The 53,485-nt window shown below is 69.3% G+C and carries 41 protein-coding genes and 3 pseudogenes (1 of these 44 running past the window's edge); 28 read left to right on the forward strand and 16 right to left on the reverse strand.

The window, feature by feature from the left end:
- Together N5I75_RS37910 and N5I75_RS37915 are read right to left on the reverse strand one after the other, a co-directional pair.
- On the reverse strand, positions 1 to 212 hold the 5' portion of the coding sequence (locus N5I75_RS37910; protein WP_476684950.1) for a glutaminase. It extends 721 nt beyond the left edge of the window; 212 of the gene's 933 nt are visible here — the first part of the coding sequence; it begins with the start codon at positions 210 to 212; the stop codon falls past the left edge of the window.
- A 14-nt stretch (positions 213 to 226) separates the two neighbouring features.
- A complete protein-coding gene (locus N5I75_RS37915) occupies positions 227 to 1,093 on the reverse strand; it encodes an AraC family transcriptional regulator (RefSeq protein ID WP_476684768.1) in 867 nt (288 codons plus the stop codon).
- A gap of 74 nt (positions 1,094 to 1,167) precedes the next feature.
- Between N5I75_RS37915 and N5I75_RS37920 the strand changes: the two genes are divergently transcribed.
- Entirely contained in the window at positions 1,168 to 2,448 is a 1,281-nt protein-coding gene (locus N5I75_RS37920; protein WP_476684770.1) for a CynX/NimT family MFS transporter, read from the forward strand.
- A gap of 151 nt (positions 2,449 to 2,599) precedes the next feature.
- On the opposite strand, the gene N5I75_RS37925 is transcribed toward N5I75_RS37920, so the two are convergent.
- Positions 2,600 to 3,454: a helix-turn-helix domain-containing protein gene (locus N5I75_RS37925; protein ID WP_476684772.1), complete on the reverse strand. Its 855-nt coding sequence runs from the start codon at positions 3,452 to 3,454 to the stop codon at positions 2,600 to 2,602.
- 166 nt (positions 3,455 to 3,620) lie between these two features.
- Here N5I75_RS37925 and N5I75_RS37930 point away from each other — a divergent pair, with 166 nt between their 5' ends.
- Positions 3,621 to 4,355 (forward strand): SDR family oxidoreductase, encoded by a 735-nt coding sequence (locus N5I75_RS37930; RefSeq protein WP_476684774.1) that lies wholly within the window; start codon positions 3,621 to 3,623, stop codon positions 4,353 to 4,355.
- Positions 4,356 to 4,509: 154 nt separating this feature from the next.
- Here the strand turns inward: N5I75_RS37930 and N5I75_RS37935 are convergent, their stop codons facing one another.
- Entirely contained in the window at positions 4,510 to 5,928 is a 1,419-nt protein-coding gene (locus N5I75_RS37935) for a serine/threonine-protein kinase (protein WP_476684776.1), read from the reverse strand.
- Positions 5,929 to 6,317: 389 nt separating this feature from the next.
- Between N5I75_RS37935 and N5I75_RS37940 the strand changes: the two genes are divergently transcribed.
- The 4 genes from N5I75_RS37940 to N5I75_RS37955 all read left to right on the forward strand — a co-directional run bounded on the left by N5I75_RS37940 (position 6,318) and on the right by N5I75_RS37955 (position 12,477).
- Positions 6,318 to 8,060: an endo-1,4-beta-xylanase gene (locus N5I75_RS37940; protein WP_476684778.1), complete on the forward strand. Its 1,743-nt coding sequence runs from the start codon at positions 6,318 to 6,320 to the stop codon at positions 8,058 to 8,060.
- Between the two features lie 700 nt (positions 8,061 to 8,760).
- Positions 8,761 to 10,716 (forward strand): hypothetical protein, encoded by a 1,956-nt coding sequence (locus tag N5I75_RS37945; RefSeq protein ID WP_476684780.1) that lies wholly within the window; start codon positions 8,761 to 8,763, stop codon positions 10,714 to 10,716.
- Between the two features lies 1 nt (position 10,717).
- Complete coding sequence (locus tag N5I75_RS37950; RefSeq protein ID WP_476684782.1) at positions 10,718 to 11,239, forward strand: hypothetical protein; 522 nt, start codon at positions 10,718 to 10,720, stop codon at positions 11,237 to 11,239.
- A 77-nt stretch (positions 11,240 to 11,316) separates the two neighbouring features.
- A complete protein-coding gene (locus N5I75_RS37955; protein WP_476677332.1) occupies positions 11,317 to 12,477 on the forward strand; it encodes an IS4 family transposase in 1,161 nt (386 codons plus the stop codon).
- A gap of 423 nt (positions 12,478 to 12,900) precedes the next feature.
- On the opposite strand, the gene N5I75_RS37960 is transcribed toward N5I75_RS37955, so the two are convergent.
- Positions 12,901 to 13,884, reverse strand: coding sequence for a S66 peptidase family protein (locus N5I75_RS37960; RefSeq protein ID WP_476684784.1), 984 nt, complete (start codon positions 13,882 to 13,884; stop codon positions 12,901 to 12,903).
- Between the two features lie 159 nt (positions 13,885 to 14,043).
- On the reverse strand, positions 14,044 to 14,868 hold the full coding sequence (locus tag N5I75_RS37965) for a hypothetical protein (RefSeq protein ID WP_476684786.1): 825 nt from the start codon (positions 14,866 to 14,868) through the stop codon (positions 14,044 to 14,046).
- Between the two features lie 309 nt (positions 14,869 to 15,177).
- On the opposite strand from N5I75_RS37965, the gene N5I75_RS37970 reads away from it, so the two are divergent.
- Complete coding sequence (locus tag N5I75_RS37970) at positions 15,178 to 15,624, forward strand: effector-associated constant component EACC1 (protein ID WP_476684788.1); 447 nt, start codon at positions 15,178 to 15,180, stop codon at positions 15,622 to 15,624.
- 74 nt (positions 15,625 to 15,698) lie between these two features.
- Positions 15,699 to 20,549 (forward strand): caspase, EACC1-associated type, encoded by a 4,851-nt coding sequence (locus N5I75_RS37975; protein WP_476684790.1) that lies wholly within the window; start codon positions 15,699 to 15,701, stop codon positions 20,547 to 20,549.
- A gap of 133 nt (positions 20,550 to 20,682) precedes the next feature.
- Here the strand turns inward: N5I75_RS37975 and N5I75_RS37980 are convergent.
- Positions 20,683 to 21,024, reverse strand: a pseudogene (locus N5I75_RS37980) (CGNR zinc finger domain-containing protein); the annotation flags it as partial.
- 134 nt (positions 21,025 to 21,158) lie between these two features.
- Between N5I75_RS37980 and N5I75_RS37985 the strand changes: the two are divergent.
- Together N5I75_RS37985 and N5I75_RS37990 are read left to right on the forward strand one after the other, a co-directional pair.
- Positions 21,159 to 21,827, forward strand: a complete 669-nt coding sequence (locus tag N5I75_RS37985) for a LysE family translocator (RefSeq protein WP_476684792.1) — start codon at positions 21,159 to 21,161, stop codon at positions 21,825 to 21,827.
- Positions 21,828 to 22,449: 622 nt separating this feature from the next.
- Entirely contained in the window at positions 22,450 to 23,001 is a 552-nt protein-coding gene (locus tag N5I75_RS37990; protein ID WP_476684794.1) for a hypothetical protein, read from the forward strand.
- 68 nt (positions 23,002 to 23,069) lie between these two features.
- On the opposite strand, the gene N5I75_RS37995 is transcribed toward N5I75_RS37990, so the two are convergent.
- Entirely contained in the window at positions 23,070 to 23,279 is a 210-nt protein-coding gene (locus N5I75_RS37995) for a hypothetical protein (RefSeq protein WP_476684958.1), read from the reverse strand.
- On the opposite strand from N5I75_RS37995, the pseudogene N5I75_RS38000 reads away from it, so the two are divergent.
- Together N5I75_RS38000 and N5I75_RS38005 are read left to right on the forward strand one after the other, a co-directional pair.
- A pseudogene (locus tag N5I75_RS38000) lies at positions 23,245 to 23,623 on the forward strand (response regulator transcription factor); the annotation flags it as partial. The gene N5I75_RS37995 and the pseudogene N5I75_RS38000 sit on opposite strands and share 35 nt — an antisense overlap.
- 104 nt (positions 23,624 to 23,727) lie before the next feature.
- Entirely contained in the window at positions 23,728 to 24,318 is a 591-nt protein-coding gene (locus tag N5I75_RS38005) for an SUKH-4 family immunity protein (protein WP_476684796.1), read from the forward strand.
- A 124-nt stretch (positions 24,319 to 24,442) separates the two neighbouring features.
- Here the strand turns inward: N5I75_RS38005 and N5I75_RS38010 are convergent, their stop codons facing one another.
- The 3 genes from N5I75_RS38010 to N5I75_RS38020 all read right to left on the reverse strand — a co-directional run bounded on the left by N5I75_RS38010 (position 24,443) and on the right by N5I75_RS38020 (position 28,185).
- Positions 24,443 to 24,997 (reverse strand): DUF305 domain-containing protein, encoded by a 555-nt coding sequence (locus N5I75_RS38010; protein WP_476684798.1) that lies wholly within the window; start codon positions 24,995 to 24,997, stop codon positions 24,443 to 24,445.
- The gene (locus N5I75_RS38015; protein WP_476684800.1) at positions 24,973 to 26,310 is read right to left on the reverse strand and encodes a DUF1996 domain-containing protein; all 1,338 of its coding nucleotides are present in this window, start codon (positions 26,308 to 26,310) and stop codon (positions 24,973 to 24,975) included. Before N5I75_RS38015 ends, N5I75_RS38010 begins: the two co-directional genes overlap by 25 nt.
- 150 nt (positions 26,311 to 26,460) lie before the next feature.
- A complete protein-coding gene (locus tag N5I75_RS38020; RefSeq protein ID WP_476684802.1) occupies positions 26,461 to 28,185 on the reverse strand; it encodes a discoidin domain-containing protein in 1,725 nt (574 codons plus the stop codon).
- 426 nt (positions 28,186 to 28,611) lie between these two features.
- Here N5I75_RS38020 and N5I75_RS38025 point away from each other — a divergent pair, with 426 nt between their 5' ends.
- Both N5I75_RS38025 and N5I75_RS38030 read left to right on the forward strand, forming a co-directional pair.
- Positions 28,612 to 29,604, forward strand: a complete 993-nt coding sequence (locus tag N5I75_RS38025) for a LacI family DNA-binding transcriptional regulator (protein ID WP_476684804.1) — start codon at positions 28,612 to 28,614, stop codon at positions 29,602 to 29,604.
- A gap of 462 nt (positions 29,605 to 30,066) precedes the next feature.
- A complete protein-coding gene (locus N5I75_RS38030) occupies positions 30,067 to 30,858 on the forward strand; it encodes a hypothetical protein (RefSeq protein ID WP_476684806.1) in 792 nt (263 codons plus the stop codon).
- 1,102 nt (positions 30,859 to 31,960) lie between these two features.
- Here N5I75_RS38030 and N5I75_RS38035 read toward each other — a convergent pair.
- A complete protein-coding gene (locus tag N5I75_RS38035) occupies positions 31,961 to 32,533 on the reverse strand; it encodes a TetR/AcrR family transcriptional regulator (RefSeq protein WP_476684808.1) in 573 nt (190 codons plus the stop codon).
- A 115-nt stretch (positions 32,534 to 32,648) separates the two neighbouring features.
- Between N5I75_RS38035 and N5I75_RS38040 the strand changes: the two genes are divergently transcribed.
- From N5I75_RS38040 to N5I75_RS38065, 6 genes and pseudogenes are all read left to right on the forward strand, one after another.
- A complete protein-coding gene (locus tag N5I75_RS38040) occupies positions 32,649 to 34,151 on the forward strand; it encodes an MFS transporter (protein WP_476684810.1) in 1,503 nt (500 codons plus the stop codon).
- Between the two features lie 107 nt (positions 34,152 to 34,258).
- Complete coding sequence (locus N5I75_RS38045) at positions 34,259 to 35,152, forward strand: SDR family oxidoreductase (RefSeq protein WP_476684812.1); 894 nt, start codon at positions 34,259 to 34,261, stop codon at positions 35,150 to 35,152.
- Between the two features lie 111 nt (positions 35,153 to 35,263).
- Positions 35,264 to 35,932, forward strand: a complete 669-nt coding sequence (locus N5I75_RS38050) for an O-methyltransferase (protein WP_476684814.1) — start codon at positions 35,264 to 35,266, stop codon at positions 35,930 to 35,932.
- 194 nt (positions 35,933 to 36,126) lie between these two features.
- Positions 36,127 to 36,369: pseudogene (locus N5I75_RS38055) on the forward strand (helix-turn-helix domain-containing protein); the annotation flags it as partial.
- Positions 36,370 to 36,449: 80 nt separating this feature from the next.
- On the forward strand, positions 36,450 to 37,124 hold the full coding sequence (locus N5I75_RS38060; RefSeq protein ID WP_476684816.1) for a maleylpyruvate isomerase family mycothiol-dependent enzyme: 675 nt from the start codon (positions 36,450 to 36,452) through the stop codon (positions 37,122 to 37,124).
- A gap of 620 nt (positions 37,125 to 37,744) precedes the next feature.
- On the forward strand, positions 37,745 to 38,302 hold the full coding sequence (locus N5I75_RS38065) for a DUF1648 domain-containing protein (protein WP_476684818.1): 558 nt from the start codon (positions 37,745 to 37,747) through the stop codon (positions 38,300 to 38,302).
- Between the two features lie 48 nt (positions 38,303 to 38,350).
- On the opposite strand, the gene N5I75_RS38070 is transcribed toward N5I75_RS38065, so the two are convergent.
- The gene (locus N5I75_RS38070; protein ID WP_476684820.1) at positions 38,351 to 39,436 is read right to left on the reverse strand and encodes a tetratricopeptide repeat protein; all 1,086 of its coding nucleotides are present in this window, start codon (positions 39,434 to 39,436) and stop codon (positions 38,351 to 38,353) included.
- Positions 39,437 to 40,104: 668 nt separating this feature from the next.
- On the opposite strand from N5I75_RS38070, the gene N5I75_RS38075 reads away from it, so the two are divergent.
- The 4 genes from N5I75_RS38075 to N5I75_RS38090 are packed head-to-tail and all read left to right on the forward strand — an operon-like array spanning position 40,105 to position 44,751.
- Entirely contained in the window at positions 40,105 to 41,676 is a 1,572-nt protein-coding gene (locus N5I75_RS38075) for a Mu transposase C-terminal domain-containing protein (RefSeq protein WP_476684822.1), read from the forward strand.
- The gene (locus N5I75_RS38080) at positions 41,673 to 42,494 is read left to right on the forward strand and encodes an AAA family ATPase (protein WP_476684824.1); all 822 of its coding nucleotides are present in this window, start codon (positions 41,673 to 41,675) and stop codon (positions 42,492 to 42,494) included. The genes N5I75_RS38075 and N5I75_RS38080 overlap by 4 nt, the downstream gene beginning before the upstream one ends.
- A complete protein-coding gene (locus tag N5I75_RS38085; RefSeq protein WP_476684826.1) occupies positions 42,488 to 43,306 on the forward strand; it encodes an AAA family ATPase in 819 nt (272 codons plus the stop codon). The genes N5I75_RS38080 and N5I75_RS38085 overlap by 7 nt, the downstream gene beginning before the upstream one ends.
- Positions 43,303 to 44,751 carry a hypothetical protein gene (locus N5I75_RS38090; RefSeq protein ID WP_476684828.1) on the forward strand — a complete coding sequence of 483 codons (1,449 nt, stop codon included), beginning with the start codon at positions 43,303 to 43,305 and terminating at the stop codon, positions 44,749 to 44,751. Before N5I75_RS38085 ends, N5I75_RS38090 begins: the two co-directional genes overlap by 4 nt.
- Positions 44,752 to 44,779: 28 nt before the next feature.
- Here N5I75_RS38090 and N5I75_RS38095 read toward each other — a convergent pair whose 3' ends face one another.
- Together N5I75_RS38095 and N5I75_RS38100 are read right to left on the reverse strand one after the other, a co-directional pair.
- Complete coding sequence (locus N5I75_RS38095; RefSeq protein WP_361080264.1) at positions 44,780 to 45,145, reverse strand: hypothetical protein; 366 nt, start codon at positions 45,143 to 45,145, stop codon at positions 44,780 to 44,782.
- Between the two features lie 319 nt (positions 45,146 to 45,464).
- On the reverse strand, positions 45,465 to 45,647 hold the full coding sequence (locus tag N5I75_RS38100) for a hypothetical protein (protein ID WP_476684830.1): 183 nt from the start codon (positions 45,645 to 45,647) through the stop codon (positions 45,465 to 45,467).
- 262 nt (positions 45,648 to 45,909) lie between these two features.
- Here N5I75_RS38100 and N5I75_RS38105 point away from each other — a divergent pair, with 262 nt between their 5' ends.
- The 3 genes from N5I75_RS38105 to N5I75_RS38115 are packed head-to-tail and all read left to right on the forward strand — an operon-like array spanning position 45,910 to position 48,828.
- Positions 45,910 to 47,169, forward strand: a complete 1,260-nt coding sequence (locus N5I75_RS38105) for a nucleoid-associated protein (RefSeq protein ID WP_476684832.1) — start codon at positions 45,910 to 45,912, stop codon at positions 47,167 to 47,169.
- A gap of 37 nt (positions 47,170 to 47,206) precedes the next feature.
- Positions 47,207 to 48,196, forward strand: coding sequence for a hypothetical protein (locus tag N5I75_RS38110; RefSeq protein ID WP_476684834.1), 990 nt, complete (start codon positions 47,207 to 47,209; stop codon positions 48,194 to 48,196).
- On the forward strand, positions 48,193 to 48,828 hold the full coding sequence (locus N5I75_RS38115; RefSeq protein WP_476684836.1) for a hypothetical protein: 636 nt from the start codon (positions 48,193 to 48,195) through the stop codon (positions 48,826 to 48,828). The genes N5I75_RS38110 and N5I75_RS38115 overlap by 4 nt, the downstream gene beginning before the upstream one ends.
- 21 nt (positions 48,829 to 48,849) lie before the next feature.
- Here N5I75_RS38115 and N5I75_RS38120 read toward each other — a convergent pair whose 3' ends face one another.
- Positions 48,850 to 50,700, reverse strand: coding sequence for a hypothetical protein (locus N5I75_RS38120; protein WP_476684838.1), 1,851 nt, complete (start codon positions 50,698 to 50,700; stop codon positions 48,850 to 48,852).
- A 158-nt stretch (positions 50,701 to 50,858) separates the two neighbouring features.
- On the opposite strand from N5I75_RS38120, the gene N5I75_RS38125 reads away from it, so the two are divergent.
- The gene (locus N5I75_RS38125) at positions 50,859 to 53,288 is read left to right on the forward strand and encodes a helicase associated domain-containing protein (protein WP_476684952.1); all 2,430 of its coding nucleotides are present in this window, start codon (positions 50,859 to 50,861) and stop codon (positions 53,286 to 53,288) included.
- The last annotated feature ends 197 nt before the right edge of the window (positions 53,289 to 53,485 follow it).

Here is a 53,485-nt window from a genome sequence, read left to right on the forward strand (position 1 = left end):
ATGGACTGCGTGGAGAACGGCTCGCGCCACTCGCCCACTCCGTGGACGGTGCCGTCCAGCTCGGCGACGGCCATGCCGAAGGCGCGCGGGTCGCGTGCGGCGAGCGCGGGGATGTAGTCGGCGGACCGCCCCCGGCCGGGCGTCCGCGCGATCTCCTCGGCGATCCGCTGAAGAACCTGCTGGTAGTCGAGCGTCGATGTCACGGCGTCCATTGTGCTCACAGGCCTCATGGGGGTGCGATCGGGCCCTCGGCGGTGACGGCACGACCCACAATCTGGCCAGGACCACCGCGTTGGGGTTCTGATCCACTTTCTGCCCGCAGTGCACGCTGATACTGGCCCGGTGTCTGGCCGACGAGTGCGGTGAACGCGTCGATGAAGGCGCTCGGATTGGCCCATCCGCAGGCCGTGGCCGTGTGGATCACCGACACGTCGTCGGCGAGCAGCAGGAGCGCGTGATGGACGCGCAGTTGTGTGCGCCACTGGGGGAAGCTCATCCCGGTCTCCTGCTGGAAGAGCCGGCTGAGGGTGCGCTCGCCCGCGCCGACCTGGCGGCCGAGCTGACCGAGTGTCAGTGGGTGCGCCATGTCCTCCTCGACCAGGCAGGCCACGGCGCGGAGGCGGTCATCGCGGGGTTCGGGAAGGTGCAGCGGCTGTTCGGGTGCGGTGGTGATGTCGTCGATGACGACCCGGCGCAGCCGTGCGCGGGCGCTCGCGGAACGGCGGTCGGAGCCGGTGAGGGCCAGCGTGGCCTCGCGTGCCAGCGGTGTCATGACGAGCACCGCGGGGTGCGCGGGCAACAGTGCGGCGAGGCCGGGCGCCATGAAGACGATGCGCATGTCGGTGTGCCCGTGCGCACGGTGCTGGTGCTCGAAGCCCGCGGGGATCCACACGACCCGGTTGGACGGGGCGGTCCAAGCCCCCACCGAGGTCACCAGCGAGAGGACGCCGGTCGCCGCGTACACCAGGTGTCCACGCGCGTGCCGGTGCGCGGGTGTGCGCTCATCGTGTCCGAGCTGGAAGACGTGCTCGCGCAAGGCTTGCTCGCGGGGGTCGGAGCCGGGCCGTAGAAGCGTGTGGCGGTTTTCGGGCATTACTGGTCAGGTTATCAGTTGGCCGCCTCTCGGCGGTCGGATGGACTGGGGTGGCGAATCGAAAGGACACCCTCGTGACCCCTCCCACCCCCTCCCTCCTCCAGGAACCGACGCCGGGCCGCCGGTTCCGGACCCCCGCCCGCTCCGTGGCCCGACGCCGCGGGGTCTGGCTGGCCGTCGGCCTGCTCACGGCAGCGCTCAATCTGCGTATCGGCGTCGCCTCGGTCGGCCCCGTGCTCTCGGACATCCGGGCGGATCTCGGGCTCTCCGAAGTCGTCGTCAGCCTGCTCACCACCATCCCGGTCGTCGCGTTCGGCGCGTTCGCCTTCGTCACCCCGGCGCTGAGCCGTCGCCTCGGTTCGCACCGGCTCCTCGCGGCGACGATGGCCGCGCTCGCCGCGGGCATCGTGCTGCGCCTGTGGCCGAGCCTCGTGGGCCTCTTCGCCGGAACGGTCGTCGTCGGCGCGGCGATCGCGGTGGCCAACGTCGTCATGCCCGCCGCGATCAAGCGGGACTTCTCGCACCGTGCCGGCCTGATGATGGGCCTGTACTCGACGGTCCTCTCCGCCGGCGCGGCCCTCGCCTCGGGGGTCACGGTGCCGATGCTCGCCTGGTTGGGCGGTGGCTGGCGGCCAGCTCTGGCGCTGTGGGCGGTGCCCGCGCTGCTCGCCTTCCTCCTCCTCGTGCCGCAGATGCGGCCCGCGCCCGACCTCGACCCACGAACCCACCGGGTCGCCGACGCTCCGTCCGCTGACGGCGAGCCGACAGTGCGCGCGCTCACCCGCGATCCGGTCGCCCTCGCCGTGACCGCGCTCATGGGGCTGCAAAGCATGAGTTACTACGCGACCCTCACCTGGGTACCGACCCTGCTCCGGGACTCGGGCATGGACGCGCACGAGGCGGGCTGGATGCTGTCGTACACCGCCTTCCTCGGCATGGCCGCCTCGCTCGTCACGCCCGCACTCGCCGCACGGACGCGGCCGGCATGGCTTCCTGTAGCGGTCGCCGTCGTGCTGACCGGTACCGCGTTCGCAGGCCTGGCCGCGGCCCCCGCATCGTCCGCGTACGTCTGGATGACCGCGCTGGGACTGGGCCAGGGTGCCTCGCTGAGCTTGTCCCTGACCTACATCGTCTGGCGCTCTCCCGACGCCCGGCACACCGGCCACGTCTCGATGATGGCCCAGGGCTTCGGCTACCTCCTGGCGGGCCTCGGCCCTTTCGGCCTAGGCGCTCTGCACACCATGACCGGCGGCTGGAGCGTCCCGATGCTGACCCTGCTCGGGCTGCTCATCCTTCAGATGTGGACGGGCGCCCTCGCGAGCCGCGACCGGCATGTGCTGGGGGAGAGCGGCTGACGATGGTGCAGCGTCGCCACTGCGGGGCGGGAGCAGCGTAGGTGTGGGGGCAGTTCGCGAACGGCCCCCACACGTGTGCCGTCGGGCGTGCGGTTGTGGGCTCGGCGCGAGGTGACGCTCGCGGCCTGTTCAGGAGCTGATGTCCGGCGGACTACGAGGGGGTGGGCGGCTCGGCCTCCGCGCGGCGTCGGGTGGCGTGCAGGGAGCCGAGGAGGCCGAGGGCGCGGGCGCTCGGGCTGCCTGGTTCGGCGTGGTAGATGACGAGTTGCTGGCCTGGGGCGTCGCGCACGTCGAAGGCCTGGTAGGTGAGGGCGAGCGGACCGACCTCGGGGTGGTGCAGGTCCTTGGCGTCCCGGCTCTTGCCGCGTACGCCGTGGGCGCTCCACAGCCGGCCGAACTCGGCACTGTGTGCGGTGAGTTCGGCGACCAGGCGGCGCAGTTCGGGGTTGTCCGGGTCGAGGCCGGCGCCCTCCCGCAGATTGGCCACGGCGGCCTGGGCCGCCCGCTCCCAGTCCGCGTAGAAGTGCCGGCCCGCGGGGTCGAGGAAGATCATGCGGGCCAGGTTGTCCGCCGGGTCGAACGGGGTGAAGAGCGCGTCGGTCAGGGCGTTGGTGGCGAGGACGTCCAGGGTGCGGCCCAGGACGAACGCCGGAGTGTGCGGGTAGCCGTCCATCAACTGGCGCAGCGCCGGACTCACCCCGGCCGCCGTGTGAACGGAGCGCCCCGCACCGGGTGCGCCGCCGGCCAGGCGGAACAGGTGTGTCCGCGCGTCGCTGTCCAGCCGCAGGGCGTGGGCGAGGGCGTCCAGGACCTGGGGGGAGGGGTTGCGTTCGCGGCCCTGTTCCAGACGGGTGTAGTAGTCGGCGTTCACCCCGGCGAGGACCGCGACCTCCTCCCGGCGCAGTCCGGCGACCCTGCGCGCCCCGTGGCTCACCATGTCCACGTCCCGTGGCGTGAGGCCGGCCCGGCGGGCCCGCAGGAAGGCACCCAAGTGGTTGTCGTCCATGCGGCCAAGACTAGGCGGCCGTCCGTCGCGTTGCCTGGGTGTGCCATACCCAGGCAACGGCCGTCCTGGTCCGGTGCGGGCCGTCCCGCACAGACTCGGTTCCGCGGTCAGCCGACTGCGGAACCTCCCCTCCATCCATCCATTCATCCATCGGAAGGACATCGTCATGACGCAGACCACCAAGGTCGTCCTGGTGACCGGCGCGAGCAGCGGGATCGGTGAGGCGACGGCCCTGCGCCTGGCAGCCGACGGCCACCGGGTGCTCATGGGCGCGCGCCGTACGGAGCGCCTGGAGAAGCTGGCCGGGCGGATCGCCGCCGACGGGGGCACCGCCGACTTCCGGCGGCTCGACGTCACCGACGCCGCCGACGTACGGGCCTTCGTCTCGGCCGCGATCGAGCGCTGGGGACGGGCGGACGTCATCGTCAACAACGCCGGAGTCATGCCGCTCTCGCCTCTGTCGGAGCTGAGGGTGGAGGAGTGGGACCGGATGCTCGACGTGAACGTCCGCGGGGTGCTGCACGGCATCGCGGCAGCCCTGCCGGTCATGCGGCAGCAGGGCGGCGGTCACATCGTGAACGTGGCCTCGGTCGGCGCGTACGAGGTGGTGCCGACGGCCGCCGTCTACTGCGCCACCAAGTTCGCCGTGCGCGCCCTGTCCGAGGGGCTGCGCCAGGAGTCGGCCGGGGACATCCGGGTCACCGTGGTCTCCCCGGGCGTCACCGAGTCCGAGCTCGCCGACTCCATCTCCGACCCGCGTGCGCGCGAGGACATGAAGACCTACCGCTCGGTGGCCGTTCCGGCGTCCGCGATCGCCGACGCCATCGCCTTCGCCGTCTCCCAGCCCGCCGAGGTCGACGTGAACGAGATCGTGGTGCGCCCGGCCGCCAGCGCGCAGTAGGGCCGGTCAGCCATCTGAGAGGCGCGACTCAACCGCCCGGAGCCCGCGACGACGCGGCCATCGTTGCCGCGTTCGCCAGCTCCCTGTGATGTCGTCAGCAGGTCGCTCGCGGGACCGGATGCAGCGCACCTCCGATCCCGTTCGAGCGGCCGAATCACTTCTTTTTCTTGGTCTCTTTGGCCTCTTTCGGCTTCTTGGGGCTCTTGGATTGCTGCTTCTTCGTCTCCTGAGCCGGGCGGCGGGAGGGCGACGTGGCATGGGACGGCACCGTGTGGGCGGTGTTGTGGGCTTCGGCGGAGCGGTGTGCGGCTGCGTTGCTGGTGGAGCGGCCCGGCTCGGGGCCGGGGTGCCGTGTTGTGGCAGGGACGGGTGGCGGCGTGTCCTTGGAGGTGCCGTCGGTCGGATCCGACTGGGGCGCGGTCGTCTTGGCGGGCTTCGAGGGGGAGGGGTGCGGATGGGTGCCTGCGCCGGCAGCCGGGGGCGGGGCGACGTCGGTCAGGACGGTGCCGGTGATGGCGAGTGTCAGCACTCCCGCCGCTGCGACAGTCACCGGCCGCAACCACGTCCGACGGGTGCGGTGGCCGGGTGCGGCAGCAGCTGCTCCGGCAGAACGCGCCGGCGCCGCCGCCGGAGAATCCGCTGAGGCTGCTGCGGGGGTGGCTGCCTTGACGGAGGGGGACCGGTGCGTAGCCGTCGTCGTGGAGGTTTCCGAGGCGCGGATCATCGCATGCGAAACGGGCGCGGGGGCGGATGCGGCCTCTTCGAGCAGGCGCAGTAGGCGGGCGGTGTCCGGGCGTTCCTGCGGCTCCTGCGCGGTGATCAGGGAGAGCAGGCGGGCCAGACCAGCAGGGACGTGGTCGGGGATCCGGGGTGCTTGGAGGAGATGGCTGATGCCGGCCTCGAGGGGTGTGGTGCGACGTGAGGCGTCGCCGCTGAGGGCCTCGATGAGGACCAGGCCCAGGGCGTAGACGTCGCTGGCCTTGCTCGCGCCGCCGCCGAGGAGTTGCTCGGGAGCCATGTAGGCGAGAGAACCGACCAGGGTCCCGGGTTCGCTGAGGGTGTGCTCGTCGATGGCGCGCGAGAGTCCGAAGTCCGCGAGCCGGGGCGCGCCGAGTTCGTCGAGAAGGATGTTGGACGGCTTGATGTCACGGTGGATGATGTCGCAGCCGTGCACATGGTCGAGCGCCGAGGTCAGGACCGTCCCCAGGCGGATGGTCTGCGTGGAGGTCAGGGAACCGGCGGCGAGACGGTTCCGTAACGTTGTGCCGCGCACCAGCTCGGTCACCATGTAGGCGCTGTCGCCGTGCCGTCCGGCGTCGTAGACGGTGACGAGGGCCGGGTGACGGAGGCGGGCCAGCGTCAGCGCCTCGTCGCAGATGCGGTCCGCGGTGACCATGCCCGCGACGGGACGGAAGACCTTCACCGCGACCTCGCGGCCCAGCACCGTGTCGACCGCGGCGAACACGTCGGCCGTCCCGCCCGATCCGAGCCGGTCCCGCATCCGGTACCGGCCGCCGACCAGGAGGTCGCGCCCGGGCGCTGCTGCGTCCCCACCGCCAGGCCCTATCGGCATCAACGTCTCCTCCACGCGCGGGCAGTGCGCTGCGGGTACCCCTGAGGAGCGGGACTACGCCAGAGCGGCCCCGACCTCCTGAAGCCAGACGGTGCTTGGCAAGCACTCGAGATGACGGAACCGACGGCGGGCCGGTGCCCCTTCGACACGGTTGTCCAACAGGGCGGGTCAGGGGTGACGGTGCTGTCTGCGCGGAGCGGGTTCACTGCGCCTTTTCAGCGCTGCCGCTCGCGGGCGAGGACGGCTTCCGCGCAGGCCGCAACGATCCGGTCCGGCTCCGCCAGACGAGCTGGGACGTGCCACACAAGCGGCCACACCTCATGTGTGATGAACTGTGGCCCGGATTCGAGACGTTGATCTTGTCTCGAGCAGAAGGGTGGGGAGGGCCCGTGGTCCTGGGTGGGGGGATGTGGCAGCGACTGGCCGCCGTGGCGCTCGTCATGGTGGTGGCGGCCGGATGTACGGGGCAGGGCGAAGGCGCGGGCGGCGGAAAGGACGAAGACCTGCTGCGAGGTCACGACTGGACGCAGATGCCGGGCACCACCGAGCGGAACGATGTCCTGCGAGTCAGCGCATTGGACCGGCGCATCGTGGAGCAGGACTCCTCCGGCGGCCGGCCCAACCCCCCGCTGAACCTGGCCGGCCCGCACCTTGAGTCCGACGGCGACTTCACCGTCACCGCGCGCATGTCCGGTGTGGGTGACGATGACGGCGGCTCATGGCTGCGGCTGTACGGACGAGCCCCGGTCATCTACGACGAGTGGCGACAGGAGCGGCCCTCGCTCCGAGTCGGCGTGAGGGCCGACGGACACGTGAAGGTACAGATATGGGACGGCGAGGGCGATGAGCCCGCCACCTCAAAGGATTACGACTGCGGCTGTTCCGGGACGGTGACGCTCGCCGTGTCGAGCATCGGTGACACCTTCCGCGTGAGCGCCGACGGGCGGCGGCTGGGAACCGTGCGGGACCCGGGGGTGTTCGCCGAGGGCACTGTCTGGTTCGGTCTGGAAGCGGATGCGGGTGACGACGAGCCCCGTGAGGGATGGCGTCTCACAGAACTGACCGCGCGGGCAGAGAGCGGCGACGCGCTCCGCGTGATCAAGGCGCCGCAGCTACGCCAGAAACAGTCCGACGACTCGCTGCGCGCGCGGGCCGCAGACGTGGGGCGGCCGTTCGACGTCGGCACCGCCCTGGCGGAGAACCCGCTGTTCACCGACGCAGGCTACCGGGCGCTCGCGGGGAGCCAGTTCTCCATGCTCACTCCGGAGAACGCGTTCAAGCCCCAGTTCCTCCACCCGCGCCGGGGCGTCTACGACTTCCACGACGCGGACCTGCTCATGCGCTTCGCCCGCGCCAACGACATGAAGGTGCACGCGCACACCCTCGTCTGGCAGGAGGCTCTGCCCACCTGGATGCGGGAGAACGACGACCCCGAGGAGGTGCGCCGGACCATGCTCCAGCACATAGCCAAGGTCGCCGGGCACTTCAAGGGCAAGGTCGCGGAATGGGATGTGGTCAACGAGCCCATGTCCGACGACGACAAGAGCTACACCAACGGGGATCTCGGTCTGCGCTCCGAGCAGAGCCCCTGGTTCGAGGCCATGGGCGAGGAGTACATCGACGAGGCGTTCAGGGCCGCCCACCGGGCCGACCCGAAGGCACGGCTGTTCCTCAACGAGTACGGGGTCGAGGAGGAAGGCGAGCGGTGGGACGCCCTCTACGAGCTGGTCAAGCGGCTCAAGGAACGCGGCGTACCGATCGACGGCGTGGGTTTCCAGAACCATGAGTACGCACCCGGCGACCGCACCGACCCGGAGACCTTCCGCAACCATGTGCGGGATCTGGCGGAGCTCGGGGTTCAGGCGCGGGTGTCGGAGATGGACGTCCCCATAGGTGAGGACGAGGAGGACGGGCGCCGGACCCAGGCTGACGAGATGGCGGGCAAGCTGCGGGTCTGCCTGGAGGAGCCGACCTGCACATCGTTCTCCACCTGGGGATTCACTGACCGGTACGGTTCCACCGCCGACATCAAGACCTACCCTCCGCGCCTGGCCGATTCCCTGCCGTGGGACGCGGCCCTGCGGCCGAAGCTGGCCTACGAGCGCTTGCTCGAAACCCTTGACGAGGCGTGAGGAAGCAAGTTGGCGCACCGTGCCAGGTAGGCGGCTCCTCACCTTCAGGAGATGCTCTCGCCCGCATGAGCCCATAGTTGCGGGCGCCGCGCCGCCGCAAGACCCGAGCGGACGAGACCGCCCGTCGTGAGGGCGGAACGCGGGAGCCCACAGCCTGCACGCCACGATGTCTGCTGCGCAATGTCGGCGCGGCCGGAAGACATGCCCCTTCCCTTCACACCCCGTCTCTGTCTCAAGGAAACCTCAAAGAATCTCAGGAATTGAGAGAAGTGGAACGGACAAACCGCGGCACAGACCCCGAAACGATCACCGAATCTGTGAAGGACCTATGAGGATGATCCACCTCGTGCTTTGATTCTTCTTACGGAAGACCGAACGACCGCGGTCTTCGAAACTGGGGGGAACGAGAGTGTCATCCAGCGTTTCGCGGAGTCGGACCAGACTCCTGACGAGCGGGGCATTTGTCATAGCCCTGGCCGTGGGATCAATCACGGCACCAGAATTCACAGGGGGTACCGCCGCCTCCGCGGCGGAGGCATGTGCGACGGAGGTTTCGACCTACCTCATAAACCCTGAAGGAAACAAGCTCCAGAAGTACGTCGACTGGAATCCGTCAGACGGGTCCGACTCGGCTCTTATCGAGTCCGGGAAATCGGCAGCCCTGAATAGCGACAGCTATTACTTCACAGGAGGCCACGGCGTGATCTACGAGATCACGCAGGCCGGGGTGCTGAAGTCCTACCAGGACCGGACCGGCAGCGGCGGCAGTCTGCTCACACCGGTCAAGACCTACACGTCCAACTGGACGGCACGCCACAACCGCGTGTGGTCCAACGGGGAACTCATCTTCTCCATCCACGGCGGTGGCAAGCTCGAGTTCTGGCACCAGAGCGCGCCGCTCACCGGTGCTGGTGAGGTAACTCTGGACCCCGCCGTCCTGAGTATTGGTGACCCCGCGGTGGTCGCCTTCACCAACGCCGACGACGTCTGGGCCGTCGGCTCGACGACGTACACCCTGAAGGACGGAGTCGTCCGGGCCTGGGCCTACACCGCCGGCCCTCGCCCGAGCTTCCCGGCTCAGGGCACTGTCGTCGGTACCACCGACACCACACAGAGGCAGGGCTGGAGCCCCGGCCCGGGCGCCGTGCGGACCGCCACCGACGACGGCACCGTGCGGGCGTATGTGCAAACGCCGGAATTCGCCGCCACCAACACCGAATACGGCCTGGAACTCCCCGGCGACGTCCTCGCTGACACCGCCACATGTCTGGCGGATGCGGGCGACTCGAAGCCCACGCTGGGCGCGGCGACGGACGACCCCGACGCCCCTGCCGTCGTGCCCGAGGAGCCGGGGGAACCGGCTGCCCCCGGCGCCCCGGAAGTGCTCAAGGGCACGTTCGTGCTGGGGAGCGGCGCGCCGGCCGCCGGGCTGACCGTCAACGTCGAGGCGATCGACGCCGTCCCCGAGGACGGCACGGAGGTGGAGCTCCCCTCGCTCGGCACCGCCGTTACGGCGGCCGACGGCAGTTGGTCGCTGAAGCTGCCGAAGTCGCTCCCCGCCGACGTCCAGCAGGCCGCGGCCGAGAACGGCGGCATCGTCAACGCGATGGCGACCGTCACGGGCAAGACGCCGACCGGCGTCCCCATGGGCGGGATCACCCACCTCACGGCAGCGCCGGCCACCGCCACGGCGTCGGCGCTGAGCCTGGCCCTCGCCGATGACGAGAGCGCCACACCCGCGGAGGTCCTGCCGCTGGGCACCACCCCCGACGGCAGCGAAGTGTCCAGCCTGAGCCAGGCGCAGGACAGGACGACCAGCGCCAGGATGACCGCGACCTACGCCGCGAGTTGGGCCGAGAAGCAGGAAGCGAGCGCCACCGACACGCTTGGCGACAGCCCGCTCCCCAAATGGCAGAACGCGACAGGCGACCTGCCGACTGGTTTCGACCCGTACATGGTCAATGGGCAGGACACCAAGAACTTGGTGGTGCGCCCGATGGACGGCGGGTGCGACCGCACGAAGACCAAGGTCATCGACAAGAAGATCTACTACACCACGGTGGGTGAGGGGCACGCCTACTGGGATGCCAAGGCATCGGTGGACTACGACAGCAAACTGTCCTCGACCGTGGACGTCGCGGCGAAGACGGGCAGCAACTGGACGATCACGGGAGGCGTCAGCCTCGGTTCGTCGATGAGTGTGACCACCGGCTACACCAACAAGGGCCCCTACTACGCGAAGCAGTGGAAGGTGCCGATCAAGTACACGAAGTACAAGGAGACGTGGAAGTGCGGTGGCGGTAACACCTTCACCCGCTACGTCATCAAGCCCGGCAAGTACACCATCCCCGCGGGCGGCGCCACGGGCAAGTACGGCAAGGATGTACGGAGCAAGGACGGTACTGCCTACCTGGACTCCAAGAAGAGTCATCGTGCATATGTCGCCCGGGGCTCGTACTTCCAGCTCAGCAAGAACCGCAGCATCAAGTGGTCGGGCGCCGTCAGCGCGTACGGAGTCTCCCTGGGCGGGTCGACGGGGTACGACCGCGACCACAAGCAGCGCATCACCGCGGGCGACCGGAAGAACTCCAAGCACTACATCTGGGGAAAGAATGACAGTCCTTCGGGGAAGCCGGGCGTCTTCTACTCTTACTAGAGTGGCGACCGTAGTGGCGTGCGGCTTGATTTTCGCCGGCTGCTCGACGTCCGGGTCCCCTTCCGCGTCCCATGGCAAAGCGTTGGACGCGGAGGGAGCGCAGTCGAGCGGAACAGTTGGAAACGTCCACGCCAAAGTGGGTCAGACGTGGTACTTCGCACTCCCGGTCCCGAACAATGTCAGCAGCGAAAGCATTGAGATCACGGGCGCGAGCATCATCGACCCACCCGAGGGCCTTAAGGTGGTCGGGTACGCGGCGTACGACGTCAACGACACCGACGGCCTTCCTCTGCTGGCGCTGGACGGCGAGTCGGACACGCCGGACTTCGCCCACCTGAAGAATTACGCCGACTCCCCGGTCAAGGTCTCGCCCAAGCAGCAGAGCGACATCTTCTTCCAAGCGAAGATTCGCATCAGCTCGCCACCGCGGAAGAACATCGAGCGTTGCCGGTTCGATTACCGTCAAGGAGGTCAGGATTTCACTCAGACACTTGACTGCGAGATGGAATTGAAGGTGGGTTAGCCCCAATGCCGTTGTTTTAACTGTTCGGCGTAGGCTGCTGCGTACTGCTCCCGGGGGTGGTGCCAGTGTCTGTGAGTGTGTCTGATTTATCGGGTCTGGGGCTGTTGACCTGGGTGTATCCGCCGGGTCTGGTGGATCGTGTGGTGGCTGCCTGCGGGCGGGTGGAGCAACGCAGACGGCTGCTGCCGGCCCGGCTGGTGGTGTACTTCGTGCTCGGCCTGGCGCTCTTCTCGCCCGCTCCCTATCTGGAGGTTATGCGGCACCTGGTCGAGGGCCTGCGGGGTCTGGGACTGCTGGGTGACTGGCGCATTCCGGCGAAGTCCTCGCTGTTTCGGGCCCGGCAGCGGCTGGGGAGTGAGCCGCTGCGGGTGCTGTTCACCGCGACGGCGAAACCGCTGGGCACCGAGAGCACGCCGGGGGTGTTCTGGCGGGGCCTGCGGCTGCTGGCGGTGGACGGCACCTGCTGGGACGTCGCCGACACGGTGGCCAATGAGGCCGCCTTCGGCCGCCCGGGCAACGCCCGCGGCCCGGAGAAGAGTTCTTTCCCGCAGGTGCGGATGGCCTGCCTGGTGGAGACTGGCACGCATCTGGTGCTGGACGCGGAGCTGGCCGGCTGCCGCACCGGTGAGGTCACCCTGGTCCGGCGCCTGCCCCGCTCCTGCGGGCCGGGCCAGCTGGTGCTGGCCGACCGCGAGTTCCTCGGCATGTCGTTGTGGCGGGCCTTCACCGACAGCGGCGCCGATCTGTTGTGGCGGGTGCCCGCCAATCGCGTCCTGCCAGTCGAGCGGGTGCTGCGGGACGGCTCCTGGATCTCCCGCATCCACGCCAGCACCGACTCCGCGAAGCGGGATCCGGTCACCGTGAGGGTCCTGGCCTACCGGCTCGACCACGCCGGCCCGGCGGCCGGCGACTACCGGCTGGTGACCAGCCTGCTCGATGCCCGCCGCTTCCCGGCGCGTCAACTGGCCGCGCTCTACCAAGAGCGCTGGGAAGTCGAGTCGGTCCTGGCCGAGCTCAAGACCCGCCAGCGCGGCGCGCACACCGTGCTGAGCAGCAAGACCCCGGACGGGGTGCTGCAGCAGATCTGGGCCCACCTGCTGGTCCACCGGGCCCTGCGTGAGCTGATGTTTCGCACCGCCGCCTCCGGCGGCCTGGATCCGGACCGGATCTCCTTCACCGAGACCCTGCGCTCGGCCCGGCGCAGCGTGACCGTCACGCCGGGCCGTTTTTCCCCCTGACCTCCTGGTCCAGGCGCTGGTCCTGCTCGAGCACGACCTGTTGGAGCGGCTCCTGCCGGTCAGACGCCTGCGCAGCCAGCCCCGTGTAGTCAAACGCAAGATGTCCAACTACAGGCTCAAACGGACCGAACACCGGACCTGCCCCCAGCCCGCCCGCGGCGGTGTCCAGGCCGTCCGCATCCAACGACCCCAACCCGCGAATCCGTAAAGCAACGGCATTGGGGTTAGCCCCCGCCATTGCGCTCCGGACGCACGTATCCCCCTCGGCCGAGTGAGGTTGGAGGGGGATACGTGTGTCCGAGTTCCGCAGCCTGACACTCGTCCGGCCTGCGTCGTCAACTGGGTGAGGGCAGCGACTGGGGCCCGGAAACGGAGCGGCATCAGGTTCGCGAGGCGGATGGCGCGGCCGTGTGCGGAGCAGGGTCACTCGACCGTCGGCTCGATCAGGGACAGCGTCCGGTTGTCGGCGTCCATGTGTGCGCGGACACCGATGGGGAGCGGCAGGTTCGGCGAGGTGTGACCGAAGTCGACATGTGCGAGAACCGGGATGTCACGGTGGCCCAGGACATCGAGTACCACGTCGCGTAGGTCCGCACGCTGTCCGCCACCCTCGTGGGACGTGACCTCGGTCGGGATGCCGACCACCATGCCGGCGATCCGGTCCAGCACACCGGAGAGCCGCAAGGTGTGCAGGTCGTTCCAGACGCGCGAGACTGGCCGCTCAAGCTCCTCCCAGAACAGCACGGCACCCTCGAACCGTTCGGCGGCGGGCGCGAACGGCGTCGCCTGCAGTTGGATCAGACGGTTGAGCAAGCCGCCGAAGAGTGGCCCCTGCGCGCTGCCCGACCGCCAGGTCTCCCAGGTCGCCCTCGCCGGCAGCGCGCCCGGCGCCTCGGCCTTGGTGAGCACCCGGGTGTACAGCTCGACGAGCTCGGAGCGACGGGCCTCGTCGCCCAGTGTGTACCAGTCGCTGCCGAAACCGTGCGTGGCGATGTCGGCGTGGAAACCGACGAGGCCGGTTCGGGAGTGCAACGCCATGTGCAGCAGCGAGATGTCGCTGTAGCCGATGATCGGTTTCGGGTCGGCGCGGATCGCGTCCAGATCGATCAGATCGAGATAGCTCATGGTCGCTTGTCCGCCGGTGTGAGCGACGATGGCCCGCACCTCCGGGTCCCGGAGCAGTCCGTTGAGTTCGCCTGCCTGCTCCGCGGGGGTGCCCGACGCCCACCAGCGACGCCGCGCCGGGTCGACCATCGGGCTGACCCGTACGCGGAAACCCATCCGCTCGAGGATCGCCACACCGCGGGCAAGCAGGGGTTCTTCACCCGGCTCGAGCGGGCCCGAGGGGGCGGCGATTACCACGAGATCGCCGGGGTGCAGCGCCCGTGGCCGAAGGATCGCAGGCATGGGGTCTCCTCTTACTGATCACTAAGGGCGAAGAACGAGGCGCGTGCCGTCGCTGTTCCGCCTCACCGAGATGATCATGCCCTGAAACGACGCCACCGGGCAGCTCACTTCGCCGTCCTGGAGCGCAGCTGACTGGCGTGGAGCTGATTCAGGTACTGCTCACACCCGCGCCGAACGGGGCCGGGCGCGCAGCTCAGGCAGTCGAGCACAGGTGTCCGCTGCTGCCAGGCCCTCGCTCAGGGCGAGGAGGGAGAGGATCCGCACGGGCCTGTCGACCGCGGCGGCGGCCTCCAGTTTGTGGTGGCCGTCGAGAAGGAAGTGGGTCAGGCCCCAGTGCTGGTAGTGGTCCATCGGCATCCCGGCGGCAGGCTCACACACGTCGAGTGTGGAGATCGCCACCGCAGTAGGGACGGTGCCCTGCTCCATGAGCGTGGCGTACTCATCGACGCGCTCCCTGTCATTCCATGTGGGGGCGACCATGGGCACGACGAACTCGTAGAGGTGCGCGTCCGTATCGACGGCGGTCTCGAACGTTCGGTAGTACGGGGTGTGCGGGTACTCGGGCAGGCCCCAGAACTGATCGATCCCCCATGTCGTGACCTGCTCGTCGCTGAAGTAGTCGCCTTCCTTGCCGGGAACGACCAGCCGGGGTCGCACTTCCAGGAGCAGGGGGAGGTATTCGCCTCGGGGCAGCAACATGCCGAACGCGTCGATGACGTCACCGTCGTCGGGCTCGTCCAGTGCTCCGGTGAGCCGCTCCCGCATCTCGTCCAGGTTCAGCTTGTGCGTCGAGGTCTCCAGCCGGCGGAACAGGAACGGACACGTTCCGCAGTAGAAGCTGAGCTCGAAGGCAGGCTCGTCGTCGACCATGAGCAAGCGCCGCCGCGCGCCGCCGCCGATCTTCTGCATCTCCGTGTCGAAACGCAACCGGGCCTCGGAGGCGGGAAGGCCGAGGGTGCGCGGGCCACTCGCTTTGATCTTCACACATCGACCGTACGGGACGCCGGAGACCGGCTCCACCGAGCACCCGGCCCAGCAGCCTGGCGCTCGTGCCGGGGCACCCGGCCGGTGCCCTGAAGTGACGAGGACGCCGCGTACCGATCGCCCGTTGCGGGCTGCGGCCGACCTCGAGGCCCGCGAACTGGCCAACCTCGCCGACAACCATCTCGCCAATGTCCGATGTCGCCGACACCGTCAGGCGCGTTCCGATGTTGCCAACGGGCCGCACTACAGCGACAGTTGAGGTGAATGGACATGTGTTGTACCTGACGGGGGGCAGAGATGAGAGTCACCTTGGCTGTCGATGCCGGGGGTGGAGACGCGGTCGCAGCCTCAGATGACCTGTATCAGTGGCTGCGTCAGGACCCCGAGCTGCGCGGGTTCGTCCGCCGCGAGGCCGCCACCGCGCCGCCGGACGGAGCCATGGGCGCGTTGGGGGAGTTGATATCGTTGCTGCTGGCTCCCGGTGGCCCGACGGCGGCTCTGGGGGCGGCCGTCGTGGTGTGGCTCCAGAGCCGCCGGGGCAACCAGACCGTCACCATCACCCTGCCGGACGGTACGCAGGTCGTGGTCGCCTCCGAAAAGGTGCGCGGCCTGACCTCCGAGGGCACCGGTGAGCTGGCCGAGCGGGTCGCCGCCGCGCTTCGGCAGGAGCGGAATCCACCGGGCACGCGGGACACGGCGCTGGAGGCGGCGGCGGAGGACGGCGGTCGGGTCGTCCCGTCGCGAGAGGCAGACTGACGGTGCCGTCGCGGGGGTTGTCGGACACACTGGGGAAAGCGGATCTGACGGGAGCCGGTTGTCACGCGCTGGTGGTGGGGACCGCCACCCACCCGGGGAAGCAGCTGCCGGGCCTGCCGTCCGCTGTGCGGTCGGCGCAGGACGTGGCCGAAGCGCTGAGCACCGCGTGCGGGATGGGCGACCGGGTCACGCTGCTGACCGACCCGGCGTCGCCGAGCGACGTCCTGGAGGCGCTGGCGACGGCCATCGACCGGGCCGAGCCCACGGAGGAGCGGTACGAGCGCGGAACCGTCCTGTTCTACTTCGTCGGGCACGGGCTGCGCGGACCCGGCCAGCAGCTGTACCTGGCGACCGCGACGACCAGAGCCCAGGCCGACATGGCGCACTCCGTCCCGTACACGGAGATCGAGCGCTACCTGAGCGACGCCGCCGCCGACCCCGTCGTGATCCTCGACTGCTGCTTCGCGGGGAACGCCCGGGAGCCGGGCCGGCCGGCCGGCGCGGACCCGTTCGCCGGTGCGCGGCCGGCCGGCAGCTACCTGCTCGCGTCCGCGATGCCCAACGCGTTGGCGTACGCCCCGCCGGACGCGGAGCACACCCTGTTCAGCGGCCAGTTGCTCAGCCTGCTGCGCGAGGGCGACGTCGGTGGCCCGAGATGGCTGACGCTGGGCGGTGTCTACCGGCTGCTCGACCAGCGGCTCCAAGGCAGTGCGGCCCGCCCGTACGGCGGTGGCACCGCGCGCATGGGCGAACTGATCCTCGCCGACAACCGTCGTTACGAGCCGGGTACCGGCCCGGACGCCGGGCAGCCGGTGGACGGCGTCACGGATCCGGACGCCGTCTGTCCGTACCCCGGCATCCTCCCGTTCCTCCCCGAGCACCACCGTCTGTTCTTCGGCCGGGAGAAGCTGACCCGCGAACTGCTGCGACGCGTCGAGCGGGCGCGGCCCGGTGAGCCGGTGGTCCTGGTGGGGCCGTCGGGCGTCGGCAAGTCCTCGCTGCTGCGGGCCGGGCTGAGCGTGGCCGCGGAGCAGGCGGGGCTCGGTCCCGTGCGGCTGGTGCCCGCGCCGGGCGAGTGGCCGTTCCGGACGCTCGCCGAGGCGTGGGCGGCGGCGGTGGGCAGAGCACCGTCCGACGTCGTACGGGATCTGGAGCGCGGGCGCTTCAGCCCGCCCGCGGCTACGGGGACCACGGCCGGGCGGGCGCCGCGTGTCCTCGTCATTGATCAGCTAGAGGAGTACTTCACGCTCTGCTCGGACGCGGCCGAACGCGAGCGGTTCGCTGCCGCCCTCACCGCGGGAGCGCACGAGGAATCCGAGGAGGGGGACGGGGACGGGCCCGGCCCGCGCCTTGTCCTGGCGCTGCGCGCCGACTACTACGGCGACGCCCTGAGCGATCCTCGCCTGGCGCCCGTCGTGCGGGCGGGGCACTTCGCCGTGCCCGCACTGGGCGACGAGGAGGTCGAGGCGGCGATCGTGGGCCCGGCGCAGTACGCGGGTCTGCGGTGGGAGGAGGGCGTACCGCAGCTCCTGCGACGCGACGTGAACGAGGAGCGGCGCACCGCGGGCGATGCCGCGGCGCTGCCCTTCCTGGCCTACGCCCTGCCGGAGATCTGGCTGCGGCGGCAGGGGACGACGCTCACCTACGCCGGTTACGTCGGTGCCGGAGGCATACGGGGCGCGGTGGCCGGCGCCGCGGACAGGATCTACGACGCTCTCGACGAGACCGGCCGCGCAGCCCTGCGGAGTCTTCTGCTGGCCATGGTCCATGTGGCCGACGGCGAGGGGCGGTTGGTTCGCCGTCGGGTGCCGCCGGAGGAGCTGGCCCGGGGCGAGAGCGAGGACCTGCTGCGCCGGCTCGCGGACGCCCGCCTGGTCGTCGTGGACGAGGAGGGCGGCGCTCAGCTCGGGCACGATTCGCTGCTGCACGCATGGGGGCGGCTGAGCGGCTGGATCGACGAGGTGCGGGACGACCTGCTGAGACTGCGGCGGCTGACCGCGGCGGCGGAGGGCTGGGCCGAGGCGGGGCGGAAGCCGAGCGGCCTCTACGAGGGCGACACCCTGGAGGAGGCGAAGAAGCTAACTGCGGACGATGCCCAAGCGACCCTGGCGCCCCATGTGGCCCGCAGGGCCCGAGAGACCCGGGCAGCCCGGGCAGTCCGGGCAGCCACGGTGGTCCGGGTGGCCCAGACGATCCGGAAGACCCAGGCGGCCCGCGCAACCCAAGGGGCTCAGAGCCCTCAAGCCACCCATGTGGCTCAGGAGACACAGGTGGTCCGCGCACCCCAGGCGGCTCAGGTGTCTCAGGCGGCTCAGGCAGCTCAGACAGCCCGGGCAGCCCTGGCGGTCCAGCCGGAGCTCACCGCCGGCTCGGCCGTCGTAGCGGTACCGTCGGCCGTCCGCGTCCCGGTCCGCCAGGTAGTCCGGGATTTCGTCGCCGCGAGCGACCACGCGCGGCGGCGTAGACGCTTCGTCACGCGCGCGTGGATCGCCGGTCTCTCGGGCCTGCTCCTGGTGGCCGCATCGCTCTTCGGGTGGGCGTTCCACGAGAACCGGGAGGCGGCGAGCCGCGAGAAGAGTCTGATCGCCAGGGATCTGGCCGCCCAGGCCGACAGCCTGCGTGAACGCGACCCGCAGACAGCACTCTGCCTCAGTCTGGCCGCGTACCATACCGCGGCGACCCCGGAGACCCGCTCCAGCCTGTACACGGCGGCGATGACCCTCACACCGGCCCGTCTCGCCCCGAAGGAGCCGTACCGCAAGGCGGTCCTGAATGTCGCGTACAGCCCGGACGGCAAGGTCTTGGCCGCGAGCCACCGAAGTGACCGGGCCCGCGGCGGCCGGGTCCAGTTGTGGGACCTGTCCGCGCCGACCAGGCCGGTGGAGGCGGGCCGGTTCACGCTGCGGAGCAGCCCCGTCATCGCCTACCATCCGCGCTCACGGCTCCTGGCCGCGCAGTCGGCGGACGAACTGACGCTCTGGGACACCGCCGACCCGCAGAAGCCGCGGCGGCTGTCCCAGGTCCGGCTCGCCCACGGTGTGACGTACACGCTGGCGTTCAGCGCGGACGGCCGGACACTCGCGGCGGGCAGCGAGAAAGGGCAGTTGCGGTTGTGGGACGTGAGCGACCCGGCCCGCCCCGCGCTGCGGACGCAGCGGACGATCGCCGAGGTGGAAGTGGTCTCCTTGGCGTTCACTCGCGACGGGCACCACCTGATCACAGGCAACGGCAACGGCAAGTCGGGGAGTGGGCAGCCCGCACAGGTGCGGCTGTGGGACGTGAGCGATCCGGACCGGCCCGTCCTGCGGGACACCGAGCGGGCCGACACGGTCATGGCGGTCGGGGCCCACCCCCGGCGCGACTTGGTGGTGGCAACCGGCGGGGCGGGGAAGATCGCCTGGTGGGAGATGGTAAACGGGCGGGACCTGCGGCGTGTGAAGACCAGTTTCCCCACGGACATCTGGGGTGGCTCGGGGGGTGGCATACCGTCGCTCGCGTTCAGCGAGGACGGCAAACATCTGGCGGGAGCGGACCGTGCCGACGGCGTGCGGCGGGCGGAAGCCGACCGCAAGACGGCGGATCTGGTGAACACCATGAGCGGGGTCACGCTGCCCACGGGTGAGCCGGCCCAGTCGGTCGCCTACAGCCCGGACGGCCGTTATCTGGCGGCCGGCGAGGTGGGCGGAGAGGTGCGGCTGTGGCCCGACCGGCCGTGGGCGCCCGCGTTCGAGGGCAGCCCCTATGTCATGCCCCAGGCGGGGACCGGCCCGTTCAGCCCCGACGGTCAGCTCGTCATCGCCTCGGAGACGAACGCGGACAGCACACGCACGAGCAAGGTGTGGGACCCCAGCGACCCGGACGCGCCGAAGGTCCGGTACACCCTGCCGAGGGGATGGGAGGCGAAGTACTTCCTCATGGGGCGCAAGACGCCCGTCTTTCTGGCGCATTACTGGACCGAGGGGCTGGACCACACCTTCCAGCTCTGGCGCTTCGACGCCGAGGGAACCTTAAGGAAGAGCCCGGGCATCCGGCTCACCGCCGATGCGCCGAGCGTCGCCGTGAGTCCCGACGGTTCGCTTCTCGTGGTGGGTTCGCAGGAGGAGCCCGACATTGCGCTGTGGGACATCAAGGACCCGGCGAAGCCCGTACACCGGGGCACGGTCGGGGTGAAGGCGGGCGGCGGACTCGGGAGCAGCGGAAACCTGTGGTTCGCCGGCGAGCGGTCCCTGGCGACGGTGGAGGACGGACGGCACATCAGGTTCTGGGACCTCTCAGACCCCGCCCGTCCCCGCAAGGGCGGGCGCATCGACGAGGCGGCCATCATGGAGAGCGCGTCGTACGTCGCCTCGTCCCAGCTGCTCATCACCGAGGCGCCGGGGGACGACCTGCGGCTCTGGGACATGTCCCGGCCCGCGCACCCCGTCAAAGGCGCCCTGCTTCCGGCCGCACCAGGAAGCTACTTCCCCACGCACAAAGGGGAGTTGGCGTCGGCGCTGCGCGATGGGACCGTCGAGTTCTGGGACGTCACCGATCCCGCGCGACCCAAAAAGAAGCACGACGCCCTCCTGCTCGACCGCCAGGTCACGTCGATCGGCCTGACCCCCAACGGCCGCAACGCGGTGACGAGCAAGCCCTATCGCATCTGGTCCGTCGGGAAGGACGGCCGGTGGAGCACTCCGCAGATCGCCACGCTGGAGAAGGCGGATGCGATCTATGTGCCCCCGGCGAACTCGCCGTCCGGCCCACGTTGGCTCGCTGCCACCGACTACGGCAGCTCCGGGCTGACAGAGGAAAGGACCTACCTGCTCGGCTTCGACACCGACCATCTCTACATGTCCCTCTGTGAGTCGTATCCCGTGAACATTCCCGAAGACCGGTGGAACAAGTTGTTTCCGCACATGGCCTACCGCCCGTCCTGCGACTGACGCCGAGCGGTGGGTGGCGGCCGGTGGTGAAGTGGTCGTCCGGGTGTGCCGGCCCGGGGCACTGCTCGCGCAGGCGCGCGCGGTGGCGGCGGACGGCGTCCCGGCTTCCGCAGCGTGGCGAGCAGTACCGCTGGGTGCCGTTGCGCGTGGTGTCGACGACGACGTTGGTGCAGGGGCGGGCGGCGCACCGGCCCAGGCGGTGCATACCGCGCGTGGTCAGGTGCAGGGCGGTGCCGACGGAGAACACGGCGTGCAGTACGCGGGGGAGGTCGTCGTCGACGTCGCGGTAGTGCAGATGCCAGCCCTCGCCGTGGTGGTCCGTCAGACGCGGATACGCGGCCGCGGCGGCCATCTGCTGGTTGAGGAGTGATGCCCGCTCGTCCGGGTCCGGGGTGTCGACGATCCGGAGCCAGTCGTCGAGCACCGCCCGGCAACGGGCGTGGTCGTCGGGGCGTTCGGGAAAGGGCATGGTCATGCCGAACTCGCGGGTCCGCGACACGATCCCGGCCTGGGTGTCGGGCCAGTCGTCGGCCAGGGAGCGTGCCAGGAGGACGGCATACTCGCCGTAAGGGTTGAGATGCACAAGGGCATTACATCAGGGTGTGGGACATGCACCCCACCTCGCTGACCTCACCTCTCTCCGGGGCGTCTGTCCTCGGGATGGCGCTCGCCGCGCTGGCCATGGTCCTGACTCCCGGCCCCAACATGATCTACCTCGTCTCGCGCAGCATCAGCCAGGGCCGATCGGCGGGGCTCGTCTCCCTGGCCGGTACCGTCCTCGGATTCGTGAGCTACATGCTGATGGCCAACCTCGGTCTCGCGGTTGTATTCGTCGCGGTGCCCTGGCTGTTCATCGGCTTCAAGGCCGCCGGCGTCCTCTACCTGGCCCATCTCGCCTGGCAGGCCCTGCGCGCCACGGGCCGCGGCGTGTTTGAGATCCGTGACGTTCCCCGTGACAGCCCGGCCCGGCTCTTCTGCATGGGGTTGGTGACGAACCTGCTCAACCCCAAGGCCGCCATCATGTACCTGACTCTGATCCCGCAGTTCATCGACCCCTCCCGCGGACATCCGGCGGTGCAGGGCCTGACTCTCGGTTCGATCCAGATCGCGGTGAGCCTGACCGTCAACGCCCTGATCGTCATCGGCGCCGGCACCATTGCCACCTTCCTTGCGCGGCGCCCGAGCTGGGCCACTGTGCAACGCCGCGTCACCGGCACCCTCCTCGGCGCCGTCACACTCCTGCTCGCTCGCGAGGTTCCTGCGCGAGCCCGACTCTGATCACAGATATCCGGGCGAGTACCGCGCAAGTCGTGGCCAGCACGCGCAGCGCCCCCGGTGCAGGTTCCGAGCCCGTCAGCCGTTCTGGCTCCAGCGTTCCCACCGTGCGGCACGAACCGTCCCCTGTGCGATGTCCTGCCGGGGCAGTCGGAGGTCGAGCGAGTCCCCAGGGCGTGGAAGGGGGCTGAGGTCGCTGAGTTCGGGATGGTCGAATTCGGCGCGGCGTAGGGCCCGGTCGAGGAAGTTGAACTGGCCGCCGCGGAAGTAGGGGGCACGGCCGCGGTCGTACCAGATGAGTTCCAGGATGCCCCGGTCGTCGTCGACTATCTGCGCGACGGCCGTCGCGCAGATAGTCGAAGGTGTAGTTGGCTTGCGCGGAGGTGGCCGTCAGGTGAACCGTCTCGGCGACTCCGAGCCGGGCGAGCGCCTCGGGGCCCGGCTCCCAGTCTCTCGCCCAGGCCACCGGCGCTCCCGGCTCGGACGTCTGCCTTGAGTCCACGTAGCCGGCCGACGGCTCCCCGCCCGTCTTCACCGTCTCGCGCTGCCCTGGGTACAGGGCACCCGCCCGTCCGTCGTCGTACCCACAATTTGAACGCGTTCAACAATGGCGTACGCTCCTGCCATGAACGACAGAGCCGCCCAACTCAGGGGCGTTCGAGCGTGGCTGATCCTCTTCGTCGTGTGCCTCGTACTCAGCGGTGCCACGGCCTTTCCGCTCGTCCATGAACTGCGCTGGGCCGACGAGCTTCTGACCTGGCTGTCAGTGGGCGACCACCTGCCCGCGCTGATGGAGTGGCTGGAACGCGTCCGCGCCGGACTCCAGGAGGCCGACACCGACTATCCGTTCCTGCTCTACGGCACCGACTGGCTGGCCTTCGCCCACCTCGTCATCGCCGTCGCGTTCTACGGGCCCTATCGCGACCCGGTGCGCAACATCTGGGTGATCGAGTTCGGGATGATCGCTTGCGCTGGGATCATCCCACTGGCCCTCGTCTGCGGGCCGATCCGAGGAATTCCCCTCTGGTGGTCGGTGATCGACATGTCTTTCGGAGTGTTCGGAGTGATCCCCCTGTACGTGGTGCGGCGAAAGATCAAGCGGCTCGAAACGCTGAGCGCGGCCACCGACGCCGCGCCGGCGCGGTCGTCCACCTCTGCATCTGTCTCCTTCCGGTAGGAACCGCTGCGACGACCGGCCCCCAGGCGTGAACGACCACGCTGCCGCTCGGAACGGGGCATGGCTGGTCAGGCGTAGGGCCGCAGGTTGCTCATCCAGTACCTGGTCGGCTCCGCGTCCTTGTCCGGTTGTTCGGCCAGGAGCGTCTCCAGCGGCAGGACGCCGTCCCACCGCTCACGGGCCCCGGCCTGCCTCTGGGCTTGGTGACGGGCTTCCTTGCCCCAGGGCCGCACCTGCAGCACGGTGAGACGAGAGGTCATCGTGATGGACATCCGCATGGACGGACTCGAAGCCGCCCGCCGCATCGCCGCCGACCAGCAACTGGCCGCAGTGGAATTGGTGATGCTGACCCCGTTCGACCTCGACGAGTACGCGTACGGCGCGCTGCGCTCCGGCGCCACGCAAACCCGATCACCGCCTCGATGCCCTGACCAGCCGCGAACGCGAAGTCATGCGACTGATCGCCGCCGGCCGCACCAACGACGAAATCGCCACGCAACTGGTGGTCTCCCCACTGACCGCGAAGACTCACGTCAGCCGCATCATGGCCAAACTCGGAGCCCGCGACAGGTCTCAAGTCGTCGTCATGGCCTACGAGTACGGCATGGTCAGCCTCGGCTGACTCAAGGATTAGATCGACACCTGCCACCCACCACGACCCGGTTGGCGACGAGCGGTCGCAGGACGCCCCTGACGGCCCTGTGGACCGAGATGGATGAGGCGTTCATGCTGTTCGAGATTTCCCGGGAAGAGATGGTCGCGTCCCTGGGCGAGGGGAACGTGTTTGTGGCCCCTCCCGGATCGCTGGGGGATCTGCCCGAGGACCTGCCCGCGGCTCGGTTTCTGCTCCGCACCGGCATCCCGGTGGGTGTGTTCCGGGCTCAGGCCCGGAACGCTGCGGGCCGCGTTCCCACGGTGGGGGAGAAGATCGACCTGACCGGGTACGAGGCGCCTCCGGGGTGCGAGGAGTGGCCCGTCTTCGGATGGATTCCGCAGACACACCTAGCGGTTGACCGCGACACGGGCACCGTGCACGGATTCTCGGAAAACGGCGGTCCGGTCCAGGAACTGCATGCAGACATGTCTTCTCTTGCCTTCTTGGCCTTCTCGCTGCGTCGGCTTCTGAAGGAGTTCGTCTGGAGCGAGGACGAAGGTGATGGGGACGAGGCCGAGGACGAGGACGAGGGCTTCGAGCGGCTGGCCGAGGCAATCACGGAGATCCGGACGACCGTTGAGGCCCGCGACTCGCTGCCGTTCACGGCGAAAAGCGTCTGGCCGGCTGTCATGGCCGACATGGAAGCCGGTATGTGGTCGTAGGCGAGGTTGGCACGGAGGCTCTCTCCGCCCGCCGCGAGGCGTCTGTCGCCCAGCCCGCCGCCGGCCCGAAGACGATCTCCGGTGAGGCTGCCCTCCTGACGGTGACGGCCTTCACCGGAGGCCGTCACGTCAGGGCGTCGAGCCGGGTGATGCGCTGGGACACGCTCCGTTCGACGACGGCGGCCAGGTCCGTCGCGCGCTCGGCGCTTCCCGCGGTGCGTTCACTCGCGCACAGCATGCGGACCTGGACCAGATGGGCGCGCAGACTACCGGTGAAGAGGCGGTCGAAGCTTTGTCCCCTCACTGTTCTCGCCCTGCGCACCGTGTCGAGCGTGACCATGCCCGGCATGTTGTGCCCCTCGTGGGGCCGGGTGTCGGGAACTCCCGAAGCCTCCAACAGCTCCCGCAACTCGCGGAGTTCGTCCTTCAGTCTCGTTCCCGCCTCCTCTGCCCAGTCGGCCAGAGCCGGGCGTCCTGCGCGGGATGGGGCCAAGTCGATGAGCATCGAGGCCCGTTCGTCCATGGGGATCATCAGCTGGATCCATGCCGTGTCGGTGTCGTTGAAGGCGGCGGGCGCGGTCCTGTCGGCCGCCGGCTGCGAGGTGCAGCCGGCGACCGTCAGGGCCAGGAGCAGGGCGGCCGCCGTGCGCCGGGTCAGAACGTTCCGGCGGAGTTGCACTTGGCGCTCTGCACGATGCAGTCCTTCACGCGCTGCCCGAGGGCGGCGGTGTCCCAGGCGTTGAAGAAGTCACCGTGGATGGACGAGGCCATGCCCGACGCGAGGCTGAACCCGTCGGCGCTCCCGCTGGTCGGGTAGCCGATGACGAAGGACACCGAGGGGATGGCGACCGGGTAGGCGCCGCTGCACTTGCCGTCGTAGGTGAAGGCGACGTGCGACTTGTGGTCCGGGCTGTCGAGGTGCTTGCCGTCCCAGCAGTCCGGGAAGACCAGCTGGTACACCAGCGCGGCGGTGGAGGCGCACCGCGGCCAGTTGCCGTCGGCGCTGCGGCCGATCTCGCCGCCGGCTCCGGCGCACCAGAACTGGTTGGGCGAGCCGGCCGGGGTGGCCACCTGCAGCTTGGCGTTGCCCGCGATCATGCGGAACCCTTCCGGGAAGGGCACGGTCGCCGTGGGGTCGGGCAGCCGCGACCCGTAGTAGACGATCATCCCGTCGGGTTCGACCGCCTTGCCGCGCTCGTAGAGCGTGGGGATCCAGTAGGCCGAGAGGTCCTTGGGGGGTGTGCACGTCGTGCCGGTGTTGCTCAGCAGGCTCTGGGTGGTCGTGAAGGCGTCGGTGCTCTTGTTGCCGAAGAAGCTGTGCATGTGGGACGCGCCGGGCAGGCCGGGGGCGACGATCGGGTCGTCCGGCTCGGAGTGGCTGTAGGTGCAGGTGGCGTTGAACTCGGGGACGCGTACGGCGTTGCCGGGCACCGGCGCCGGGGTCATCGCCCGGAACTGGTTCAGCTGGGCCTGCCACTTGGTCTGGTCGACATCGATCCAGCCCGGCGCGGGCTCGTCGCCGCCGCCGGCGAACGAGAACCAGTTGATGTTGACGAAGTCGCCGGGCGTGGTGCTGCGCAGCACGGCGAACACGGTCTGGGCGCCGGTCGGGTGGGTGGTGACGTCGGCGCTGCGCGTCGCCCAGGTCTGCCAGCCGCCGGTGGGGCCGGTCTGGATGACGGCGAGCAGGGGGCCGGTCAGGGAACCGGTGCGCAGTTCGACGGTGCCGCCGCCCGTGGCGGCGGCGATGCGCGCCGACACCGTCAGGCGGCCGGCGGGTCCGAGGTCGACCTGGTCGAAGCGCATCCAGTCGCCGTCGGCGAGGTAGGCGGCGTTCTGCCCGCCGCCCATGTCGGCGGTCGTCTCCAGGGTGACGCCGGATTGCGCCGCGTAGGACTCGGCCTGAACGGTGATGGTGGCGGCCCGTGCGGCGGGGGCGCCGAGGGTGATGCCGAGGGCGGCGGCCAGGGCGATCACCAGGGCACCGATCAACAGGGGATGGAGGTGTAAGCGATGGAGGTGCAAGGGGTGTCTGCGCATGTCACTTCCTCATCGGAGGGGGGTGGGGCGTGGTGCGGCGGCGGCCCGGCCCGGAACCGAGATCTCCGGGCCGGACCTGACGAGGGGCCGGTGCCTGCTGCCCTACTGGTAGACGCGCACGTAGTCGACGAGCAGCCGGGACGGGAACGGCGTCGACGCATCGGTCGGACCGGGCCAGTCACCGCCCACCGCGAGGTTGAGGATCATGTAGTGCGGGTGGTCGAAGATCCAGGGCCCGCGCGTACGCTCCACCTCGTCCTTGTCCAGGGTGAACACGGTGCGCCCGTCGAGGCTGTAGACGATGCCCTTGCTGTTCCAGTCGGCGGCCCAGGTGTGGTAATCGTCCGAGAAGTCGGCGCCCGAGGGCAGCCGGTACGGTGAGCCGATCCCGCCTCCACCGTTGTAGGCGGGCGCGTGCACGGTCGAGTAGGCCGTCTTCACGTCCTTGCCGAGGATCTCCATGATGTCGACCTCGCCGTTGTACGGCCACGGGCGGCCGGTGAGGAAGTCGGCGCCCATCATCCAGAAGGCGGGCCAGAGCCCGTTGCCCTTGGGCACCTTGATGCGGGCCTCGACGCGTCCGTAGGTGAACTGGAAGGTGGCGCCGGTGTTCATGCGGGCCGAGGTGTACTGGCAGGTGGTGCTGCCGGTCAGCGGGTCGGGCGGGCAGGACCGGCCGGGGCTGGCTTCCTTGCGGGCCTCCATGACGAGGTGGCCGGCGCCGTCGAGCGCCGCGTTCTGGTGGTCGGTGTAGTACTGCAGCTCGCCGTTCTGGCCGGTGCCGGGATCGGCGCGCCACTTCGACGCGTCGGGCTTGCTGCCGCTGGCCCCGTCGAACTCGTCGCTCCACACCAGCCGCGGCGGCTGCGCCGGGTCCGGCGGCAGCGGCGGCGCGGGGGTGGGGGCTCCTCCGGTGCCGTACACCTGGAACTCCCAGAGGGAGTAGCCGTACGGGGTGGCGCGTTCGGTGCCGTACATGCGGACGTAGCGCCCCGTGCCGGAGACGGCCAGGGTCTGTTTGAAGCCGGTGCCGGACGTGGTCGAGTAGATCGGCGTCCAGTCGGTGCCGTTGGGCGAGACCTGGATCTGGAAGGACTTGGCGTAGGCGGGGTCCCACTGCAGGACGACCTTGGTGATCTGCGCGGTCGCGCCCAGGTCGACGGAGATCCAGCCGGGGTCGGTCCATCCGGTGGTGGAGCTGGTCGCCCAGCGGGAGGCCGGGTCGCGGTCGAAGGCCCGCGCCGGTGTGCACTCCCAGCAGTTGCCGTCGCTCTGCGAAGAGGAGGCCGAGCCGGTCTTCCCGTACGACAGCAGGGTGTCCCCGCCGCCGGGATCGCCGCCGGTGCCGGTGGTCCCGTACACCTGGAACTCCCAGAGGGAGAAGCCGTACTGAGTGGCGCGCTGGGTGCCGTACATGCGGACGTAGCGGCCGGTGGCCGTGAGGGTCAGGTTCTGGGTGCCGCCGGTGCCGTTCGCCGTCTCGTGGACGGTGGACCAGGTCTCGGCGTCGTCCGACACCTGGATCTGGAAGGTTTTGCCGTAGGCGGCCTCCCACTGGAGGGTGACACGGCTGATTCGGGCCCGGGCGCCGAGGTCGACCCTGATCCACTGCGGGTCGGAGAAGGCGCTGGACCAGCGCGTCCCCGGGTTGCCGTCGACGGCTCCCTGGGCGGTGAACGGGTCCTCGGTACTGGACGCGACGACGGGCCGGCCCTGCGACAGCAGGGTCTCGGCGGCGTGGGCGCGGGGCGCGGGGAGGCTGACGAGGGTGAGCAGGACGGCGGCGACCAAGGCGGGTAAGCCGAAGCGGCGGAGCAGGGGATGCACGGGCGACTCCTCAATGGGGGAGGGGTGAGGGAGCGCTCCCTGGGGGGTGAGAATGGGCCGATGACAGTGACCTGTCAAGGCTTTCAGCGGCAGGGCCGTAACGCCCCCAATGCATGTGCCGCGCTTCAGGGAACGGTTCCCGAGATCCACAGCGGTCGTGTCTGACGAGGGCCGATCGGTGCCGGGGAGCGGCTAGTTGAGGCGAGGAACGGGCAACCACGTGCGCGTAAGGAGTCGTTGACAGGCGGATCGGGCCGAGGTCATCCTGGGATCCTGGGTGGAAAACGCTCCCTGGACTCGACGACCGGGCACCCGCGACCGGGCACCCGCGACCGGGCACCCGCGACCGGGCACCCGCGACCGGGCACCCGCGACCGGGCACCCGCGACCGGAGACCCGCGACCGGAAGGCGATGATCGGAAGGCGATGAAACGACCCACGCTCGCGGTGGTCGCCGCCCGGGCCGGCGTGTCCAAGTCGAGCGTCTCCCGGGTCGTCAACGGGGAGACCACCGTCGCGCCGGAGATCCGGGACGTCGTCATGCAGGCGGTGCGCGAACTCGGCTACGTACCGAACGCCGCCGCCCGCAACCTGGTCACCCGCCGCACGGACGCCGTCGCCGTGGTCGTGTCCGACCCGCCCAAGGGCGTGGTCTCCGACGACCCGCTGTTCTCCACCGTGGTGCGCACCGTCAGCCGGGAGCTGGAGGCCGTCGGCAGACGCGTGGTGCTGATCCTCGCCGAGTCCGACGAGAGCCGGACCCGGGTGGAGCGCTACGTGGCGGGGGGCCACGTGGACGGCGTGATGCTCGTCGCCCTGCACGGCGCCGACCCCCTCCCGGCCGCGCTCGCCCGCATGGGACTGCCCGTCGCGTCCTTCAACCGCACCGCCGCGACGGACGTCCCGTACGTGGCGCTGGACAACGCGGGCGGTGCCGAGCTGGCCGTACGGCACCTGCTGGAGCGGGGCAGACGCCGGATCGCCACGATCACCGGGCCACTGGACCTGTACGAATCCCGCGAACGGCTCGAGGGGTACCGCGCGACCCTGCGGGACACCGGCCGCCGCTCGATCGTCGCCCTGGGCGACTTCACGCGGGCGTCGGGTGCGGAGGCCATGCGACAACTCCTGGAGGACGATCCGGACGTCGACGCGGTGTTCGCGGCCAACGACCTCATGGCCATCGGGGCGCTGCGGGCCCTGCACCAGGCGGGCCGCCGAGTCCCCGACGACGTGGCCGTGGTCGGGTTCGACGACATCGAGGCCGCCGCCTACACCACTCCCGCGCTCACCTCGGTGCGCAGCTCCATGGCCGACCAGGCCACCGCGACGGTGCGCCTGCTCCTTGCGCTGATCGAGGGCGCCCCCAGGAAGCCGGTGATCATGCCGAACGAACTCGTGGTCCGCGAGTCCAGCTGATCGCAGGGGGGCTCCTCACGCGGCACTCCGGTGCGCCGGGTCCTCGGCGCGTCGTCGTGCGCTTTGAGGCCGCCGGTGGGGTGGTCGTGGGTGACGTGCGCGTGCAGACACACGCCGGTGATTGGGCAGAGCTACGACGATGCCTCGGTACTTGTCAGCTGCTTCGGCGGTCGGAGCGGACTCCACGAGCAGGTCGTCGCGTGCGACGCGGCGGAAGGTGGGGGGCGGACTTCGCCCCCGCTCCTTCGGGACGGTTGTGAATCGCAGGTGGCCGGGTTCGACGAGCGCCGTCGATGTCGATGACGAGCGGTTCCCGCAGACCATCACCGACGGCGTTTGCGGTCAAGGGCCGGTGTCGCCGGGGTCGGAGCAGGGACCGCGTGCGCGAGTTCGACACTCTGCGGCTCGCCCTCGTCCCGGTCAAGGCGCTGGCCAGCGCCTGGCCACACGCTGGCCCGTCAGGTGCGCATCGACGGAGAGTTCCTGGCCGGTCGTGCGGAGTTGGAGCACGACAGCAGGCGCTGGCTCACCGCCGACAAGACCGCGGATCTGCTGCCCGGCCCGATACAGCTCGCTTCGCTGCGGAGTCGGCTGCAGGGCCGTGAGAGTGGACTCACCACGCGGGAGCGCGGGTTTCTCCATGCGGCAGCCGAGCGGCGGTGCTGCGGGCGCCGCAACCGGGTACGGGCCGCATGGATCGCGGCCTCCCTGGTGCTCGCGCTGCTGGCAGGCCTCAGCACGTCTCTTGTCCACCAGGCGCGCATCAGCACCCAGCGGGACGCGGAGGGACGCTCGCGCGCCCTGGCGGTCCAGTCGGACGGGCTGACGGCCAGCAACCCCGGCAAGGCTGCCCTGGCAGCCCTTGCGGGACACGAGACCGCCCCGACCCTGGAGGCCCGTAGTGCGCTGATGCGACGCTACGAGGAACCGCGGGACACGGTGCGCCTGCTGACGGAAGCCGAGGAGCCGATCCAGGACGCCGCCATGAGTCCCGGTCGGGGCGGTGTCGCGCGTGACGACCGAGACCGGCCGCGCGACCCTACGGCATGCCGAAGCTCGTCGGCGACCGAAGCAGTGGCACAGGGGGTGATCACCGCCCGCCCGCTCCTTGGTGAAGGTCGCTGGTTTGGGCCACTCGGACCTCCGGGGCGAGAGCGACGCATCGGCCGTGGCAGCGAACGCTGGCTGAAGGAGGACCCAAGCAAGTGGGCCCCGGCCACCTCGGACCGGACCGCCTGTGCGCCGTCGAACTGACCGATACGGTCCTGCCCCGCCGCGCTCCGGCGCCCCGAGGGCCAAGAGCATCGACGAAAGACGTGACGGAGGCACTGTCGGCGAGGTCGAGCCGGACGATCCGCGGGCGGGTCCACCCCTGTCGAGCCCTCGATCGTCGCGGCGACGGCGTCACCCACGGCCCTGTTCCGCACGGCGAGTGTCACCTGCGCCCCGGTCGCGGCCAGCGCGCGAGCTGTCTCGATCCACAGTCCGAGGCAGTTCCCGTCACGATCGCCCGGACACTGGTGAGGCCCACATCCCGCACCACATCCTGGCCGATGTCGACCACCCACTCCCGCAACGTCTCCTCGAAGCCTTCGACCGATGACCCTGGCAGCACCGCCCACCGAGACCGACCGTCGGAGCAGGGTTCCGGACTCCGCCCTGGCCACGTTCGTCCGGTGGCGGGCCGCTACGTCGGCCCGCTGGCCCGCGACGTCTCCGGGGCTGTCGAGGACAACCCCGGCGACGTCGGACCGAACGTAAGGACCGCTCCACGGCGATTCCAGGAGTTGTTCACGGACGCGATCGCCGTCGACTCGGGGCAGGCGAGGGCCGCCCGCGCAGCGCAGACGCTGATCAGCACATCGCTTGGCCTGGAGTATCAGGGCGGGCGGCGAGAGTTCTACGTCGAACGCCTGTCTTGGTGCCCTGCGGGACGCCTCGCGCCACCGCTTGGATGAGGTGTTCCTCGCCCGGCTGATCAGTGCGTTGACCGCGATGAACGGCGGTTTCGTCAGTCATGCGGTTGTTCGGTGAGGGTGGCCCCAGTGGTGTCCGCGTGCGCTGTGGCTGCGGATACGGGCGCGTTCGCGGCGTCGGGCTTGGAGGAGGTCCGGGGCGCGCCGGTGGGTGTTGCGCCAGCGTAGGTAGGCGTGGAACTGCTGGATCTGGGCTGGGTGGCCCGTCGGGTCGTCGTCGTGGACGACGAAGCTTCGCAGGGGTCCGAAGTGGGGCTCGATCGGGTTGGCCCAGGGGCTCAGCATGCTCACACGGACGGCCGGGTTCTCTGGAGGGTTGCGCAGAGAGCGGGCGTCGGCCCGGAAGGCGCCACGGACATCGCGCACCGCCTCCCAGCTGATCAGGCCGAGTTCAGAGAGCCCAGAAACTGCCGTGCCAGGCCTTCCGTGTCGATGTCGTCCGCGCTGCGCCCGGACAGGATGTGGAAGAAGGGCGGGCCGATCAGGAGCGCGGTCGCCTGCTCCAGCGACAGGGCGGTGCCGCTGGACTTGCGTACTGCCTCCACGAGCTCTGCGGCACTTTCCCCCAGGATGTCGCGGGAGGCGAGCAGCGCGGCCACACCGGCGTCGTGCTGGGCTTCCCCCATGAGGGCGCGGTAGGCGGCCCCTGCCTGCGAGCGCGTCAAGAAGGTGACGAGGGCGTCCAGGTAAGCCTTGAGGTCCGTACGGGGATCGCCGCTACGGGGCACGGAGAGTTCCTGTCGGGCGTCGATGACGCTGGCCTCGTAGAGGATCTCCGCCTTGTTCGACCACCAGCGGTACACGGTCTGACGGCCCACGCCTGCCCGTTCGGCGATGCCTTTCATCGTCAGGGCCGCGTATCCGACCTCGACCAGGAGGTCGTCGACGGCGTGCAGCACGGCCACCCGTGCGCTTTCACTGCGAGGCCGTCCGAGGCCGCTTCCATCCACCATGTCACCACTATAAACGAGGCGCGGTGTCTCGCATGTGCTAGCTTTACGATGCACGGTGCCTCGAAAGGGGTTCTGCCGTGCTCCGCCTACCGCATCCCAGAAGGAAACGAAAGCAATGGCAGCAATGGCTTCCACCTTGGAAGGCCCGGCGCGCCCCGCGCAGAGGTCCCGCCCCGGCCCGGTGCTCGCCTGCATGAGCGTGTGCACCGCACTGGTCGTCGGGTTCGTCGCGGCGATCAACCTGGCGGTGCCGAAGCTGGCGGCGAGTTCGCTGCAACCGACCTCGTCGGACCTGCTGTGGATCGTCGACGCCTATGTCGTCGTCTTCGCCTGCCTGGTCATCCCGGCCGGCGCGGCCGGCGACAAACTCGGCCGCAAGGGCACGCTCCTGACGGGGCTCGGCATATTCGCGGCCGGCGCCATCGTGTCGGCTCTCGCCCCGAACGTGGCGATCATGCTGATCGGGCGCGCCGTGACGGGTATCGGCGCCGCGTGCGTCCTGCCCAACTGCGCCGGCATCCTGCTGCACGCGACCGCCCCCGAGCGTCGCCCGCACGCGCTTGCCATCTGGGCGGCGGCCTCCGGAATCGGCGGCGTCGCCGGGAACGTGGGCGGCGGCGCCGTGCTGACCGCGGGCTCCTGGCGCGCGCTGTTCGTGGCGGTCGCCCTCATCGCGGCCTGCTGCCTGACGTGGGCGGCACTGTCCGCGCCGCGCAGCGCCCGGCACGACCGGACCCTGGACCTGCCGGGCACGCTGCTCTTCGTGGCAGCCGTCGTCGCACTGCTGACCGGCATCATTGAGGGGCCCGAACAGGGCTGGGGCGGCCCGGTCGTCCTCACCGCCTTCGCCTGCAGCATCCTGCTCGGCCTGTGCTGGGTACTCGTCGAGCTGCGCGCGCCGCATCCCATGCTCGATCCGCGGCTGTTCCGCAGCCCGGCTCTCAGCAGCGCCTGCCTCGGTATGACCATGACGTTCTTCGGCAACTTCGGGCTCTTCTACGTCAATGCCTCACTCCTGCAGTACGGACGCGGCTTCTCCGTGCTGCAGACAGGGCTCGGCATCATCCCGTTGACCGTCCCGCTCATGGTGGGCACCCGTTACGTACCTGGACTCATCCGCCGCATCGGGGTTCCCGCCACCCTCAGCGCGGCCTTCGGGCTCACCAGCGCCGGTCTGCTCGGACTCTCGTACGCCTCGACCATGGCCTACCCGGCGTACGCGGCAGGCCTCATCGTCATCGGGCTCGGAATCATGCTGGCCGCACCCTGCCTGACCGCGCAGATCGCCTCTGCTCTGCCGGTGGAGAGGGCAGGAACCGCCGGTGGTCTGCAGTCCGCGACCCGTGAACTGGGCAGCGCGCTGGGGGTAGCCGTCGTCGGCACCGTCCTGACAGCCGGGTTCACCCACCACCTGCCCGTCGGCCTGAGCCAACACACGCCGGTGCCGCGCACCGTGCAGGAAGCGCTCACGACGGCCCCAGCCGAACACGCCGCGATCACCGAAGCGTTCACCCAAGGCGCCGACACCGCGCTGCGCACCGCCGCCCTCGTCGTACTCCTCGCCGGAGTCCTCGTCGTGGCAGGCGCCCGCCGCGCCCGCCGAACCGTCCTGCGATAGCAGCAGGGCCACTCACTCCCGCACGTGGCGCAGAGCGCCCCGGTGCAGGGGACTTTCACTCAATCCCTAACAAACAGGCCCTACTTGGGGCCGAGGAGGTCACGCTCATGCGTGCATTTGTTACCGGAGCCACCGGCTGGATCGGCTCCGCCGTCGTCGACGAGCTCATCTCGACGGGCCACCAGGTCATCGGCCTCGCACGGTCCGAGCAGGCCGAGAAGTCCCTTGCGGCCAAGGGTGTCAGCGTTCTCCGTGGGGACCTGGACGACCTCGCCTCGCTGCAGCGGGGCGCCGCCCAGTCGGACGCGGTCATCCACCTGGCCAACAAGCACGACTGGGGCAACCCGGCCGAGTCCGACCGTTCCGAACGCGCCGCGGTCCAGGCCCTCGGCGACGCTCTGGCCGGCACCGATCGCCCGTTCGTTGTCGCCGCACCTCTCTCCGGGATCGTCGCGGGCCGTTCCGCCACGGAGACGGATGTCTCTCCGGCCGTCGGCCCCGACTCCAACCGGGGCGGCAGTGAGAACCTCGCCCTGGACTACGCGACCAAGGGCGTGCGGGCATCGGTCGTCCGGTTCTCTCCCAGCGTGCACGGTCACGGCGACTGGGGATTCGTCAACTTCCTCACCGCCGCCGCACGCAAGACGGGAGTCTCCGGCTACATCGGTGACGGCTCCACCACCTGGTCGGCGGTGCACCGCACCGATGCGGCCCGCCTCGTCCGTCTTGCGATGGAACAGGCAACTGGGGGGAGCCGCTGGCACGCCGTCGCCGAGGAGGCCGTCACCACCAGGGCGATCGCCGAGGCGATCGGCCGCAGCCTCGGTCTGCCCGTCGTCTCCGTCGCCCCGCAGGACGCCGGCTCGCACTTCGGCTTCGTCGGCAACTTCTTCGCGAAGACCATGACGGCGACCAACGACGCGACCAGGAAGCTCCTCGCCTGGGAACCCACTGGACCGACCCTGATCGAAGACATCGACGCAGGCGCCTACGCGGCCTGAGAAGAAGCGGTGGAGTGGGCGGGAGGCCGACCGAACCGGCCTCCCGCGCGCGCCCACCCCCGCACACCCACCCCGGGCGACATGCCCAAGTCCAAGGAGTCGGTCAGCCCCATGCCCATTCACCCGAACAACACCCTCGCGGACCCGCGTGTCTCCGCTGCTCTCACCCGCATGTTCGAAGCCGCGGACCGTGACGGCCAAGCCGCGGCACGAGTCCCTGGCAACCGGCGCTCCGACCCGGGATCACCGACAGCGCAGGAACGCGCCGACGCCGCAGAGGAGATCTACATGCCGGTCTCCGCCGACGGCGGCAAACTGCTCTACAACCTCATCCGTGCCACGAAGCCGGTCATCGTCGTCGAGTTCGGCACCTCTTTCGGCATCTCCACGCTGCACCTGGCCGCCGCTGTTCGTGACAACGGTGTGGGCCGGGTCGTGACCACGGAAATGAGCCGGACCAAGGCGGCCTCCGCCCGGGAAACCTTCGCAGCCACCGGTCTCGACGACGTGGTCACTTTGCTGGAGGGGGACGCCCTGCGCACGCTCGCCGCCCTACGGGAGCAGGTCGACTTCCTCTTCCTGGACGGATGGAAGGACCTGTACCTGCCCGTCCTACGCCTCCTCGAACCGCACATCGCCCCCGGCACCCTCGTCGTGGCCGACGACGCCGAGTTCGCCGACGTGCGCCCATATCTCGACTACGTCCGTGACACCCATAACGGCTACCACGGTGTCACGTTCCCCGTGGAGGACGGACTCGAGATCAGCTGCCGCCTCTGAGGAAGCCACCTACCAGGGCAGATTGCCTGGCCAGGGGGCGAAACCCCGGTCGAGCAGCTTGGTGGCGTCGCCGAAGAGGCTCTTGTCCGTCCCGAGGGAAGCCACCGCTGTATCCGGTGTGGTGACTGTTTTCCGTGGTGTGTGAGGTACGCGGATGGGGCCGGGCTGACCGCCGCGGGACGTGGACGCCGGGGCTGTCCCCGCGCTGTCTGGAGAAACTGGCCGTGTATCTGGAGCAGGGCCCGGCCGCACACGGCTGGGTGGAGGACCAGGTGTGGACTGCCGCGCGGGTGGCCATGCTGAACGGGCGGAAGTTCCACGTCTCCTACAGCGTCTCCGGGGCGACGCGGCTGATGCATCGGCTCGGCTTCAGCCCGCAGGTCCCCGCGCGGCGGGTCGCCGAGCGTCATGAGCAGGCCGTGATCGCGTCAAAGGAACTTGGTCTCTTCCTGGCCAGGTACGAGGCGAAGCGCCGAGGGCCCGTCACGCGCCCCGGCCGCCGCTCTACGGTGGGGCCATGACTGCAGACGTCGTACGGAACAACGCGCGCGACCCCGGATTGCCCGGTCGCCTCCTGGCCGTGGAGCGCGACGCCCTGATATCCCTGTTGAGGTCCCGCCCCGACGCGGACTTCGAGCTGCGCACCGCATGTCCCGGATGGACTGTGCGGGCGGTGCTCGCGCACTGCTCGGCCGCGCTGATGCGCGTGGTGAACAGCCGCTTCGAGCCGGACGTGTTCAGCCCCGAGTGCAACGAGCGCGACATCGCCGAGCGCGCGGACTGGACCCATCAGCAGATCGTGAACGAGTTGCAGCGGGGCATGACCGAGGCGGGAGCCGCCATCGCCAGGGCCGGTGGGGTGCTGGACGGAGTCGCGCTGGGGGAGTGGGTACACGCGGGTGACGTACGGGACGCCTTCGGCGAGCCCGGCGCGTACGCGGGCGACGGCCTGCCCGCCGCGCTGGAGCTGCTGTCACGATTCAGCCGGGAGCGGGGGCATGTGCCGCTCCACGCCGATCTGGACGACCGGGACGAGCCGCTTTTGTTCGGCGGCTCCGGCGGCGAGGGGCCGCCCGCACGGTTCATCGGGGACTCGTCAACGCTGGTGCGGCTGTACGCGGGTCGGCCGGTCGTGGGAGCGCGCTACGAACTGGCCGGGGCGGAGGAGGCCGAGTTGAACCTGTTCGGCTGAACCTGGACGGTCGCTCGGCGGTGATTTTCGGTGACGGGGTCGCGGAACGCCTGTCGGCTGTCGCCGGAGAACATGCGCCGGGCGACGCCGAGTTCGCAGGCCGGATCGCTCACGCCGCAGGTGCTAAGTCGATGGCGGCCGTGAGCGCGGCGTCGAGGGCGTGGAAGTTGCCCGACCGGATGGCGCCGTCGAACCGCACGTGTTCCTTGGCCCACATGGTCGCGAGGGCAGCCGCCCAGGCACTCCTCGACGAGAGCGGGGTCGATCCGGCCCTTGAGCGGTCCCGGACCATGCCGGGTCTTCTCGTCGTGGAACGCCGGCGGCGTGCCGCGGTGGGAGCTGTGCGCGTCGCCAACGGAGCCGTCGGGGCCCGTCGCATCGTCTTCCTTCCACGGTCCAGTCAGCCTCGGTTGTGATCAGTTGTCGCATGATCGGGGGAAGTGCCGGTCACGAAGCGCCCGTTCGTTGCCATGGCCGGCCGCGACCGCCGCGCTGGGTACTGTGCTCGGTGCCTTTGCGCCGCAGCTGCCCGCAGACGGCGATGAGCAGCGTAGGCACACATGTGACAGGTGCGATTCCGGCTCATCATCCTGGGCTTTCTCACCGCGGACTCTCATTGGATGATCAAACGCATGGCACTCTTCTCCCGTTCTGTCCGGCTGTGGTTGCTGCCCAACGCCGTCCTCCTCGTCGGTTTGGCGATATGGGGAGCCCTCCGCTACCCGCACCTACCGGATCGGCTACCTCAGCACATTGGGGTTGACGGAGTGGACGCCTGGACCGACAGGTCGATCGGCAGCGCGTTCGTCCTGGTCTTCGTATACGCGGGAGTGTCGGCGCTGATGGTTGCTTCCGCGGAACTGACCCTACGAATGACACCGCGCGATGAGATGTCGAGCGCCAACGCCGCACCGTTCGCCGCGGCGGCAACCTCGTCCCTGCTCAACAGACCCGGTAGCCGTTCCTCGGCACGCCGGATCGCCCGCGCTCTGCTACTGCTCAACACCTGTATGGGCATCTCGTTCCTCGCGGGCTGCGGAATGCTCTGGAGATCCACGCCGGACGCCCACGTGCCCGCGTGGTTTCTCGTGGCAATGACTCTGCCGCTCCTCGTCGGCAGTGCGGTGACGGTCACTGCAGCCGTGAGCGACCGAAAGCGGCGATCCGATTCCGCATGACCCGGCGTTGAGGCGCAAGAGGGGAAAGACGTGATCGCGGACGACGGCTTACCGAAGGTTGGTGTGGGAGAGCCGGGCAGCGATCAGGTGCGGATGGTCGGGTGCGAGATGCGTGGTCATGTCGGTGAGCAAGGTGGTGAGGAGTGTGCGTGCGCCCGCTTGGTCGCCGCTGTGCGCGAGGGCCAGGGCGAGTTGGTGTCGAGTGGCCAGTGTGTGCGGGTGGTCGGCGCCCAGCGTGGTGCGCCGGTCGTCGGCGATGTCGGTCAACTCGCGTGCGGCGCGGGTCCAGTCGCCTCTCTCTCCCCGGAATTGTGCCAGGGCAGCGCGGATGGCGAGGGTGTGGGGGCTCCGGGTTCCCAGTATGGTCCGGGACTCGACGAGCAGGCACTCCAGCTCCTGGACTGCCAGGTCGAGGTGGCCGTTCTTTCCTTGGAACCAGGCTCTGCTTCGGCGGGTCGCCAGTGTCTGCTGATGGTCAGCGCCCAGGACCCGCTGTCGGTCTGCGGACAGGGCTGTGAGCTCGGCGACCGCTCGAGCCGCCTGCCCGCTTTCGCCGGTGTAGTAAGCCGCGTCATGGCGGGCTGCCAGGGTGTCCGGGTGGTCGGATCCGAGCGTGCGGGTCATCTCCTGGACGAGGTCGTGAAAGGCGTGGGCCGACGCGCGGTGATCCCCGGCAACGCCCCGGAAGTGTGCCAGTTGCCGTCGTACGGGCAGGGGAACGACCGCGCTTTGTGCCTGGAGTCGCAGCAGGTCGATCGCCTGCCGGGGATGCCCGGCGTCCCCGATCACCAGGGCCAACGCAAAATCCGCCCCTGGCACGTGGTCCTGCCGGGCTCGGCGAAGGGCGGCGAGGGCGTGCCGCAGGCGCAGTTCACTGTGTGCCACGAGCCCGATGTCGTAGGCCTCCGCTCCCGCCGCCAGGGACAGCAGGGTTTCCCACAGGTGGTCGGGAACGGGATCGAGGCCGTCGCTGTCCAGCAGGTAGTCGAAGCAGGTCAGTCCCTCGGGATCGGCAGACCGCGACAGCAGGCTGCTCGTGGCGCGCACGGTCCGACACGCCCAGTTCTCGGCCTCCTCAAAGGGCTCGGGGCGAAGACACTCACCACCGCGCGCCACCAGGTACGCCTCGTGCATCCGCCGCACCCACGCCACCGGAACCGGCCTGCGCAGACCGGCTCGGCGGCAGTCGACCACCGCGGTGACCAGGGCAGCGCCCCGCGGGTGGGCGCCGCAGGCCCACGCGTCCTTCCACAGGTGCGTCAGCTCCGGTCCGCAGGCGAGGGACTCCGCTATCCCGAATCGGTCGCAGGCCCGAAGGGCGGTGCCGATGTGCCGACTGGGAGCGAGATGCCGGGCGCGCCGCTGTGAGGTTCGGGGAGGGGGTCACTGAGGTGTTCGGGGTTTCTCGCCATTAATGCGAGTTCGTTGTTGTGCTGGTGGGTGGGTATTTCGGATGGTTGATCTTGGTGGTGGTATCTCGGATTCGGTGGTGGCGTGATCCCGGATCGGTCGGTGCTGTGGTTGTCGAATCTCCTTTGTGGCGTGCTCTATAGCGCATGAGGGTGTGGGGGTGGAGGTGGAGTGGGGCTGTGTCACCCGCTCGGGTGGTCTGCGGGGCTGGGGCCGGGGTGCCGGCTTTAGCGTCTCTTCTGTCGTGCCTGCCGCGGGTGCGATGTGAACTGCCCTGTGTGGGGCGGTAGTTGACGGCCGGAGGCTGGTGCTGTGATCACTGATTGGTTACCGGTTCGCTCCTGGTGCGATGGTCGGCTCTGGTGATAGCGGGCGGTGGTGCCCCTGGGGCCGTGGATGGCGGTTTGGGGCGGCATCGGGATGAGCTCAGGCCCGCTGCGGTGGCCCAGTTGCTGCGGCTGCGCGCGTCCGGGGAGTTGACGACGGCGCATGTGCGGCTGGTCGCTGACGCGGTGGGCGTGCACAAGAGGACGGTGTGGAGCTGGCTGGCCCGTGCGGAGGAGACCGGCAGCCCGGAGAAGCCGGAACGCTGCCGGTTCCGGATCACCGATGAGGTCGTCGAGGTCCTTGCTGACTATCAGGGCAACGTGAAGCGTGCTCACGAGCGTCTGGTCGAGGTAGCGGTGGCGGCAGAGGAGAAGCCGCCGGGGCTGACGACGCTGCATGATGCGATCGCGCGGGATCTCGATCCGGGTTTCATGGCGGGCCTGCGTGAGGGGATCCCGGCGGCCCGCGGCTTCGACCCGTGCTTTCAGCGGCCGCAGGTGGCGCGGAACGCGGTGTGGGAGGGCGACCACAAGCAGGCCGAGACCGTGGTGATGATGCCGGACGGTAAGCCGTCGAGGGTGTGGGTGACGTGGTTCGAGGACCGTGGCACGGGCTATGTGATGGGCTGGGCGGTCACCGCCGGCTCCGCGCACCGGGGCTCGGTCCTGGCCGCAGTGCGCATGTCGGTGCTGCGCGAGGATCCTTACGGCCCGGCCGGGGGGCTGCCGCACTTGGTGCGTGTGGATGGCGGCGCCGACTTCCTGTCCACAACCGTCCGACGGGCCTTCGGGCTCCTCGGTGTCCCGGTGCACCGGGTGCGCAGTGCCCGGCACAAGGGCGGCATCGAGCGCCTGAACCGTACGAGCATGACCCGGTTCTTCGCTGACCTGCCCCGCTACACGAAGGCGCCCCGGCTCGATCACCGCCGTCGCCTCGGTGATGGGGATCCGCCGCTGACGTTCGAGGCGTTCGTCGCTCTGCTGGGGGAGTGGGTGGCCAAGCACAACACCGAGCACGTCATCGAGCGCACCAAGATGACGCCGTTTGAAGCCTGGCAGAGAGATCCCACCGAGATCCGGCCCGAACCGAACGCGTGCGAGCTGCGCGCCTTCATGTTGGAGAGCGACCACAAGGTCCACAAGATCACCAGTCACGGGGTGGAGTTCGCGGGCCGCGCCTACATGCCGAAGAACGGGGTGGGCCGGATCGGGCTGGAGGTGCGGGTGCGGTGGATGCCGCACCACACCCACGAGATCGACTTGTACGCCTTCCGCGGCAACCGCTACCTCGGCCGGGCCTTCCTCAGCAACGAGGCCAGCGAGGACCTGCGCGCCAAGGTGCTCCTCGAACGCGACGAACACAGCAAGGCGCTGCGAGCGGCCCTGAAGCGTTCCGGCGAGCGCCGGCGGGAACGCCACCTGCCGTCCACCCGGCCCGAAGTGCCTGTTCGGGCTCTGCGGATGACCGAGCAGGAGGCCCGTGCCGAACTCGACGGCACGAAGGCGCCCGACACGCCGCGGCGCCGCACCCAGCCGTACCGGCCCCTGACTCCTGTCCCGGCTGGTTGGAAACGCCCCGGCCAAGACCGCACTGACAGGGAATCCACTGACACCGAACCCAAGGACGGCACCCGGTGACAGCTGCCCCCAAGCGCAAGCACCTTGGCCAGCGCCGTCAGTCGGCCGCGCCGGCGAGCGAGACATCCAGGCGCCGTCCCGACCTGTACCCGCAGCACTTTCTCGGCCTGAAGGACTCCACGCTGGTCGCCACAGACACCCTGCTGCAGATCAAGGACACCGTCATCGACACCGTCGAGTCCAGGGCCATGTCCGTGATCTACGGCGACCCGGGGCTCGGCAAGAGTTTCTCCACCCGCGCCACGATCCAGGAGATGAACCCGGACCTGGTCCTCCCCCTCGACTTCGCCCGCTCCCGCCCTGGACCCAAGGACCTGCGCGAGGAGCTGTTCCACCAGATGCGGCTCAACTGCAAGATGCCCGGCACGCCGACCGCGTTCGACAAGCTGCTGCGCGAAGCCCTGCCGCGCCGCCCGTATGTGATCGTGTGCGACGAGGCGCAGCAGTACCGCAGGGAGAATTTCGAGTTCCTGCGCAAGCTGTGGGACAACTGCGCTCCTCAGCCCGCCATCGTGTTCGTCGGCGGCCGCGAGGCCTACGAGACGCTGCAGAGCGACCCGGCACTCGCTTCCAGGATCTACATCCGTCTGGAGATCCTCGCGATGACCGAGGACGAGATCCTCAAAACGGTCCCCGACTCCCACCCCGTGTGGCGCGGTGCCGACGAGGCGCTGCTCAGGCGGATCGACACCCAGTACGCACTCGGCTCCTTCCGTGAGTGGGTGAAGGTGACCAAGCACGTCCTGAAGGGCATGGAGTACTTCGGCGCCGAACAGGTCGATGACGAGGTCGTCGACTGGGCCCTGGCCCGGTGCTGACCGCTCCTGGGCCGCCCGGCGGTGCCGCCACGCAGCTGGTGTCTCTGGCCGGGACAGCCGCGCCCGGGCACCTGCATTTCCTCCGCCTGGCCGGCGCCCGCACCGTGGTCACTCCCGGCCTGAGGGCAGCCGATGACGCCCTCGCCGCCGCCCACCAGCAGCGGCGCTTCCTGTGCGTGCTGGGCGACGCCGGGGTCGGCAAGACCTTCGCCGTCCACTATGTCGCCCGTACCCGCTTCCCCCGGTCCCACGTTCCGCTGCGTCTGGGAGCCAGGCCCACACCGGCCGATCTGCGCGCCCACCTGCACGACGCTCTCGGCCTCCACGACGCTTTGCCTGCAGCGCCCGCACTCGCCGATGCGCTCATCCGGCGCGCGCTCGCCGCACAGGCGTACATCGTGGTCATCGACGAAGCCGACCGCATGTCCGAAGCGTGCTTCGAGTACCTGCGGTTCCTGCACGACGACACCCCTGACGGCCTGTGCGTGGTCCTGATCGCCGGCCAGCGCGGCGAGAAGGCCCTGCGCGCTCGGCAGATGCTGGCCACCCGCACCGCCCAGTGGCTGACCCTCAGACCGCTCGCCCGGGTGTCGGTTCCGAGTACCGCCCGGGCCTTGCACCCGGTGTGGCAGACCGTCGCTCCTGACCAACTCCGCCTCCTGGACGGCCTCTTCGCCCAGGGCAGCCTGCGCCGCTGGGCCCTGCTCACCCATCACGTGCAGCGATCCGTGTCCGCCACCGGGCGCGCTCAGCCGGACCCTGATCTGCTGCGTCAGACCCTCGACCGCATCGACACCTCATGCCGCCCATGATCCAACGTGCCCCCGCCGCCCTCACACCGGCCACCTTGCCGCCCGTCCTGCTGCTCCTGGACGAGGGCGACGACCGCGCCGTCCAGCACGCCGCCCGCCAGCGCGCTCACCCCAAGGGCGGCCGCATCACCGCTGATCCCACCCCGCACACCAACAGCCTCGCCTACCTGGCTCTGGACCTGCTGCGCGCCATGGGCCGCGACAGCTTCGCCCACCCCGACGCCGAGCGCATGTCCACCGACGCGGCCTGGCGCGCGGTGACCTGCTGGACCCTGACCACAGGACTCAAAGAGGCCATCGTGCTGCGCGCCCACCGCCTCACGCCCGAGCGACTGAGACGTCTTGCCACCTGGCGCGTGGAGACCGGCATCCGCCTCGTCCTCATCGCCCACACACCCCACCAGGCCGCTGAGCAACGTCTGCGCGACCGTCTCACCGCCGCCCGATTCACCGATCTACGGACCGCAACCGGCACGTCGGCCATCGCGGAGGCCATCGGCCCGCCCGTCACCACCCCGCCCCTGCGCCCGCCTCCGCCCGACCAGGTCCATCCGCTGCCCGACCTGCCCGGCGGCGACCCTGCCGCCTTCCGCGACGAGTGCCGACTCCATCTCGACGAAGCCGACTTCGCCCGCATCGACGGCCAGTACCAGGCGGGCTGCGCCGCCGCCCGCACCTGGCTCGCCCGCCACCATGCCTCGATCGACACGCCTTGGCCACTGGCCACAGCTGCTGCCGAGGAAGAGCCCGACGCCGGGCCGGACATGGAGGGGTTGCGCCTGTTCCTGGCCCGTCTGACCGTCTCGAGCCCCAGCTCTCAGCACACACTCGCCCGCATACGCGGAGCGCAGAGGGGGTTCCTCAGCCGCCACCTCCAGCTCGACGTCCCTGAAGACCTCAACGAACGGGGCGGGCCCGGAATCACCACCGTGCCGATCACTCCGCACGTGGCCCACGTCCTGTCCACGCGCCTGCCCAATCCGCTGCGCGCCGCCGCAGCGGCCGCCTTGCTGTTCACCGGCACCGATCAGTCCTTGTTGTCCATGACCCAGATCGTCAGCGTCGACGAGCACACCACCCGCCTGGCCATCGACCGTGACTCGCGGATCCACATCGGCATGCCGCCCGGCCCGCGGCACATGTACGCCATCCCACCCCGCGCCCGCCCCCTGCTCGCCGCCGCGCTCGCCTTCCGCCGCCGTACCCCGCGCACCACCGACCACCTCGGACTGTTCGCCGGCTGCTTCGGCACCCCTGTTCGCTTCGACAACCTGATTCGCGATGCCGGCCTCGACATCCCGGCCGTCACGCACCCGCACCCCGCACAGGACTGGCACGCCGCCGCCTGCTGCCGACACCTGTCCGCCACCACGCCGACTGACAAGCCCAGTTCATCCAGTGCTCGACCAAGGCCAAGGAGAGACGTCCCGGCGACTACTCGGTGAGCGACGCGGCCAGCCCCTCCCCGGTCGTCTAGGCGGATGCCGCTGACTGGCTGGTGCCGTCTGGGCCCGGGGGCGGCAGCGCTCCCGGTGGCGGTTCCGGTGGTGGCTGCGGAACGGCCGTGGAGGCTGCGGCCTGACGGTAGTTGATGATGGCTTGGATTCTTTTTTCCGGGTCTGCTATCTGATCGAGGGTGGCCGCGAATTTCTCGTCGACGAGATTTCCTTTTCGCTGGCGGTTGTGGTCGAGGATCAGACTGGTGAGGGGGACGGCGAGATACGCGGCGATGACGATCGCTCCGACCGCCCACCAGGGTGCGCCGCCCAGGGCACCGGCCAGGACGGCGGGAAGTCCGGCCAGGATGCCGCCGATGGGTCCGAGGGAGGACGAGTTCATCGCGTGGATGCCCTTCCAGCACGTGACGGCTGGGCCGCCTCATGCCTGAACGAGCCGCAGGAGAGCGGCTGGGACGGAGTGAGGTGGCACGGGTGCGCCGTGTGAGGGCATGCCGAGGTCCGGCGCCGCATCGGGGCGGGCCGGTGTGTTTTACGGCAGGCTTGCTAGCCCCCTTGGAAACCGGTTCGGTGGTCCCGTGGGGTGGTTCAAAGACTTGGTTCGGCGGTTTTTGCGGAGGAGCTTTTCTTCGGCTTTTTGGGCAGGGTGGGTCAACTGTCGCAGTTAACAAAAAGACTGCTGATAAAACCCTTAAGCCAATTCATTTAGCTTCTTCCGCGCCGCCTTTCTCTTGCTCGTCGGCCGCGTGCATCCTCTTGCGGGCACGCCAGACCTGCTCACCAGTATCGGTCATCGAAGCGCCGTCTGGGGCCTGTTCGGGCAGATCGTGCCAGAAGTGTGTGGCCGAGGCCGGCTGAAGTAGTCGGTCGACCAGAGCAGTCACGCCTTACAGAGCCTTTGTGCGGGCGCCGCCCGGTGGTCGTGACCAGGCCCGCTCTGGGCTAGGGGAGGCCCTGCGCCCCGCTCACCGTTGAAGTTCGGCCACCGCCCCTGGCATCCCAACCACAGCTCCTAAACGCTCCGTTACGATGAGCGACACGGTTTTGGCATGTGACACAGACAAACAGCATCTGGTCGCCCGCCAGGCCCTCAGCACAGAAGCGCGCCGCGGGCAGGACAGCACCGACCACTGACACGGGCCGCGCATGGACAGCGGCGTCCGCCCTTTTGGGGGAGCGGGCGAGGATGTGTGGTGGGAAGTGCGGACCGATTTCAAAGGTCTCGTGGTGGAGCAGGCCATCGTGCATGGTGTGCCGAAGCAGGCCAGAAACGAGGAGCCCCGTCCTCTCCAGCTCAGCCAGACATTCTGCCATCTCGACGAAGAGGTGCGCGCTGAACTGCAGAGCAAGCTCCGTGATGTCTTCGCGAAGCTGGGCCGGGAGGTTGTCGAGGACCCAGAGCTCAAGTCCCCCCTGCCTGATGCGGTCCGGTCCTTCCTGGGCGCCGAGCGGGGGCTTGTGGAAGTCTCCGGGGAGCTGGCCTACGCTCTGCGCGACAGCCAGAACGGTTCTAGCTCTGCCGGGCTCCTCCTGGTTGCTGCAGCTCGCCTCGACGGTCAGCGCGCGTTGCTGGTGGTCAAGATGGAGCATGAGACCGGCATGCAGACCAACGCGATCGTGGCCGACGGCCTGCGTACCTTCACCATGGAGTACCTCGACGATCTTCTGTTCACCCAGAAGTCCAAGGTGTACAAAGTGGCCCTCTTCTCGGAAGAGGGAACGACGGGTGCAGGACTTCAGGGCTGGGCTGCCGACCCGCAGACGACGGGTAAGGCAGTGGCGCGGTTCTTCCTGGAAAGATTCCTGGGATGCCGGCACCAGAACGACCCCCGCGAACTCACCCGCCGGTTCCACGATGCCACGATGGACTGGGTCAACAGCCGTCCCATCGAGGCCGATGCGCGTATGAAATACGTCATGGCCGTCATGGTGGAACTCCAGAACACCGTCTCGGATCTAGATCCCACGGAGTTCATCAAGACGCATCTGCAAGAGCAGCATCAAGCCGACCTCACCGCGTTCCTTGCCGACAGTGACGTTCCTGTCGGTGTATTTGAGAAGAACACCGAACTCATCAGTACCAGGCTCGAGAAGATGAGAGTGGACCTGTCCAACGGTGCCTTCCTCGTCGCACCGCTGGAAGCGGTGCAGGACGGCACGGTCCAGGTAAAGGATCTCGGCGACGGCCGGACCACGGTCACCGTCACCGCAAAACTGACCAACACCGGCAGCGGCGCATCAGCGGCTCGCTCCGCCAAGCCTGCTCAGCAGCTTCCTGAACGGCCGGCCCAGAAAGAAGTACTGCCAGGGTTCGAAAGCGTCCTCGCGCTCCCCACGCAGGTGAAACGCACCACGCAGACGGAGCGGCCGCCCGTCACCGGTGAACTCCCGCCGACGCAGTCGTGAGCCGTGTCAGTCCTGCATATCCTCTTTCGAGTCCGCCATGCCTCTGACCGCAGACGAAGCCTTTCAGCGGTTCCAGCAGGAGCGGTCCCGTATCGAGAGCGCCGTCAAGGCGACCGAGGCACGTCTCCTGGACGCCACCGGCCGCAAGGGAATCGCCTGCGCAGTGACCTCGCGCGTCAAGGAAGCCAGCAGCTTCCAGAACAAGATCTACCGCAAGGGCTATACGGACCCCTGGAAGCAGATCACTGATAAAGCGGGCATACGCGTCGTCGTCCCCCACCGGGGGGCCCTCGACGGCACCCTTGAAGTCATCCAAGGCTGCCTCGACGTCGTCCGCATAGAGGACGACCGCGACACCCCCGGCGACGAGGACCTCCTGCGCTACCCCCGGCTGCACATCCAAGCCATCATGGCAGGCGGGGAAAGGGATCCGGACGGAGTCCCGTACGAGTGTGAGATCCAACTGCGCAGCGAGGCAATCGACTTGTGGACACGCATGTCCCACAAGCTCCTGTACAAGACCGACGGCTCTCTGCCCGCCGATGTCAGACGCTCGCTGTACCGTCTGATTGCCCTGGTCGAACTATTCGACCACGAGGTTGAACGGGGGGTGAAAGCCATGGCAGCACGCCCCGAACTGGCCCGCACCCACCAGCTCCTCGAGCTGGCAGAGCAGATCTACCGCTCCTTCTCCAGCCACCCCCACAGCACAGACCTTTCCCGCGAGGTCAGCGAGGTCCTGTCTCACGCCATCGGCGACACCACCCACTACAACGAGCAGCTGACTCAGTTCGTGGCGGACCACCGCAGCATCCTCGAGCAGGCATATACCGAATACGGCCCCACCAGTGCACTCTTCCTCAAGCGCGGCCGCTACCTGCTGGCCAGCCAGCCGGAGAGCCTGATCATCTTTGAACGACTGAACAATGTACGCACCCGGGTCGAGCTCCGGATCGCCTGGCACCACAGCGAACTGCCGGAAGACATGCTCACCGATATGGCACAGATTTGGGGGGTTTCCCTATGACCGGTCCCACCTCGCCGGAGCCCCCCGCCCTGGCGGCCGCCACTGCGATGTTCGTCGAGGTTCTCGTGGTCGGCATCGGCACTCTCACCGCGACAGCCCTGCTCTTCATCGCCCTCATCGGCCCTGTCACCACCGCCAAACTCGCCCCCCTAGCGGGCTCGTCCGCGGCTGCCGCAGTCGGACTCGCCGCAGCCTACGCCCTGGGCATTCTCCTCGACCGGGCGGCCGACGCCGCTCTCACCCCACACCGGCGCCGGCTGCGCACCCGCTTCTTCCCCTCCAGCACCGCCTACGCCCAAGCCCGCCTGCGCCTGGCTGACTTTCCGATCCTGGCCGCCCGCGCCGACTACGCGCGCTCCCGCATGCGGATCTGCCGCGGATGGATCCTCAACACCCTGGCCCTGACCCTCACCGCAACCCTGGCCATGCTGCGCTACTCCTTCGAGCACCGACCGCTCATCCTGGGAGCCACCACTGTCTTGGGCATAGCGACCGCGTTCGGTTTCTACCGCGCCTGGCGCGCTCTCACCGTGACCGGCTACCGCAAGCTCGCCGAGCAGACAGCCCTCCCAACGGCCAGCGCCCCTTCACCGGTGCCCGCCCAGCCGCAGCCCGGTCCCGTATCGCCCTGACACCCGCCTCACCGGAGCGGGTCATGCAGTTAGCCGGGGCGCGTGGTCGAAGAAGCGATGGTCCTCAGCGAGACGGATCTCGCTCACGCCGCGGCCAGCCGTTGTAGGAAGCAGCCCCTTGGTCGTGGCGATGATCTGGCAGGCATGCCCCTCGTCATCCCGCTCGTCGGCCGCTGCAGCAAGCGTGTTCAACAGCCGCAGGCCAGTCTCCTGATCCGCCTCACCGGTGTCGAGACCGGCCAGGGGGCAGTCAATGATCATCAGCGGCGGGACGCGGACCGCGGGGACCGCGCGTCCCAAGTCACGCAGGCTCAGCAGCATGGCGATGTTGATGACAGCGCGCGCGTGACCGGCTACCGCGCCCTCGGTAAACAGCTGCGCGCCCTCGTCGTGGCGTTCGCGCACCAGCGTGGTGAAGTCCTCGGGGCTGATCACCGCTGTTTCCACGGCCGGCCGGATCTGCTGCAGGCGTGCGCGGAAGAACGCCGACCACTGGTGGACCAGTTCCTTGCGCCGCTGATCGTGTGCCCTTTGGGCTACATCACGCCGGGCCTGGGCCTCCTCCATCTCCTCTTTGCGTGAGCGGACCTGCTCCTCCTGGACGGCGATGAAGTCCGCGTCGTTCAGCCTCCGCTTCAGCTGCTCCACCTCACCGCTCAGCCGTTCTGCCTTCTTCTCCAGATCGCGGGTAGCGCGCCGCTGAGGATCGACCACATCCCGATCGAACGCGTCACGGGCAGCCAGTGCATCCCCGGCCGCCCTGTCCGCTGCAGCAGCTACCTCACGTGCGTCACGGGCAGCCTTCTCCGTCTCGGTGCGCAGCAACCGCGCGTGCTCGACCTTGGCGCGTGCTGCCGCAATCCGTGTCTCATGCAGGTCCTCAAGCCCTTCGCCGCAGGCCTGCCCGCACTGGGTACACAGCCCCGCCTCACGTTCGGGAAGTACCTGGTGGCAGCGTGAACAGCGTTCCGGGGCCGGCTGCAGCAGCCCGGCGAGTTCGCCCTCGGCGCGCGCGTGCACGTCGATGGCTTTGCCTAACGTGGCAGATACCTCTTCAGCCTTCTTGAGCGCCTTCCTGCGCGCTTTGTCGGCGACTTTGTAGAGAGCATCGAGCCGACCGCGTTCACCTGCGAACCCACCAAGCCGTGCCTCGGCCTCCTGCCACCGGGCAGCAGCCATCTGGTGATCGCGGACCTTCTGTTCATGTTCCCCGCGGATGGCATCAGGGTCAGTCAGCAGACCATCGTCGCGCAGCTTCTTGAACTGCGTCAGCGTCCGCCGGGCAGCGTTGTGGCGGGATTTCGCCTCGGTGGCGGCCTTCTCAAGCTGTTCCAGATCTCCATCCCACAAGCCGAGCACGGCCTTCAATGTCAAGATCCGTTCGGCGTCGCTGCCATCGAGGAACGCAGAAGCGATCGCCCGCTGCCTCAAGACCACCGTGCTGCCCAGCACCTGATCGAGCCCGACCGTGATATTCCCATGACTGGCTGCCGGGACGTCGAGCAGCTCCTGGATGAAGCCACCCGCACCCACCTCGCCCGCCTTGTGGGTCGTGACAGGAAAGACCCGCTCCGCGGCCGAGGGATCACTGAGATTCTTGAACGACACCAGGCCGCGAGAGGTACGGCCGGAGCGAGTGGCCTGCCACCGCACATCACCCACGCGGAAAACTACCTGCAACAGGTCGCATTTCCTCACCTGCGGCATGACGGTAGCCGACGACAAGAACAGAGCGTGCAGCAACGCCTCCAGCGCGGTGGACTTGCCCGATCGCGTCGGCCCCACCAAAAATGCCAGCTGGCCAAACTCCCAGTAGAACCACTGCCCCTGGCGCCTGAACCGAAATTGCTCGATGACAAACCGCGGACCCACCCGTACACCTCCGCACCGACGACGGCCTACGTGACCACCACAGCAACGACCCTCCGCCCACAGAAGTGACGCCCAACCCCGAAGGCCCGCGCCCTCGTCCCGTTTCCGTGCGGGAGGATGGCAAAAGCCCATCTGCCGCGAGCCTGAGGTTGTACGTGATGTCCACCAGCCCTGAGCCTGCGGCTGCGATGCCTTCGACGTCTGCTGCTCGCCGCACGCTGCGCCCCGATCAGCAGCACGCGGTGGACGCGGCGGTGCGGCATCTGAGAAGCCCGCGCACCCGCGGGCACATCGTCTCCGCCTGCGGCACGGGCAAGACCCTGACCGCGCTGCGTACCGCCGAGGCCCTGGGCGCCCGCCATCTCCTGGTCGCTGTCCCGTCGCTGGACCTGATCGCCCAGTGGGCAGCCGCAACCCGCACAGACGGCCACACAGAGCCGTTGATGGCCGTCTCCTCACTGCAAGCGGACAAGCACCCACTGCTCGCCGACGCAGGAGCGCAGAGCACAGGCTCGGGGGAGTACCTGGCCTACTGGCTGTCCCGCCACAAGAAGGCGACCGTGTTCGTCACCCTCGACTCCCTCCCGCGGATCGAAGAGACGCAGCACTCGGTCTTCACCGCGCCCGTCTTCGACCTCCTGGTAGTGGATGAGGCGCACCGCACCGCCGGCAGCTGGGACAAGGCATGGACGATGCTCCACGACCAGACCCGCATCCGGGCCACCCGGCGCCTGTACCTGACGGCCACACCGTATGAGTGGGAAGCCCCCCGCCTGACCGAGGCCCCCGACACGCGCCCACTGCCCAAGCGGACCGCGGCCACCGCACCACAGTGGGAGGCACCCTCCCTGATCGCATCGATGGACGACGCAAAAGTCTTCGGCCCGCGCCTGCACACCTACTCCCACGCAGACGCAATCGACGACGGCGTCCTGGCCGACTACCAGCTGCTGGTCCCCACGATCACCGACACCGACCTGCGCACCCACCTCACCGACACCGACGCCCACACCGCCACAGCTCGCCGCACCACCGCCCTGCACCTGGCCGTCCTCAAAGCCATGACCGAGCACGACCTCAAGCACGTGATCGTCTACTTCCAGCAGATCGCAGACGCCGCCGACTTCGCCCGCCAATTCGGCCACACCCTGCGCACGCTCCCAGCCCAGCAGCGCCCCGCCTGGACCCAAGACCTCCTCGTGCAGTCGATCAACGGCACCCACACACCCGACCAACGCGCCCGCATCCTGACCCGCTTCGCCCAAGCCGACCGCAGCGTGATCACCAACGCCCAAGTCCTCGGCGAAGGAGTGGACCTACCGGCCGTGGACGCCGTCGTGTTCGCAGACCGCACGGCGAGCGTACGCAAGATCGTCCAAGCCCTCGGCCGGGCGCTGCGCAAACCCCCCACCCTCGACACCAAGACAGCCAGCCTCATCATCCCCGCCTACGTCCCACCAGGCGCCGACCCCACCGACCTGCTCGGCACCCCCTACGAGGCACTCTGGCTGGTCACCGCGGCGCTGCGCCACCACGACCAGTCGATCGCAGCCCGCGCCCCACGCAACACCACCCCCCGACGGCTGGACCGCGACACCCACCGCCTCATCGCCCGCCGTTTCCACTTCGACTTCACCCTCGACCCAGACTCCATCGCCCGCGCCATGGACCTGCTCGCCTGGCCCTCCGACGGCGCAACCCTCTCAGCCCCCCGACGCGCCGGCCTCGCCGCCGCCCTGCGCTACCACGCCGAACACGGCCACCTCCGGGCCCCCTTCGACTACGAAGACGCCTACGGCTACCGCCTCGGCACCTTCATCACAGGCCAGCGCACCGCCTACCACCAAGGAACCCTCTCTCCCGACTGGATCACCGAGCTCGAGAACCTCGGCATGGTCTGGGACGACAGCGAAGCCGCCTGGGCCGGCCACATGACCACCGTCGAGGCCTTCCACACCGAACACGGCCACCTCGCCATCCCCACCACCGAGCCCGGTGGCCAATTCCTCACCGACCAACGCGCCCTGGCCCGCAAAGACCGCCTCCCTCCCGAACGCCATGCCCAACTCACCGCCCTCGACCCCCACTGGACCCTTCCGCACGGCCCCGACTGGCACCGCAAATACCACCTGCTGCGCCGCTACATCGAAGCCGGCCATGACCCCTCCACGCTGCACCGCGACACCGTGATCAGCGGAGCGAAGGCCGGCGGCTGGCTCCATCGTCAGTTCACCGCCTGGAACCAACTCGCCCAACAGCAGCGCGACTTCCTCACCCGCCTAGGCCTGACCCCTGACCGCATCCCGCTGCCCGCCCACAAGCCCGCACTCAACGCGAGCCAGCCCAGGCGGAGAACACGCCGTACCTTCGAACAGACAACGACGTTGCTGCGCGCCTTCGTCGAGCGTCACGGACGCCCACCAGGTGCCCGGGAGTGGATCGAGGTGGACGACGAGCGCATCATGATCGGCCCGTGGCTCTGCAAGACACGCACCAAGCAGACGGCCGGTCAACTAGCAGAAAAGCACGGGCAGTTGATGCAAGAGATCCTCGGAAGAGACTGGGCTGAAGCCGCTCGCTCCTCCTGAAGAGGAGGCCGATCTCTCGAAGATCCCATAGTTTTTTGCTTCCTTAAGTGCCTCATCCACTACCCTGGAGGAGCGGAGTGAGAGACACGGGATCAAGAAGCGTGCCCCCGCGACCCATTGCCAGCCAGAAGACGACCGCGGAGCGGGCACCCCTTGCCGCTAGCAGAGTTGCAGGCTAATGAGGCCGAAGGTGATGG

It is taken from the genome of Streptomyces sp. R818 (assembly GCF_056172735.1).

What these genes read in the sequence shown, in the direction of transcription:
- N5I75_RS38070 (WP_476684820.1), bottom strand. Translation starts at nt 39,436, where the DNA reads ATGCACGAGGCGTACCTGGTGGCGCGCGGTGGTGAGTGTCTTCGCCCC.
- N5I75_RS38095 (WP_361080264.1), bottom strand. Translation starts at nt 45,145, where the DNA reads ATGAACTCGTCCTCCCTCGGACCCATCGGCGGCATCCTGGCCGGACTT.
- N5I75_RS38115 (WP_476684836.1), top strand. Translation starts at nt 48,193, where the DNA reads ATGACCGGTCCCACCTCGCCGGAGCCCCCCGCCCTGGCGGCCGCCACT.
- N5I75_RS37990 (WP_476684794.1), top strand. Translation starts at nt 22,450, where the DNA reads ATGAACGACAGAGCCGCCCAACTCAGGGGCGTTCGAGCGTGGCTGATC.
- N5I75_RS38045 (WP_476684812.1), top strand. Translation starts at nt 34,259, where the DNA reads ATGCGTGCATTTGTTACCGGAGCCACCGGCTGGATCGGCTCCGCCGTC.
- N5I75_RS38005 (WP_476684796.1), top strand. Translation starts at nt 23,728, where the DNA reads ATGCTGTTCGAGATTTCCCGGGAAGAGATGGTCGCGTCCCTGGGCGAG.
- N5I75_RS38090 (WP_476684828.1), top strand. Translation starts at nt 43,303, where the DNA reads ATGATCCAACGTGCCCCCGCCGCCCTCACACCGGCCACCTTGCCGCCC.
- N5I75_RS38035 (WP_476684808.1), bottom strand. Translation starts at nt 32,533, where the DNA reads ATGGTGGATGGAAGCGGCCTCGGACGGCCTCGCAGTGAAAGCGCACGG.
- N5I75_RS38110 (WP_476684834.1), top strand. Translation starts at nt 47,207, where the DNA reads ATGCCTCTGACCGCAGACGAAGCCTTTCAGCGGTTCCAGCAGGAGCGG.
- N5I75_RS38060 (WP_476684816.1), top strand. Translation starts at nt 36,450, where the DNA reads ATGACTGCAGACGTCGTACGGAACAACGCGCGCGACCCCGGATTGCCC.
- N5I75_RS37935 (WP_476684776.1), bottom strand. Translation starts at nt 5,928, where the DNA reads ATGCCGATAGGGCCTGGCGGTGGGGACGCAGCAGCGCCCGGGCGCGAC.
- N5I75_RS37960 (WP_476684784.1), bottom strand. Translation starts at nt 13,884, where the DNA reads ATGCCTGCGATCCTTCGGCCACGGGCGCTGCACCCCGGCGATCTCGTG.
- N5I75_RS38125 (WP_476684952.1), top strand. Translation starts at nt 50,859, where the DNA reads ATGTCCACCAGCCCTGAGCCTGCGGCTGCGATGCCTTCGACGTCTGCT.
- N5I75_RS38105 (WP_476684832.1), top strand. Translation starts at nt 45,910, where the DNA reads ATGGACAGCGGCGTCCGCCCTTTTGGGGGAGCGGGCGAGGATGTGTGG.
- N5I75_RS38025 (WP_476684804.1), top strand. Translation starts at nt 28,612, where the DNA reads ATGAAACGACCCACGCTCGCGGTGGTCGCCGCCCGGGCCGGCGTGTCC.
- N5I75_RS38050 (WP_476684814.1), top strand. Translation starts at nt 35,264, where the DNA reads ATGCCCATTCACCCGAACAACACCCTCGCGGACCCGCGTGTCTCCGCT.
- N5I75_RS37930 (WP_476684774.1), top strand. Translation starts at nt 3,621, where the DNA reads ATGACGCAGACCACCAAGGTCGTCCTGGTGACCGGCGCGAGCAGCGGG.
- N5I75_RS37925 (WP_476684772.1), bottom strand. Translation starts at nt 3,454, where the DNA reads ATGGACGACAACCACTTGGGTGCCTTCCTGCGGGCCCGCCGGGCCGGC.
- N5I75_RS38065 (WP_476684818.1), top strand. Translation starts at nt 37,745, where the DNA reads ATGATCAAACGCATGGCACTCTTCTCCCGTTCTGTCCGGCTGTGGTTG.
- N5I75_RS37985 (WP_476684792.1), top strand. Translation starts at nt 21,159, where the DNA reads ATGCACCCCACCTCGCTGACCTCACCTCTCTCCGGGGCGTCTGTCCTC.
- N5I75_RS37995 (WP_476684958.1), bottom strand. Translation starts at nt 23,279, where the DNA reads ATGCGGATGTCCATCACGATGACCTCTCGTCTCACCGTGCTGCAGGTG.
- N5I75_RS38040 (WP_476684810.1), top strand. Translation starts at nt 32,649, where the DNA reads ATGGCAGCAATGGCTTCCACCTTGGAAGGCCCGGCGCGCCCCGCGCAG.
- N5I75_RS37915 (WP_476684768.1), bottom strand. Translation starts at nt 1,093, where the DNA reads ATGCCCGAAAACCGCCACACGCTTCTACGGCCCGGCTCCGACCCCCGC.